General features: G+C 69.9%; 50 protein-coding genes, 5 tRNA genes and 1 pseudogene (1 of these 56 only partly in view). 18 read left to right on the top strand and 38 right to left on the bottom strand.

The features are described 5' to 3' along the window. The 6 genes from ACIBBB_RS21645 to ACIBBB_RS21620 all read right to left on the bottom strand — a co-directional run. Nucleotides 1-37, bottom strand: partial view of a cell division initiation protein gene (locus ACIBBB_RS21645; protein ID WP_398984309.1) — the start only. It extends 1,202 nt beyond the left edge of the window; the window shows 37 of its 1,239 coding nt (coding positions 1-37); its start codon is at nucleotides 35-37; its stop codon lies beyond the left edge, outside the window. Nucleotides 38-172: 135 nt separating this feature from the next. Further along, complete coding sequence (gene coaD, locus ACIBBB_RS21640; RefSeq protein ID WP_398984458.1) at nucleotides 173-652, bottom strand: pantetheine-phosphate adenylyltransferase; 480 nt, start codon at nucleotides 650-652, stop codon at nucleotides 173-175. Between the two features lie 26 nt (nucleotides 653-678). Next, entirely contained in the window at nucleotides 679-1,260 is a 582-nt protein-coding gene (gene rsmD / locus ACIBBB_RS21635) for a 16S rRNA (guanine(966)-N(2))-methyltransferase RsmD (protein WP_398984307.1), read from the bottom strand. Nucleotides 1,261-1,419: 159 nt separating this feature from the next. Further along, on the bottom strand, nucleotides 1,420-3,615 hold the full coding sequence (recG, locus tag ACIBBB_RS21630) for an ATP-dependent DNA helicase RecG (RefSeq protein WP_398984305.1): 2,196 nt from the start codon (nucleotides 3,613-3,615) through the stop codon (nucleotides 1,420-1,422). 131 nt (nucleotides 3,616-3,746) lie between these two features. Then, on the bottom strand, nucleotides 3,747-4,082 hold the full coding sequence (locus ACIBBB_RS21625) for a cupin (protein ID WP_398984303.1): 336 nt from the start codon (nucleotides 4,080-4,082) through the stop codon (nucleotides 3,747-3,749). Nucleotides 4,083-4,212: 130 nt separating this feature from the next. Next, complete coding sequence (locus ACIBBB_RS21620) at nucleotides 4,213-5,955, bottom strand: DAK2 domain-containing protein (RefSeq protein WP_398984301.1); 1,743 nt, start codon at nucleotides 5,953-5,955, stop codon at nucleotides 4,213-4,215. Nucleotides 5,956-6,174: 219 nt separating this feature from the next. Between ACIBBB_RS21620 and rpmB the strand changes: the two genes are divergently transcribed. After that, nucleotides 6,175-6,360, top strand: coding sequence for a 50S ribosomal protein L28 (gene rpmB, locus ACIBBB_RS21615; RefSeq protein WP_003957616.1), 186 nt, complete (start codon nucleotides 6,175-6,177; stop codon nucleotides 6,358-6,360). A 150-nt stretch (nucleotides 6,361-6,510) separates the two neighbouring features. On the opposite strand, the gene thiD is transcribed toward rpmB, so the two are convergent. Together thiD and ACIBBB_RS21605 are read right to left on the bottom strand one after the other, a co-directional pair. Next, nucleotides 6,511-7,347, bottom strand: a complete 837-nt coding sequence (gene thiD, locus ACIBBB_RS21610; protein ID WP_398984299.1) for a bifunctional hydroxymethylpyrimidine kinase/phosphomethylpyrimidine kinase — start codon at nucleotides 7,345-7,347, stop codon at nucleotides 6,511-6,513. 48 nt (nucleotides 7,348-7,395) lie between these two features. Further along, nucleotides 7,396-8,352, bottom strand: coding sequence for a thiamine-phosphate kinase (locus ACIBBB_RS21605; protein ID WP_398984297.1), 957 nt, complete (start codon nucleotides 8,350-8,352; stop codon nucleotides 7,396-7,398). A gap of 263 nt (nucleotides 8,353-8,615) precedes the next feature. On the opposite strand from ACIBBB_RS21605, the gene ACIBBB_RS21600 reads away from it, so the two are divergent. Continuing rightward, the gene (locus ACIBBB_RS21600; RefSeq protein WP_398984295.1) at nucleotides 8,616-8,849 is read left to right on the top strand and encodes an Lrp/AsnC family transcriptional regulator; all 234 of its coding nucleotides are present in this window, start codon (nucleotides 8,616-8,618) and stop codon (nucleotides 8,847-8,849) included. Nucleotides 8,850-8,869: 20 nt separating this feature from the next. Further along, nucleotides 8,870-9,355, top strand: coding sequence for a DUF3515 domain-containing protein (locus tag ACIBBB_RS21595; protein ID WP_398984292.1), 486 nt, complete (start codon nucleotides 8,870-8,872; stop codon nucleotides 9,353-9,355). A gap of 56 nt (nucleotides 9,356-9,411) precedes the next feature. Here ACIBBB_RS21595 and ACIBBB_RS21590 read toward each other — a convergent pair whose 3' ends face one another. From ACIBBB_RS21590 to ACIBBB_RS21580, 3 genes are read right to left on the bottom strand one after another with little or no spacing between them, the layout of a single operon-like run. Continuing rightward, nucleotides 9,412-10,569 carry a D-alanine--D-alanine ligase family protein gene (locus tag ACIBBB_RS21590; RefSeq protein WP_398984289.1) on the bottom strand — a complete coding sequence of 386 codons (1,158 nt, stop codon included), beginning with the start codon at nucleotides 10,567-10,569 and terminating at the stop codon, nucleotides 9,412-9,414. 34 nt (nucleotides 10,570-10,603) lie between these two features. Next, on the bottom strand, nucleotides 10,604-11,605 hold the full coding sequence (locus ACIBBB_RS21585; protein WP_398984287.1) for an NAD(P)H-dependent glycerol-3-phosphate dehydrogenase: 1,002 nt from the start codon (nucleotides 11,603-11,605) through the stop codon (nucleotides 10,604-10,606). Then, nucleotides 11,602-12,354, bottom strand: a complete 753-nt coding sequence (locus ACIBBB_RS21580; RefSeq protein WP_398984286.1) for a lysophospholipid acyltransferase family protein — start codon at nucleotides 12,352-12,354, stop codon at nucleotides 11,602-11,604. Before ACIBBB_RS21580 ends, ACIBBB_RS21585 begins: the two co-directional genes overlap by 4 nt. 256 nt (nucleotides 12,355-12,610) lie before the next feature. Between ACIBBB_RS21580 and cofC the strand changes: the two genes are divergently transcribed. Continuing rightward, complete coding sequence (cofC, locus tag ACIBBB_RS21575) at nucleotides 12,611-13,297, top strand: 2-phospho-L-lactate guanylyltransferase (protein ID WP_398984284.1); 687 nt, start codon at nucleotides 12,611-12,613, stop codon at nucleotides 13,295-13,297. Nucleotides 13,298-13,314: 17 nt separating this feature from the next. Beyond that, complete coding sequence (locus ACIBBB_RS21570; RefSeq protein WP_398984282.1) at nucleotides 13,315-13,515, top strand: hypothetical protein; 201 nt, start codon at nucleotides 13,315-13,317, stop codon at nucleotides 13,513-13,515. Between the two features lie 80 nt (nucleotides 13,516-13,595). On the opposite strand, the gene ACIBBB_RS21565 is transcribed toward ACIBBB_RS21570, so the two are convergent. From ACIBBB_RS21565 to leuC, 4 genes are all read right to left on the bottom strand, one after another. Further along, nucleotides 13,596-14,252 (bottom strand): HU family DNA-binding protein, encoded by a 657-nt coding sequence (locus tag ACIBBB_RS21565; protein WP_398984280.1) that lies wholly within the window; start codon nucleotides 14,250-14,252, stop codon nucleotides 13,596-13,598. Between the two features lie 142 nt (nucleotides 14,253-14,394). Then, complete coding sequence (locus ACIBBB_RS21560) at nucleotides 14,395-14,622, bottom strand: hypothetical protein (RefSeq protein WP_023538403.1); 228 nt, start codon at nucleotides 14,620-14,622, stop codon at nucleotides 14,395-14,397. Between the two features lie 104 nt (nucleotides 14,623-14,726). Then, nucleotides 14,727-15,335, bottom strand: a complete 609-nt coding sequence (gene leuD / locus ACIBBB_RS21555; protein WP_398984276.1) for a 3-isopropylmalate dehydratase small subunit — start codon at nucleotides 15,333-15,335, stop codon at nucleotides 14,727-14,729. Between the two features lie 6 nt (nucleotides 15,336-15,341). After that, nucleotides 15,342-16,766, bottom strand: coding sequence for a 3-isopropylmalate dehydratase large subunit (leuC, locus tag ACIBBB_RS21550; protein WP_398984274.1), 1,425 nt, complete (start codon nucleotides 16,764-16,766; stop codon nucleotides 15,342-15,344). 181 nt (nucleotides 16,767-16,947) lie between these two features. Here leuC and ndgR point away from each other — a divergent pair, with 181 nt between their 5' ends. Then, nucleotides 16,948-17,664, top strand: a complete 717-nt coding sequence (ndgR, locus tag ACIBBB_RS21545; protein ID WP_078074883.1) for an IclR family transcriptional regulator NdgR — start codon at nucleotides 16,948-16,950, stop codon at nucleotides 17,662-17,664. Between the two features lie 143 nt (nucleotides 17,665-17,807). Here ndgR and ACIBBB_RS21540 read toward each other — a convergent pair whose 3' ends face one another. Further along, nucleotides 17,808-18,290: a DUF4188 domain-containing protein gene (locus ACIBBB_RS21540; protein WP_398984272.1), complete on the bottom strand. Its 483-nt coding sequence runs from the start codon at nucleotides 18,288-18,290 to the stop codon at nucleotides 17,808-17,810. Between the two features lie 135 nt (nucleotides 18,291-18,425). On the opposite strand from ACIBBB_RS21540, the gene ACIBBB_RS21535 reads away from it, so the two are divergent. Then, nucleotides 18,426-19,091 carry a MerR family transcriptional regulator gene (locus ACIBBB_RS21535; protein ID WP_398984270.1) on the top strand — a complete coding sequence of 222 codons (666 nt, stop codon included), beginning with the start codon at nucleotides 18,426-18,428 and terminating at the stop codon, nucleotides 19,089-19,091. Between the two features lie 73 nt (nucleotides 19,092-19,164). Here the strand turns inward: ACIBBB_RS21535 and ACIBBB_RS21530 are convergent. The 9 genes from ACIBBB_RS21530 to ACIBBB_RS21490 form a co-directional block, all read right to left on the bottom strand. Further along, a tRNA-Glu gene (locus ACIBBB_RS21530) sits at nucleotides 19,165-19,237 on the bottom strand. A 19-nt stretch (nucleotides 19,238-19,256) separates the two neighbouring features. Further along, a tRNA-Gln gene (locus ACIBBB_RS21525) sits at nucleotides 19,257-19,328 on the bottom strand. A 26-nt stretch (nucleotides 19,329-19,354) separates the two neighbouring features. Beyond that, nucleotides 19,355-19,427 (bottom strand) — tRNA-Glu (locus ACIBBB_RS21520). Between the two features lie 61 nt (nucleotides 19,428-19,488). Next, a tRNA-Glu gene (locus ACIBBB_RS21515) sits at nucleotides 19,489-19,561 on the bottom strand. 19 nt (nucleotides 19,562-19,580) lie between these two features. Then, nucleotides 19,581-19,652: transfer RNA gene (locus ACIBBB_RS21510), tRNA-Gln, on the bottom strand. 90 nt (nucleotides 19,653-19,742) lie between these two features. Further along, complete coding sequence (locus ACIBBB_RS21505; protein ID WP_398984268.1) at nucleotides 19,743-20,465, bottom strand: HAD family hydrolase; 723 nt, start codon at nucleotides 20,463-20,465, stop codon at nucleotides 19,743-19,745. A gap of 86 nt (nucleotides 20,466-20,551) precedes the next feature. Further along, nucleotides 20,552-22,027: a glutamate--tRNA ligase gene (gene gltX, locus ACIBBB_RS21500; protein WP_398984266.1), complete on the bottom strand. Its 1,476-nt coding sequence runs from the start codon at nucleotides 22,025-22,027 to the stop codon at nucleotides 20,552-20,554. Continuing rightward, nucleotides 22,020-22,820 carry a fumarylacetoacetate hydrolase family protein gene (locus tag ACIBBB_RS21495; protein WP_398984264.1) on the bottom strand — a complete coding sequence of 267 codons (801 nt, stop codon included), beginning with the start codon at nucleotides 22,818-22,820 and terminating at the stop codon, nucleotides 22,020-22,022. Before ACIBBB_RS21495 ends, gltX begins: the two co-directional genes overlap by 8 nt. Nucleotides 22,821-22,940: 120 nt before the next feature. Then, nucleotides 22,941-23,117 carry a hypothetical protein gene (locus ACIBBB_RS21490; RefSeq protein WP_398984262.1) on the bottom strand — a complete coding sequence of 59 codons (177 nt, stop codon included), beginning with the start codon at nucleotides 23,115-23,117 and terminating at the stop codon, nucleotides 22,941-22,943. A 578-nt stretch (nucleotides 23,118-23,695) separates the two neighbouring features. Between ACIBBB_RS21490 and ACIBBB_RS21485 the strand changes: the two genes are divergently transcribed. The 8 genes from ACIBBB_RS21485 (at nucleotide 23,696) to ACIBBB_RS21450 (ending at nucleotide 34,764) form a co-directional block, all read left to right on the top strand. After that, complete coding sequence (locus ACIBBB_RS21485; RefSeq protein WP_398984260.1) at nucleotides 23,696-27,610, top strand: nitrate- and nitrite sensing domain-containing protein; 3,915 nt, start codon at nucleotides 23,696-23,698, stop codon at nucleotides 27,608-27,610. A 9-nt stretch (nucleotides 27,611-27,619) separates the two neighbouring features. Further along, on the top strand, nucleotides 27,620-28,033 hold the full coding sequence (locus ACIBBB_RS21480; protein WP_023538416.1) for a roadblock/LC7 domain-containing protein: 414 nt from the start codon (nucleotides 27,620-27,622) through the stop codon (nucleotides 28,031-28,033). Nucleotides 28,034-28,143: 110 nt separating this feature from the next. After that, complete coding sequence (locus ACIBBB_RS21475) at nucleotides 28,144-28,551, top strand: DUF742 domain-containing protein (protein ID WP_189105262.1); 408 nt, start codon at nucleotides 28,144-28,146, stop codon at nucleotides 28,549-28,551. Further along, on the top strand, nucleotides 28,532-29,113 hold the full coding sequence (locus ACIBBB_RS21470; protein WP_031229387.1) for an ATP/GTP-binding protein: 582 nt from the start codon (nucleotides 28,532-28,534) through the stop codon (nucleotides 29,111-29,113). The genes ACIBBB_RS21475 and ACIBBB_RS21470 overlap by 20 nt, the downstream gene beginning before the upstream one ends. Before the next feature lie 338 nt (nucleotides 29,114-29,451). Next, on the top strand, nucleotides 29,452-32,979 hold the full coding sequence (locus ACIBBB_RS21465; protein WP_398984258.1) for a nitrate- and nitrite sensing domain-containing protein: 3,528 nt from the start codon (nucleotides 29,452-29,454) through the stop codon (nucleotides 32,977-32,979). A gap of 10 nt (nucleotides 32,980-32,989) precedes the next feature. Further along, nucleotides 32,990-33,403 (top strand): roadblock/LC7 domain-containing protein, encoded by a 414-nt coding sequence (locus ACIBBB_RS21460; protein ID WP_398984456.1) that lies wholly within the window; start codon nucleotides 32,990-32,992, stop codon nucleotides 33,401-33,403. A 94-nt stretch (nucleotides 33,404-33,497) separates the two neighbouring features. Then, nucleotides 33,498-34,202, top strand: a complete 705-nt coding sequence (locus ACIBBB_RS21455; protein WP_398984256.1) for a DUF742 domain-containing protein — start codon at nucleotides 33,498-33,500, stop codon at nucleotides 34,200-34,202. Continuing rightward, nucleotides 34,183-34,764 (top strand): ATP/GTP-binding protein, encoded by a 582-nt coding sequence (locus ACIBBB_RS21450; protein WP_031229389.1) that lies wholly within the window; start codon nucleotides 34,183-34,185, stop codon nucleotides 34,762-34,764. The genes ACIBBB_RS21455 and ACIBBB_RS21450 overlap by 20 nt, the downstream gene beginning before the upstream one ends. Nucleotides 34,765-34,959: 195 nt before the next feature. On the opposite strand, the gene ACIBBB_RS21445 is transcribed toward ACIBBB_RS21450, so the two are convergent. Further along, nucleotides 34,960-35,172 (bottom strand): acyl-CoA carboxylase subunit epsilon, encoded by a 213-nt coding sequence (locus tag ACIBBB_RS21445; protein ID WP_329381058.1) that lies wholly within the window; start codon nucleotides 35,170-35,172, stop codon nucleotides 34,960-34,962. A 107-nt stretch (nucleotides 35,173-35,279) separates the two neighbouring features. After that, a complete protein-coding gene (locus ACIBBB_RS21440) occupies nucleotides 35,280-36,863 on the bottom strand; it encodes an acyl-CoA carboxylase subunit beta (protein ID WP_398984253.1) in 1,584 nt (527 codons plus the stop codon). 365 nt (nucleotides 36,864-37,228) lie between these two features. Between ACIBBB_RS21440 and ACIBBB_RS21435 the strand changes: the two genes are divergently transcribed. Both ACIBBB_RS21435 and ACIBBB_RS21430 read left to right on the top strand, forming a co-directional pair. Then, nucleotides 37,229-38,455: a glycoside hydrolase family 64 protein gene (locus ACIBBB_RS21435; RefSeq protein WP_398984251.1), complete on the top strand. Its 1,227-nt coding sequence runs from the start codon at nucleotides 37,229-37,231 to the stop codon at nucleotides 38,453-38,455. A gap of 188 nt (nucleotides 38,456-38,643) precedes the next feature. Beyond that, the gene (locus tag ACIBBB_RS21430; protein WP_398984249.1) at nucleotides 38,644-39,255 is read left to right on the top strand and encodes a YceI family protein; all 612 of its coding nucleotides are present in this window, start codon (nucleotides 38,644-38,646) and stop codon (nucleotides 39,253-39,255) included. 42 nt (nucleotides 39,256-39,297) lie between these two features. Here the strand turns inward: ACIBBB_RS21430 and ACIBBB_RS21425 are convergent, their stop codons facing one another. The 9 genes and pseudogenes from ACIBBB_RS21425 to ACIBBB_RS21385 all read right to left on the bottom strand — a co-directional run. Then, nucleotides 39,298-40,650, bottom strand: a complete 1,353-nt coding sequence (locus ACIBBB_RS21425; protein ID WP_398984246.1) for a hypothetical protein — start codon at nucleotides 40,648-40,650, stop codon at nucleotides 39,298-39,300. A 234-nt stretch (nucleotides 40,651-40,884) separates the two neighbouring features. Beyond that, the gene (locus tag ACIBBB_RS21420) at nucleotides 40,885-42,762 is read right to left on the bottom strand and encodes a discoidin domain-containing protein (RefSeq protein WP_398984244.1); all 1,878 of its coding nucleotides are present in this window, start codon (nucleotides 42,760-42,762) and stop codon (nucleotides 40,885-40,887) included. Between the two features lie 150 nt (nucleotides 42,763-42,912). Then, nucleotides 42,913-44,322 (bottom strand): GH1 family beta-glucosidase, encoded by a 1,410-nt coding sequence (locus ACIBBB_RS21415; protein ID WP_398984241.1) that lies wholly within the window; start codon nucleotides 44,320-44,322, stop codon nucleotides 42,913-42,915. 101 nt (nucleotides 44,323-44,423) lie between these two features. Beyond that, nucleotides 44,424-45,539: an ABC transporter ATP-binding protein gene (locus tag ACIBBB_RS21410; RefSeq protein WP_398984239.1), complete on the bottom strand. Its 1,116-nt coding sequence runs from the start codon at nucleotides 45,537-45,539 to the stop codon at nucleotides 44,424-44,426. Next, a complete protein-coding gene (locus ACIBBB_RS21405) occupies nucleotides 45,536-46,657 on the bottom strand; it encodes an ABC transporter permease (RefSeq protein WP_398984237.1) in 1,122 nt (373 codons plus the stop codon). The genes ACIBBB_RS21410 and ACIBBB_RS21405 overlap by 4 nt, the downstream gene beginning before the upstream one ends. 3 nt (nucleotides 46,658-46,660) lie before the next feature. Further along, on the bottom strand, nucleotides 46,661-47,641 hold the full coding sequence (locus ACIBBB_RS21400; protein WP_398984235.1) for an ABC transporter permease: 981 nt from the start codon (nucleotides 47,639-47,641) through the stop codon (nucleotides 46,661-46,663). Continuing rightward, nucleotides 47,638-48,855, bottom strand: a complete 1,218-nt coding sequence (locus tag ACIBBB_RS21395) for an ABC transporter ATP-binding protein (protein ID WP_398984232.1) — start codon at nucleotides 48,853-48,855, stop codon at nucleotides 47,638-47,640. The genes ACIBBB_RS21400 and ACIBBB_RS21395 overlap by 4 nt, the downstream gene beginning before the upstream one ends. Before the next feature lie 12 nt (nucleotides 48,856-48,867). Further along, on the bottom strand, nucleotides 48,868-50,538 hold the full coding sequence (locus tag ACIBBB_RS21390) for an ABC transporter substrate-binding protein (protein WP_398984230.1): 1,671 nt from the start codon (nucleotides 50,536-50,538) through the stop codon (nucleotides 48,868-48,870). Nucleotides 50,539-50,952: 414 nt separating this feature from the next. Next, a pseudogene (locus ACIBBB_RS21385) lies at nucleotides 50,953-51,927 on the bottom strand (LacI family DNA-binding transcriptional regulator); the annotation flags it as partial. A 268-nt stretch (nucleotides 51,928-52,195) separates the two neighbouring features. On the opposite strand from ACIBBB_RS21385, the gene ACIBBB_RS21380 reads away from it, so the two are divergent. Next, on the top strand, nucleotides 52,196-54,091 hold the full coding sequence (locus ACIBBB_RS21380) for a ricin-type beta-trefoil lectin domain protein (RefSeq protein WP_398984228.1): 1,896 nt from the start codon (nucleotides 52,196-52,198) through the stop codon (nucleotides 54,089-54,091). Between the two features lie 104 nt (nucleotides 54,092-54,195). Here the strand turns inward: ACIBBB_RS21380 and cimA are convergent, their stop codons facing one another. Further along, complete coding sequence (gene cimA / locus ACIBBB_RS21375; RefSeq protein ID WP_398984226.1) at nucleotides 54,196-55,803, bottom strand: citramalate synthase; 1,608 nt, start codon at nucleotides 55,801-55,803, stop codon at nucleotides 54,196-54,198. Nucleotides 55,804-56,170: 367 nt separating this feature from the next. Further along, nucleotides 56,171-56,770, bottom strand: a complete 600-nt coding sequence (locus ACIBBB_RS21370; RefSeq protein ID WP_398984224.1) for a TetR/AcrR family transcriptional regulator — start codon at nucleotides 56,768-56,770, stop codon at nucleotides 56,171-56,173. Nucleotides 56,771-57,030: the final 260 nt, after the last annotated feature.

Below are 57,030 nucleotides of genomic sequence, written 5' to 3'. Positions count from 1 at the left end.
CGTCGACGATCTCGTCGAGCTTCTTCTGCACGTCCACCGTGTGCTCGCCACTCTCTACAGCCGGGTTGGAGACGGACGCAACGACTGTACGGCCACTCGGCGCGCGCCCGACACCAGATGATGGGCCGTCAGTTCCGGACCCGGTCCGCCGCCCCGTTCCGCGCCCCGTCCCTCACTCGTTCCCCAGGCGCTCGGCCAGCGCCTCGTGCACGAGCGGAGGCAGCAGATGGGACACGTCTCCGCCCCAGGTCGCGACCTCTTTGACGAGCGAGGAGGAGAGGAAACTGTAGATGGGGTTGGTCGGCACGAAGAGGGTCTCGACGCCGGACAGGCCGTTGTTCATCTGGGCCATCTGCAACTCGTAGTCGAAGTCGCTGACCGCGCGCAGACCCTTGACGATGGCGGGGATGTCGCGCTGCTTGCAGAAGTCGACGAGGAGCCCGTGGAAGGCCTCCACCTCGACGTTGCCGAACTCGGCGGTGACCTGGCGGATCAGATCGATCCGTTCGTCGACGCTGAACAGTCCCTTCTTGGACTGGTTGATCATCACGGCCACGTGTACGACGTCGTACAGCTTGGAGGCACGGCCAATGATGTCGAGGTGACCATTGGTGATGGGGTCGAAGGACCCCGGACAGACGGCGCGGCGCAACTGAATTCCCTCGCTCTCCGGTCCGGTCATCGGGCGTCTTCGGGTGCGGCGGCGCGACCGTACCAAAGGGTTCCTTCGCCGTAGCGGCGTGCCCGCAACGGTTCGAACCCCTTCGGCCAGGTGAACTCCCCACCTCTGGTGCTGCGCTCCACGGTGGCGACGGCTTCGTCATTGAGCCAGCCCTGTGAGCGGAGTGTGAGGAGGATCTCGCGAAGATCGTCATCGGTGACGGCGTACGGCGGGTCGAGGAAGACGATGTCGTACGGGGCCTCGGGGGCCGGTCCTGTCACGATCTGCTCGGCTTTGCCCGTACGGACCTCGGCGCCCGGCAGTCCGAGCGCGCGGACGTTGTCCCGGACGGTGCGGGCCGCCCGGACGTCCGCCTCCACAAGGAGGGTGTGCGCGGCGCCGCGCGAGAGGGCTTCCAGGCCGACGGCGCCGGAGCCGGCGTACAGATCGGCGACACGGAGGCCGTCGAAGGTGCCGAGCAGCGCCTCCCAGGTGGAGAAGAGACCTTCGCGCGCTCGGTCGGAGGTGGGGCGGGTGCCGTTGCCCGGAGGGACGGCGAGACGGCGTCCGCCGGCGGCACCGGCGATCACGCGGGTCATGGGTGTCGGGTCCTCGGTTCGTGGGGTGCCGGAGCGGCCGCGGGGCCGCGCGTGCGTCGCCACCCACGATATGGCGTCGGTCCGGGAGCGGCCCGCCGGGACGGCACCGGGGCCGCGGGCAGGGGCGCCCGGGGCGCTGTGCGGGGCCCTACGGCCCGCTCAGCCCTTGTCGAGATACTGCTCCCGCTCCGTGTCCAGCAGTGCGTCCAGCGCCGTACGCAGCTCCGGGAAGGTGTCGAGCTCAGGGTCCTCGGCGACCACGGCGACAGCCTCCTCCCTGGCCGCGGCGATGACCTCCTCGTCCTCGATGACAGTGAGCATCCGCAGCGAGGAGCGGACGCCGGACTGGGCCTGGCCGAGGACATCGCCCTCGCGGCGCTGTTCGAGGTCGATACGGGAGAGCTCGAAGCCGTCGAGGGTGGAGGCGACCGCGCCGAGACGGGCCCGCGCGGGGCTCGCCTCCGGCATCTCGGAGACCAGCAGGCAGAGCCCCGGGGCTGAGCCTCGGCCCACCCGGCCGCGCAACTGGTGCAGCTGTGAGACGCCGAACCGGTCCGCGTCCATGATCACCATCGCGGTGGCGTTGGGGACATTGACGCCGACCTCGATGACGGTGGTCGCGACCAGGACGTCCACCTCGCCCGCCGTGAAGCGGCGCATCACGTCGTCCTTGTCGTCGGGCTGCATGCGGCCGTGCAGCACCTCGACACGGAGGCCGGCCAGCGGTCCGCCGGTGAGCTGCTTCGCGATGTCCAGCACGGCCAGCGGCGGACGCTTGTCCCCGTCCGCCTCGGCCGCCTTCGCCGCGGCCTTCTTCTTCGGCTCGTCCTCGCCGTCACCGATCCGGGGGCAGACGACGTACGCCTGGTGCCCCTTGCCGACCTCCTCGCGCACCCGCTCCCAGGCGCGCGCCAGGAAGTGCGGCTTGTCCTGGGCCGGGACGACGTGCGTGGCGATCGGGGAGCGCCCGGCGGGCAGTTGGTCCAGGACGGACGTCTCCAGGTCGCCGAAGACGGTCATCGCGACCGTACGGGGAATGGGCGTCGCCGTCATGACCAGCAGATGCGGCGGCTGCTTGCCCTTGGAGCGCAGCGCGTCGCGCTGCTCGACCCCGAAACGGTGCTGCTCGTCCACGACGACCAGACCAAGGTCGTAGAACTGCACTTTGTCCTCGATCAGCGCGTGCGTGCCGATCACGATCCCCGCCTCGCCGGTGGCCAGGTCCAGCAGCGCGTGCCGACGCGCCGCGGCGCCCATGGAACCGGTGAGCAGCACTACCTTGGTGGCCGTCTCCGCGCCGCCGAGCATGCCTCCTTCGGCGAGCTCTCCCATCATCTCGGTGATCGAACGGTGGTGCTGCTGGGCGAGAACCTCGGTCGGGGCGAGCATCGCCGCCTGGCCGCCAGCGTCCACCACCGTGAGCATCGCGCGCAGCGCCACCATCGTCTTGCCGGAGCCGACCTCGCCCTGAAGGAGGCGGTGCATCGGGTGCTCGGTCGCCAGGTCGTCGAAGATCTCGCGGGTGACCTTCGACTGGCCGTCGGTGAGGGTGAAGGGCAGCTTGGCGTCGAAGGCGTCGAGCAGGCCCCCGGCCACCGGTTTCCGCGCCACCGCGGGGAGACCGGCGTCCGCGTGCCGGCGCCGGGCGAGGGCGACCTGGAGCACGAACGCCTCGTCCCACTTGAGCCGGTCCCTGGCCTCGGCGACATCGGTCTTGCTGTCGGGCCGGTGGATCTTCGACAGCGCTTCGGGGAGCGTGACGAAACCGCGTCCTTCGCGGAGCGGGGGCGGCAGCGGGTCGACGGCCTCGGTGGCCCTCGGCAGCACCGCGTCGACCGCCTTGGTGATCTTCCAGGACTCCAGGCCCTTGCAGGCCGGGTAGATCGGGATCAGCTTGCCCGCGAAGTCGTCCACGGCCTCGTCGCCGGTGTCCCTGCCGAGCGGCACATACGTGGGATGGGCGAGCTGGAGCTTCCGGTTGAACATCGAGACCTTGCCCGCGAACATGCCCCGGCTGCCGGGCAGCAGGTCCTTGTGCGGCTTGTGGATTCCCCGGCCGAAGAAGACCAGTTGGAGTCGACCGCTGCCGTCGGTGAGGGTGATCTCCAGCCGCTGGCCCCGGCCGCCGTTGAACTTCAGGATGCGGGAGTCGGCGACCTGGGCGACGACCGTGACGTCCTCGTCCAGCGGGAGGTCGGCGAGGCGGGTGAGCTGGCCCCGCTCCTCGTACCGCCTCGGGTAGTGGTGCAGCAGATCACCGACCGTGTGCAGGTCGAGCTGCTCGGCCATCACCTTCGCGGTGGCGGCACCGAGCGTCTTCTTGAGTGATTCATCCAGCGCGGACACACGATCCATTGCACACCACATCACTGACATCCGTCGCGCACCTGTGGACAACCCCAGGTCGGAGGCGGGTCAGGCCGCTCAGGCCGGTTCGGCGGGTTCGGCGGGTTCGGCGGGTTCGGCAAGCGAAGGTCCGGGCCGGTTCAGCCGCTGGTCCGCCGTACCTCGGTGACGGCGGTGAGCAGGACGGCGCAGTCCTCCAGGGCCGTCAGGCCGTGGCGCTCGTGCGGGATCGGGCCCACCTGTCCGGCGATCATGTCCTGGTCGCCGGACTTCTTCGTCAGCCGTACGCGGCCGTGCAGTACTTGAAGGCTGGCCGCCGGGGGCGCGTTGTGCTCGTCGAGGGCCGAGCCGGAGGTGAGCGCGATGACCGTCTGCCGCAGTGGTCCGTCGTGCAGGAAGAGATGCGCGCTGCGGCCGTGGGCGCTGGCGCGCGCGTCGTCGAGCTGGTTGCGGGCGATCAGAGTCAGGTCGTCCATCGGTGGGCCTCTCACCTCGGGCGGTGCGCGCGTCTGTCATGAGCCGCTTACCCACCATCGTCACAGGTACCGCGCCCCGTGCAAGCCGTGGCCACGGCGGGCCGTACGCGCGTACGGTCCCGGTCCGCGCCTACTCGACGCCGATCAGCAGCGGCACCGACTGGCGGCCGCCTCGGTAGACCACCGTGTCGACAGCGAGGTGTCCGTCCCGTACGTGGCGCTCCAGGCGCTCGGCGAGGGCGTCCGGCACGTCCTCGCCGAGAACGAGGGTGACCAGTTCACCGCCCGCCGACAGCATCCGGTTCAGGACGGCCTCGGCGGTGGAGGCGAGTTCGGCGCCGATCACCGCGACGTCGCCGTCGATCAGCCCCAGCAGGTCACCGGCCTGGCAGATGCCCGCGGTGGTCCAGGACTGCCGCTCGGCGACGGCCAGTTCGGCGTAGCGGGTGGCGCCGGCCGCCGACGTCATGGCCACCACGTCCTCGTCGAAGCGGCGGTCGGGCTCGTGCACCGCGAGCGCGGCGATGCCCTGGACGGCCGCCCTGGTCGGGATGAGGGCGACCCGGATGCCTTCGGCGCGGGCCTGTTCGGCGGCAGCGGCGGCAGTGTGGCGCAGTTCCGCGTCGTTCGGCAGGATGACCACCTCGTGCGCGTGGGCACGCCGGATGGCATCGACCAGCTCACCGCTGGCGGGTGGCTCCCCGGGACGGGCGAGCACCGTCGTGGCACCGGCCTCGGCGCACAGTCCGGCCAGACCCTCGCCCGGGACCACGGCCACCACGGCGCGCTGCGCCCGCTCCCGCCGGTGGCCGGCGGCGGCGCCGAAGTGCGTGATGCGGATCCGGTACGGGCGTCCCGCCTCGACACCGGCCTCCACGGCGGCGCCCGCGTCGTCGACATGGACGTGCACGTTCCACAGCCCGTCGCCGCCGACGACGACCAGGGAGTCGCCGAGCGCGTCGAGGCGACGGCGGAGCCGGGCGACGCCCGCCTCGTCCGTCTCCAGGAGGTAGATCACCTCGAAGGCGGGGCCGACGGGGCTGTCGTCGGCGGCGCGGGAGTCCACGACGGCGGGCAGCTCGTGCGGGCGTGTGCCCGGTGCGACGAGGGACGGGGCGTCGCCGGTGACGGCCTCAACGAGTGCGGCCAGGACGGCGAGCAGGCCCCGTCCGCCGGCGTCGACGACACCGGCGCGGCCAAGGACGGCCAGCTGTCCGGGGGTGGCGTCGAGCGCCACGCGGGCCCCGTCGTACGCGGCGTGGACGGCCGCCCCGTCGCCGCAGTACGCCGCCCCGTCGTGGCCCGCACCGCCCGCACCGTCGTCCGTCGCTCGCGCCGCGGCGTCCGCCGCCGCGGACGCCACCGTGAGGATCGTGCCCTCGACCGGATGCGCGACGGCCTCGCGCGCCAGCTGCGCCGCCCTGCGCAGCGCCCTGGCCAGGTGATCCCCGCCACCTTCCACCGCCCCGCCGGCGCCGCTCACGCCCCCGTCCGCGGTCTTGTCCCGGGCCTCGCCGAGTACCTCCGCCATGCCGCGCAGCAGCTGCGCCAGGATCGTCCCGGAGTTGCCCCGGGCGCCGATCAGCGCCCCGTGCGCCATGGCTCGTACGGTGTCGGGCAGATCCGGCACGGACGTCCCCGTCGCGTGCGCGTCGAAGACGGCCTCGACGGCTTGCGCCGCGGACTCCACGGTCAGATAGAGATTGGTGCCGGTGTCCCCGTCGGCGACCGGATAGACGTTGATCGCGTCGATCTCCTCGCGGTCCCGGCCCAGGGCGTCCAGCGCCAGCGAGCACCAGGTACGCACCGCTGTGGCGTCGAGGGTGTGCGGCACCTGGGGGTCCTCCTTGGCGGCCTGGGCTGCGGACTGCACCGCAGAGTAGTCCGCCCGCACCGTAGTGGCAGGTGGGAAGGGGGGCGGGACGAGGGTGGGTCCGGACATGGTAGTTTCGTGCAACCGGAACGGGCGTTGTATGCTCCTCCGGTTGCCCGGCGAGAGTCGGGCCATCTCCCCCGGCGCAGTCGATATCGGTCAAAGATTCTGCCGCGCCGGAATTCACCGTAAGTGCATCTGAAGTCTTTGGAGTGACCCGTGGCTGCCAACTGCGACGTCTGCGGCAAGGGGCCGGGCTTCGGCAACAACATTTCGCACTCGCACCGCCGTACGTCCCGTCGCTGGAACCCGAACATCCAGCGCGTGCGTGCCGTGGTCGGTCGGACGCCGAAGCGGCTCAACGTCTGCACATCGTGCATCAAGGCCGGCAAGGTCTCGCGCTGACGTTCTCGTCGTGGCGCAGCCCCTGCGGTTGCCTTGAAAGCCGGTCCACCTCGGTGGACCGGCTTTTTGTCGTGTCCGACCGCCCCACCGTGCCCAACTGCCGCACCGTGTTCGGCCAGTTGACCCGCGGGACGAGAGCGGAACCTGCCGTCAGCGGAAGCGCCAGGCGTGGTCCACGGGGCCGATGCCACCGCCCAGCGCGAAGCCGGCGGCGATCGCGCCCGTCACGTACTCCTTCGCGGCGACGACCGCCTCCAGGACCCCCTGCCCCGTCCCCAGCCCCGCCGCGATCGCCGAGGCGAGCGTGCAGCCGGTCCCGTGCGTGTGCCGGTTGTCGTGGCGCGGCGCGCGCAGCCAGTGCTCCTCGCTGCCGTCCGTCAGCAGATCCACGGCGTCCCCCGCCAGATGCCCGCCCTTGATCAGCACCCAGCGCGGCCCGAAGGCGAGCACGGCGCCCGCCGCGCGCCGCATCTCGCTCTCGTCCCGCACCTCCACGCCGGTCAGTTGCGCCACCTCATCCAGGTTGGGGGTCGCGACGGTCGCCGTCGGCAGCAGCCTCTTCCGTACGGAGTCCAGTGCCGAGGCCGCGAGCAGCGAGTCCCCGTGCTTGGAGACCCCGACCGGATCGACGACCACGGGGGCGGTGGTGTCGGCGAGGAGTTCGGCGACGGTCTCCACCAGCGCCGCCGACGAGAGCATGCCGGTCTTGACCGCCTGCACGCCGATGTCGTCCACGACGCTGCGGTACTGGGCCCGTACCGCCTCCACGGGCAGTTCCCAAGCGCCTTGCACGCCGCGCGAGTTCTGCGCCGTGACGGCCGTGAGCACGCTCATGCCGTGCACGCCGAACGCCAGCATCGTCTTGAGGTCGGCCTGAATGCCCGCACCGCCGCCGGAGTCGGAACCGGCGACGGTGAGAACACGGGCAGGCGCACGGCCCGCCCCCGGGGGTACGGAGGACACGGCGGACTCGGGGGATATCGGCATACGCAGAATCTAGTGGGCCCGCCCCAGTCCCTGTCCGCCGGACAGGATCTAGTCCCCGAAGTGGTCCCAGCCGCCCTTGCTCGTCCACGGCGCCCCGTCGACCGTCACCTGCGGCAGCGCCGACGGGTTGAGGACCTCGCCGATCACCTTCCACCTGGCGGGCAGCTTGGCGTCCGAAGGGAACGTCGCGACGATCGCGTGGTCCTCTCCCCCGGTCAGCACCCATTGCAGCGGATCCACGCCCACCGCCTGCCCGATATCGTTCATCTGCGACGGGATGTCGATGAGCCCCGACCGCAGATCGATACGGACCTTGCTGGCCTCGGCGATGTGCCCGAGGTCGGCGACGAGGCCGTCGCTCACGTCCGTCATCGCCGTGGCACCGAGTCCCGCCGCCGCCGGCCCCGCGTGGTACGGCGGTTCGGGCCGCCGGTGCGCCTCCACGAAGGCACGCGGTGACCTGAATCCGCGCGACAGCACCGCGTGCCCGGCGGCCGACCAGCCCAACCATCCGGTGTACGCGACGACATCGCCGGGCTGGGCGCCCGACCTGGTCACCGGATCGTGGTTGCGCAGATCGCCGAGCGCGGTGATCGCGAGGGTGATCGTCTCGCCCCGTACGACGTCGCCGCCGACCACCGCGGCGCCCGCGACCTGGCACTCGTCGCGGATGCCGTCCATCAGCTCGGTGGGCCAGGTGACGGGGAGTTCGGCCGGGACGACCAGGCCGAGCAGCAGCGCGGTCGGGACCGCCCCCATCGCCGCGATGTCGGCGAGATTCTGTGCGGCGGCCTTCCTTCCCACGTCGTACGCGGTCGACCAGTCGCGGCGGAAGTGCCGCCCTTCAAGGAGGATGTCTGTACTCGCCACGACCCTGCGGTCGGGTGCGGCCACCACCGCGGCGTCGTCGCCCGGCCCGAGCCGGACCGCCGGGGTGGTGGTGAGCCGGGAAGTGAGCTCCCTGATGAGTCCGAACTCCCCCAACTCGCCCACGGTGCCCTTCACCGAGTCCCACCTCTCGTCGTGCGGCCGGCAGATCCGGCCGGCCTGCTTGTCCGGCCGGGGTTCCGGCCCCCCGCGTCGGCTGCGTGCCCGCGGTCGCGGACCGCCATCGCTCTCGGTCCGTTCGACCCGTACGTCAACTTCACCGCTCCGTGCGTCACGCCGCCGGTGCCGCCGTACGCGCAGGTCTCCCCGCGGCACTGGGTGACGCGATACCGTGGCGTCCCTTCTTCCCACAAGATCCTCGTGGCCGCCCTGGAGGTTCCGTGGTACAGGCGTACATCCTTATTCAGACCGAGGTGGGCAAGGCGACGATCGTCGCCGAGACCATCGCGAAGATCCCTGGAGTGATACATGCCGAGGACGTCACCGGTCCCTACGACGTGATCGTGCGTGCGCAGTCCGACACCGTGGACGACCTCGGTCGCATGGTGGTCGCCAAAGTCCAGCAAGTGGACGGGATCACCCGCACCCTGACCTGCCCGGTCGTGCACCTGTAGCCCCCGTCTACGCTTGGCCGGTGACCCTTCCGCTGCGCAGGCTATCCGGCCCCCGGTTCCCCCGCCTGCCCGCCGTCCTCGTGCTCGCCGTGACAGTCGGCTGCTCCTCCACGGACGCCCCGGCATCCGTCCCGGTTCCCGGCCCCCCGGCGGAGGAGACGGCTTTCTGCCGCGCACTGGACAAGGAACTGCCGAAGACCGTCGACGGGCACGACCGGAGTGATCCGGAGCCGGATTCCGCGCTGACCGCCGGGTGGGGAGACGCCGCGATCGTACTGCGCTGCGGCGTCCCCCGGCCCGAGCGGATGAGCGACCCCCAGGCGAAGGGGGTGGAGGTGGACGGCGTCAACTGGATGCTGGAGGAGCGGGATTCGGGGCCCCGGTTCACCACCACGTACCGCAAGACGTACGTCGAGGTCACCCTCGGCGAGCAGTACCTGCACGACATCGGTCCGCTCTCGGACTTCGCGGCACCGGTCGCCGACACGGTCCCGCCCAGCCTCTAGCCGCCGGGGCCCACCCGTGGCGTACGGTCCCGCGGAGCCCGAGCCGGACCGAAGCCTCAGCGCAGTCCGGTCGGACGGCGCAGCGCCGCCTGGATCAGCCGGTCGACCAGTTCCGCGTAGCCGACGCCGCTCTCCTGCCACATCCGCGGGTACATCGAGATCGGCGTGAAGCCCGGCATGGTGTTGATCTCGTTGATGACGAACCCGCCGTCCTCCGTAAGGAAGAAGTCCGCGCGGACGAGTCCCTCGCAGGACACGGCGTCGTACGCCTCGACGGCGAGGCGCTGGACCTCCGCCGTCTGCTCCTCCGTAAGAGGCGCGGGCACCAGGCCGGCGGCGGCGTCGATGTACTTGGCCTCGAAGTCGTAGAACTCGTGCGAGGTTACGGGCGGGATCTCGGCGGGCACGCTCGCGCGCGGCCCGTCCTCGAACTCCAGCACCCCGCACTCGATCTCCCGGCCCCGCAGCAGCGACTCGACCAGGATCTTCGGGTCGTGGCGCTGCGCCTCCTCGATCGCGTCCTCCAGGCTTTCGAGGGCGTCGACCTTGGTGATGCCCATGGACGACCCGGCGCGTGCGGGCTTCACGAAGACCGGCCAGCCGTGCTCGGCGGCGAAGTCCACGATCTTCTTCCGGGCGCCGGAAGGATCCTGCTGCCACTCGCGCGGGCGGATCACCTCGTACGGCCCGACGGGCAGCCCGTACGAGAGGAACACCCGCTTCATGTACTCCTTGTCCTGGCCGACGGCGGACGCCAGAACGCCCGCGCCGACATACGGGACGCCGGAGAGCTCCAACAGCCCCTGGAGGGTGCCGTCCTCGCCGTACGGGCCGTGCAGCACCGGGAAGACCACGTCGACCTCGCCCAGTGCCTTCGGCACGGATCCCTGCTCGCTGTAGACGACCTCGCGGTTGCCGGGGTCGACGGAGAGGACGACGCCGCCCTCCGTGGACTCGGCCAGTTCCTCGACGCTCGGCAGCCGGCGGTCGGCGATGGCCATGCGGTCGGGTTCGTCGGCGGTGAGCGCCCAGCGTCCGTCGGTGGTGATGCCGATCGGGAGCACGTCGTACTTCGTACGGTCGATGGACCGCAGTACGGCGCCGGCCGTGACCACCGAGATGGCGTGCTCGGAGCTCCGGCCGCCGAAGACGACCGCCACACGCGGCTTGCGGAGCTGCTGCTCAGGGCTCTGGGGGAGGTTCTCGCTGCTCATATCGCGATGAGGTTACCCGCTGACCGGCGCGGAGTCAGCGGCGTTCGGGCTTGGCGCTGCGCGCCATCAGCTCCTTCACCGCGACGAGCGGGGGCTTCCCCTCGTGGACGATGCTCACGACCGTTTCGGTGATCGGCATGTCGACATCGTGCCGCCGGGCCAGATCGAGCACCGACTGGCAGGACTTGACGCCCTCCGCGGTCTGGGTGCTCGCCGCGATCGTCTCCTCCAGCGTCATGCCGCGTCCGAGGTTGGTACCGAAGGTGTGGTTCCGGGAGAGGGGCGAGGAACACGTCGCGATCAGATCGCCCATTCCGGCGAGTCCGGAGAAAGTGTGCGGGTCGGCGCCCATCGCCAGCCCCAGGCGAGTGGTCTCGGCGAGGCCGCGCGTCATCAGCGACGCCTTGGTGTTGTCGCCGAGTCCCATGCCGTCGGCGATGCCGACGGCGAGCCCGATGACGTTCTTGACCGCCCCGCCGAGTTCACAGCCGACCACGTCGGTGTTGGTGTACGGACGGAAGTACGGCGTGTGGCAGGCCGCCTGGAGCCGGGTGGCGACGGCCTCGTCGGTGCACGCCACGACGGCGGCGGCGGGCTGCCTGGCGGCGATCTCGCCGGCGAGGTTGGGGCCGGTGAGGACGGCGACCCGGTCGGCCGGTGCCTGGGCCACTTCGCCGATCACCTCGCTCATGCGCTTGGCGGTGCCCAGTTCGACGCCCTTCATCAGGGAGACGAGAACGGTGTCCCGGGGCAGCGACGAGGCCCATGCGGCGAGATTGGCGCGCAGCGTCTGCGAGGGGATGGTGATGACGGTGAACTCGGCGTCCCTGGCGGCCTCGGCCGGGTCGGTGGTGGCCCGTACCGAGGAGGGCAGTTCGGCGCCCGGCAGATACTCCGGGTTGGAGCGGGTGTTGTTGACAGCGTCGACGACCTCGGGGCGACGGGCCCAGAGCGTCACCTCGCATCCCGCGTCGGCGAGAATCATGGCGAACGCCGTTCCCCACGATCCCGTCCCGAAGACCGCGACGCGCGTCACTGCAACCCCTCTTCCGCGGCCTTGCGCCGCTTCTCTTCCAGAACCTTGCGGTGGTCGTACGGTGCGGCGGGCACCGGCTCGCCGCGTACCTCGGCGAGCAGTTCGGTGATGGCGGCCATGATGACCTCGGTGACCTCACGGAGGATTTCGGGCGTCGGCTCCATGCCGTAGAAACGGGAGAGGTCGATCGCCGAGCCCGCCTTCACGCGCAGCGTCGGACGCGAGAGGAAGCGGGACTTCTCCACCTTGGCGTACGGCGGGACCACCAGATTGGCGCCCCACTGCGCGACGGGAATGACCGGCGCCTTCGTAAGGAGGGCGACGCGCGCCGCACCGGTCTTGCCGGTCATCGGCCACATCTGCGGGTCGCGGGTGAGGGTGCCTTCGGGATAGAAGGCGACGCATTCCCCGCGCTCGATGGCGTTCACGGCGGCCCGGAATGCGTCCAGGGCGTTGGAGCTCTCGCGATAGACGGGAATCTGTCCGGTGCCGCGGAGCATCATGCCGACGAAAGGCACGTCGAAGAGGGCTGCCTTGGCGAGCAGTCGCGGCACCCGGCCGCTGTTGTACTGGAAGTGTCCGTAGGAGAGAGGATCCAGGGCCGAGTTGTGGTTCACCACGGTGATGAATCCGTCGCGCGCCGGAATGTGTTCCATCCCCCGCCAGTCCCGCTTGAAAAGAACGATCAACGGCGGTTTCGCGATGACCGCTGCCAGGCGGTACCAGAAGCCGATTCTGGGGCGGGACACTCGGACACCTTTCTCTGTGGCCTGGCTTGGGCCGGCCCTGGCTGCCGGGGGTCGGGTGTCGCCCCGGGTCTCTGCCCTGTCGTGAACACCGTACGCCCCGGTCCGCGGACCGGATCTGCGGGCTCCGTTCCCCATTTCGGCGGCACGGTGGGCCCTCCACCGCGCCGTGCGGCGCGATCGGGCCACAATAGAGGGCCGAACGCGTAAGGACGGAGAGCTCGCCACGAACACCGACCCGACGGCCGCCTGGTCCCTGGTGGTCCCACTGAAGCCGCTCGTGGTGGCCAAGAGCAGGCTCGCCGTGTCGACGGGCGATCTGCTGCGGCCCCAGTTGGCGCTGGCGTTCGCCCAGGACACCGTCGCCGCCGCGCTCGCCTGCCCCGTCGTACGCGACGTGGTGGTTGTCACCGACGATCCGCTGGCCGCGGCCGAACTGACGGCCCTGGGCGCGCGCGCCGTCCCCGACAGTCCGGCGGCCGGGCTCAACGCGGCCTTGGCGCACGGCGCGCGGGCGGTCAGGGCGGACAGGCCACGGGCGGCCGTCGCGGCTCTCAACGCCGATCTGCCGGCGCTGCGGCCGGCCGAACTGGCGAGGGTACTCACCGCCGCCGGGGATTTTCCGCGCGCATTTCTCGCGGACGCCGCCGAAATCGGCACGACTTTGCTGGCCGCATGTGCCGGGTCGGAATTGAATCCGGCATTCGGCGGGGCTTCGCGGCACCGGCATTTGTCCACGGGCGCCATGGAAATTGTCCTGGCCGGTGTGGATTCCGTACGGCGGGATGTCGATACCGGAGAGGATCTGCTGGCCGCCGCCGCGCTGGGGCTGGGCCCGTACACGGCGCGGCACCACGCGGCCCCCGCCCCGGCGGCGGGCGGCGCGGCGGGCGATGTCCGCGGCCCGGTCCGCGACCCCGTCTGCGGGGCGCGGCCGGGGTGCTGACCGATACGCTGGCGGGCATGCAGGCGACCGCGTACACCTTCGAATCCGAGACCCGCAGCGGCAGTGTGCTGCTCGACGACGGGACCCCGGTGGAATTCGACACCGCGGCGTTCGACGCGGGCGGCCTGCGGCTGCTGCGGCCGGGCCAGCGGGTCCGTATCGAACGCGAGGGCGGGAACAGCGGGAACATCACCCTGGTGACGCTCCAGACGTTCTGAGCGCCGCCACAACGCCGCGGGCCGGGCTCCCCGAGGGGAGCCCGGCCCGGCGCGTGAGTGGCCCTACGACCTTGTGCCGCTTACTTGTTCCTCGCGGTGGTCTTCTTGGCGGTGGTCGTGCGCGAGGCCACCTTTCGGGCGGGCGCCTTCTTGGCGGTCGCCTTCTTGGCCGGCGCGGTCTTCTTCGCCGTGGCCTTCTTGGCCGTGCTCGTCTTCTTGGCGGTCGACTTCTTGGCCGCCGCGGTCTTCTTCGTCGCCGTCTTCTTGGCGGCCGAGGTCTTCTTGGCCGCCCTCTTGGCGGTACCCCCGACCGCGGTCTTCCTGGCGGCGGCCTTCTTCGCCGTCGCCTTCTTGGCGGTGGCCTTCTTGGCCGCGGCCTTGGCGGTCGTACGGGTGGAAGAACCGCCCGAGAGGCTGCCCTTGGGGGCCTTCTTGACCGCCACGTCGTTCTTGGGGAGCTTCTTGGAGCCGCTCACCAGGTCCTTGAAGCCCTGTCCCGCGCGGAAACGCGGCACCGACGTCTTCTTGACCCGGACCCGCTCACCCGTCTGCGGGTTACGCGCGTAACGGGCCGGGCGGTCGACCTTCTCGAACGAACCGAAGCCGGTGACGGAGACCCTCTCACCCGCGACGACGGCGCGGACAACAGCGTCCAGTACCGCGTCGACCGCGTCGGCCGCCTGCTGGCGACCGCCGACCTTGTCCGCAATTGCTTCTACGAGCTGCGCCTTGTTCACGTCTTCCCCTTCGGAGACATTGCCAGAACGAAAGTGTTCAAGCTTTTCCGCACGTTAGGCAGATATATACCGCAAATCAAACACGAAACGGGCTAATCACCCTAGTGCCGCAACGAAGTCGACCCCGCGGAGTTCCGCGGCTTCAGTCGCCTTCCGGGAATCGACCCTCGTCGAGGTCCTTCATCAAACGGTCCAGACGACGTGCCGCGTCTAAGAGATCGTGTTTGGCCGCGGCCGTGATGACCAGCAGCTTCCGGGTCAGCGCCATCCGTACGCCCTCCGGGACTTGCAGTGCGCGCACCCTTGTGTGCGCTTCCTTGAGTCGGTCCGCGACCACTCCGTAAAGCTCGAGTTGACTGTCGCGTTCCATGCACCGATTGTGCCATCTGGGGCGAGTTGTCGCCCGACGGGGTCTCAACAAGGCACTGCGCCCCCTACCCGGAGGCAGGGGGCGCAAGCAGGTAAAAGCGCTGATCAGACGGCAATTGTGCGCGGTTTGAAGGACGGTCGGGAGGCCTCGTACGTAACGATGTCCGCTTCGTTCTTCAGGGTGAGACCGATGTCGTCGAGACCGTTCAGCAGGCGCCAGCGGGCATTCTCGTCCAGCTCGAAATCGGCTGTCACCGTGGCGCCGTCGGGGCCCTCGGCGCGTACCTGACGCGCTTCGAGGTCCACCGTCACCGTCGCGGTCGGGTGCGCCTCGGTCAGTTCCCAGAGGTGGTCGACGACGCGCTGCTCCAGAACGACTGTCAGCAGGCCGTTCTTGAGGGAGTTGCCGCGGAAGATGTCGGCGAACCGGGAGGAGATGACGGCGCGGAAACCGAAGTTCTGCAGCGCCCACACGGCGTGTTCGCGTGAGGAGCCGGTGCCGAAGTCGGGGCCGGCGACCAGCACCGAGGCGCCCTGCCGCTCGGGCTGGTTGAGAACGAAGGCCGGGTCCTTGCGCCATGCCTCGAAGAGTCCGTCCTCGAAGCCGTCACGCGTGACCTTCTTCAGCCAGTGCGCCGGAATGATCTGGTCGGTGTCGACGTTGCCGCGGCGCAGCGGGACGGCCCGGCCGGTGTGTGTGGTGAAAGCTTCCATGACCGCTCAGGCCTCCACGGGGGTGCGGGTGTCGGACAGGTCGGCGGGCGAGGCGAGGTGGCCCAGGACGGCGGTGGCCGCGGCCACCTGCGGCGAGACGAGATGGGTCCGGCCGCCCTTGCCCTGCCTGCCCTCGAAGTTGCGGTTCGAGGTCGACGCGGAACGCTCGCCGGGCGCGAGTTGGTCGGGGTTCATGCCCAGACACATCGAACAGCCCGCGTGCCGCCACTCGGCGCCCGCGCCGGTGAAGACCTTGTCCAGGCCCTCGGAGACCGCCTGGAGCGCGACCCGTACGGAGCCGGGGACCACCAGCATCCGTACGCCGTCGGCGACTTTGCGGCCGTCCAGGATCGAGGCCGCCGAGCGCAGGTCCTCGATGCGGCCGTTGGTACAGGAACCTACGAAGACGGTGTCCACCTTGATGTCCCGCAGCGCCTGGCCCGCGGTCAACCCCATGTACTCCAGGGCCTTTTCGGCGGCGAGCCGCTCCGAAGCGTCCTCGTACGAAGCGGGGTCGGGGACGTGCGTCGACAGCGGCGCGCCCTGGCCGGGGTTGGTGCCCCAGGTGACGAACGGGGCCAGTTCGGTGGCGTCGATGAAGACCTCGGCGTCGAAGACGGCGTCGTCGTCGGTGCGCAGCGTCCGCCAGTACTCGACGGCGGCGTCCCAGTCGGCCCCGTCGGGGGCGTGGTCGCGGCCCCGGAGGTAGTCGAAGGTGATCTGGTCCGGGGCGATCATGCCCGCCCTGGCGCCGGCCTCGATCGACATGTTGCAGATGGTCATGCGGGCTTCCATCGAGAGCTTCTCGATGGCGGAGCCGCGGTATTCGAGAACGTAACCCTGGCCGCCGCCGGTGCCGATCCGGGCGATGACGGCGAGGATCAGGTCCTTGGCCGTGACGTCGGCGGGCAGTTCGCCCTCGACGGTGATGGCCATGGTGCGGGGGCGGGCCAGCGGCAGCGTCTGGGTGGCCAGGACGTGCTCGACCTGGCTGGTGCCGATGCCGAAGGCGAGCGCGCCGAAGGCGCCGTGGGTGGAGGTGTGGCTGTCGCCGCACACGACGGTGGTGCCGGGCTGGGTCAGTCCCAGCTGCGGGCCCACGACATGGACGACACCCTGCTCGACGTCGCCCAGCGGGTGCAGCCGTACACCGAAGTCGGCGCAGTTCTTGCGCAGCGTCTCCAGCTGGATACGGGAAACCGGGTCGGCGATCGGCTTGTCGATGTCGATCGTCGGGGTGTTGTGGTCCTCGGTCGCGATGGTGAGGTCGAGCCGCCGCACCTGTCGGCCGTTCTGGCGCAGGCCGTCGAAGGCCTGCGGGCTGGTGACCTCGTGCAGCAGGTGCAGATCGATGAAGAGAAGGTCGGGCTCGCCCTCGGCGCGCCGGACGACATGGTCGTCCCAGACCTTCTCCGCGAGTGTCCTACCCATCGCTTTCCCTTCGGCCGGCGGCGCCGCCGGCAGTCCTGGAGATATGTGGGCCCACGCCGGTGTCCCCCCGTGCCCGCGTCGGCCGCGGACCCGGTTCGTGTGAGGGCCCGTGCGTACAGGTTGGCAAGTTCCCCGGAAAATTGAACTTGCGTTTCACAGAGTGAGACGTGAGTATCGTTGCATGGACAACTCTAGCGGCGTCGGCGTTCTCGACAAGGCGGCTCTGGTACTGAGCGCTCTGGAGTCCGGCCCGGCCACCCTCGCCGGGCTGGTCGCTGCGACCGGGCTCGCACGGCCCACGGCCCACCGGCTGGCCGTGGCCCTGGAACACCACCGGATGGTGGCGAGGGACATGCAGGGCCGGTTCATCCTGGGCCCGCGCCTCGCCGAGCTGGCGGCGGCGGCCGGCGAGGACCGCCTGCTGGCGACGGCCGGACCGGTGCTCACACATCTGCGGGACGTGACGGGGGAGAGCGCGCAGCTCTACCGGCGCCAGGGCGACATGCGGATCTGTGTGGCCGCCGCCGAGCGCCTGTCCGGACTTCGGGACACGGTGCCGGTCGGCTCCACGCTCACGATGAAGGCGGGCTCGTCCGCGCAGATCCTGATGGCCTGGGAGGAGCCGGAGCGGCTGCACCGCGGCCTTCAGGGGGCGCGGTTCACGGCGACCGCGCTCTCAGGCGTACGTCGGCGGGGCTGGGCCCAGTCGATCGGTGAGCGCGAGCCGGGCGTCGCCTCGGTCTCGGCGCCGGTGCGCGGGCCGTCGAACCGGGTCGTCGCGGCGGTCTCGGTGTCCGGTCCGATCGAGCGGTTGAGCCGGCACCCGGGGCGGATGCACGCCCAGGCGATCATCGACGCGGCCGGGCGGCTGTCGGAGGCGCTGCGGCGTACCAGCTGATCGACCGCGCGCGGGCGCCGTGGCGGTGGCCGGCTCCGGCCCGTGCCCGCGCCGCGGACTCCCCAACTCCGGCCCCGTGTTCGGGGAGTTGGCGGAGCTGGAGAGTTCACGGCGTCGATGCTCACGCACCGAGGCGGTGATGCTCACGCACCGAGGCGGTCGGCCGCCCGTTCCCCGCGGCGGCCCACCGGGACGACCTCCGTGGCCGCGCCGAGGCCGAACGCCGGCATGTTGATGTAGACGCTCTCGTACGAGCCCGCCGGGACGACATACGTCTCGTGCCAGAAGCCCACCTTGCCCTTGCCGGCGCGCAGCCGCCGGTTGAACTCCGCCCAGGCGGGGCGGTGCTGCCCGTCCCGCGCGGAGGCGTAGGCGAACAGCTTCTCCTTCGAGTCCCAGTACTGGACGACGTACAGCACCCGGGGGAAGCCCAGCAGCGACTGGAAGCCGATCAGCCCGCTGCCCTTGTCCCGCGACAGCTCCTTGAGCATCTTCGGCATGGCCGTGAACACCGGCCACCAGCTGCGCAGGGCACGGAAGTTGTTGACGCGCATCCCGATGAGGAAGACGACGACGTCGCCCTTCGCGTCCGCGGTCATCCGGCCGTCGATCAGTTCTGTACGCATGACGATCCCCCTTTGATTCCGGTTGCTACCGGCTGGTTCCGGCCGCGCGGCGGCGGCCTACGGACGGCCTCTCATTGGAGAGTGCCACTATCCATGATTAGATAGTTACACTCCCCAACGGAAGGTGCAAGCGGTATGCGCATGGCGGAGCTGAGCGAGCGCAGTGGGGTCCCCACCGCCACGATCAAGTACTACCTGCGGGAGGGGCTGCTCAGACCTGGCCACCGGGTCACCGCCACGCAGTCCGCGTACGACGACGAGCACCTGCGGCGGCTACGACTCGTCCGCGCGCTGATCCAGGTGGGCCGGATGCCGGTCGCAACCGCGCGCGAGGTCCTCACAGCCATCGAGGACGAGTCCATCGACCACCACACGCGCCTGGGCTCCGCGATCCGGGCGCTGCCCAACGACGGGGCGCTGGACGCCGCCTTCGACGCCGGCGAACTGGACGAGGAGACGGAGTCCGCGCGGCGCCGGGCGGACGAGCTGTTCGAGGAGCTGGGGTGGACGCACGCACTGGCGGCGGGCGCCGCGGAGTCCGCGTACCGCGTCCTGGTCGGCGCGATCGCCGGGCTGTCCAGGACCGGCTACCCGTGCGAGCCGGCGGACCTGCTGCCGTACGGGCGGCTCGCGGACCAACTCGGCGTCACCGACATCGACATGGTGGAGCGGTACGGGGACCCGTACGAGCAGGTGGAGGCGGCGGTGGCGCTCACCGTGCTGTACGAGCCGGTGCTGCTCAGCCTGCGCCGGCTGGCGGAGGCTGAGGAGTCCAACCGGCGCTTCAGCTCCCGGAATTGAGCGACTCGCACGGGAACGCGGGGCGGAGACAGCGAAAAGGCCCTCCGCTGTCGCGGAGGGCCTCGTCGTCACGTACCCCCGACCGGATTCGAACCGGCGCTACCGCCTTGAGAGGGCGGCGTGCTAGGCCGCTACACAACGGGGGCCAGCAGGTGAAGCGTTGAGCTGGGCTACCAGGACTCGAACCTAGAACAACGGAACCAGAAACCGTCGTGTTGCCAATTACACCATAGCCCAAGGGTGGTTCAGCCTTGCGTTCTGCGTACCCCCGACCGGATTCGAACCGGCGCTACCGCCTTGAGAGGGCGGCGTGCTAGGCCGCTACACAACGGGGGCCCTAGCGATCCTGCATCGACGTGTCCGGGTGCGACCCGAAGAAATCGGAGAGAAGGATCTGTACCCCCGACCGGATTCGAACCGGCGCTACCGCCTTGAGAGGGCGGCGTGCTAGGCCGCTACACAACGGGGGCGTTGCAGAAGAACTCTGCGCTGGGCTACCAGGACTCGAACCTAGACTAACGGAACCAGAAACCGTCGTGCTGCCAATTACACCATAGCCCACCAAAACTCAACCCCCGATATGGGGGTTTTGTTTGGGTTTTGCGCCTTCCGGCCAGACCTTGCGGTCTCTGGGGTGGCGCAGGAAGAACATTACCCGATGCGGGACGGCGCTCCAAAACGAGTATCACCGCGCAGCAGAGCGGGAAGGCGGTCCAGATCGGTGATGGTCACGAGCTCGGGGCGGCCGCCGAGCCGCCCCCGGTCGAGCCAGACTCCGGCCAGTCCGGCGGCGATGGCGCCGCCGGCGTCGATGTCCGGTTCGTTCCCCACGTAGGCGACCTCGGAGGGGTCGAGTTCCAGGGCGTCGCAGGCCGCGTGGAAGGCGGCGGCGTCGGGCTTGGAGACGCCCAGCTCGGCGGCGCACAGGACGGTCTCGAAGTAGTCCCGTACGCCGAGGGTGCGGAGCTTGCGGTCCTGGTTGTGGATGCTCGAATTGGACAGGACGGCCTGGCGGTAGTCGGGGGCCAGTGAGTCCAGTGCGGCGAGAGCGTCGGGGAAGAGCTTCCAGGCGGACTCGTAGTGCGCGACGTAGCGGTCGAACCAGGCGTCGGCGTCGGCGTCGCCGAGCGCCTGCGTACCGAGGAACTGCCGGACGCGGTCGCGGCGCTGTCCTTGGAAGGTGGTCTCGCCGTCGGCGAACCGCAGCCACTGGATGTCGGTGATCTCGCGCCACTGCGCGAGGGCGCGCTCCGCGGTGCCGAAGCGGCCGGCGAGCCCTTCGGCCACGAGATGCAGCCGCATACCGGCGCGGTCGGCGCTGGTGTAGTCGAAGAGGGTGTCGTCGATGTCCCAGACGACGGCGCGGATCGGCATACCCCGAAGGTACCGGCGCCGGCTCGGTCGGCGAAGGGGTGGCGCCCCTGTCGGTCACCACCCCTTGTGCCGTACGCGCGCAGTCGCTACGCCCCGAGCTTCGCCAGCGCCGCGTCGATGCGGCGCAGTGTGCGGTCCTTGCCCAGGATCTCCAGGGACTCGAACAGCGGCAGGCCCACCGTGCGGCCCGTGACCGCCACGCGGACCGGGGCCTGGGCCTTGCCGAGCTTGAGGCCGTGCTCCTCGCCGGCCGCGAGGACCGCGTTCTTCAGGGAATCGGCGCTCGACCAGTCCGCGTCCGCCAGCTTCGCGCGGGCCGTGGTGAGCAGCGCCGTCGGCTCGCCCTTCATCGCCTTCGCCCAGGACGCCTCGTCCTCGATCGGCTCGTCGAGGAACAGGAAGTCCACGTTGGCCGTGATGTCGGAGAGCACCGTCACGCGGGTCTGCGCGTACGGGGCGATCGCCTCGAAGGCCGCCTGGTCGAAGTCCTCCGGCGCCCAGTTGGCGTACGGGGCCCGCAGCCAGGGCGCGCAGGCCTCCATGAAGGTCTTCACGTCGAGCTGCCGGATGTGGTCGGCGTTGATCGCCTCGGCCTTCTTCAGGTCGAAGCGCGCCGGGTTGGCGTTGACGTCGGTGATCTCGAAGGCGCCGACCATCTCCTCGCGGGAGAAGACGTCCTGGTCGGCGGAGAACGACCAGCCCAGCAGGGAAAGGTAGTTGAGCAGCCCGTCGGGCAGGAAGCCGCGCTCGCGGTAGAGGTTGAGCGAGGCCTGCGGGTCGCGCTTGGAGAGCTTCTTGTTGCCCTCGCCCATCACATACGGCAGGTGCCCGAACTGCGGCACGAAGTGGGTGACGCCCAGCCCCATCAGCGCCTGGTAGAGCGCGATCTGACGGGGTGTGGAGGAGAGCAGGTCCTCACCGCGCAGGACGTGGGTGATCTCCATCAGCGCGTCGTCGACCGGGTTGACGAGGGTGTAGAGGGGCGCCCCGTTGGCGCGGACGATGCCGTAGTCGGGCACGTTCTCCGGTGTGAAGGTCAGCTCTCCGCGGACCAGGTCGGTGAAGGTGATCGGCTCGTCGGGCATCCGGAAGCGGACGATGGAGGTGCGGCCCTCCGCCTCGTACGCCGCCTTCTGCTCGGCGCTCAGGTCGCGGCAGTGGCCGTCGTACCCGGAGGGGCGGCCCGCGGCGCGCGCGGCGTCACGGCGGGCCTCCAGCTCCTCGGTGGTGCAGTAGCAGTGGTACGCGTGGCCGGCGGCGAGCAGCTTGTCGGCGACGTCCCGGTAGATGTCCATCCGCTGCGACTGGCGGTACGGCGCGTGGTTGCCGCCCACCTCGGGGCCCTCGTCCCAGTCGAGCCCGAGCCAGCGCAGCGAGTCGAGCAGCGCCTGGTACGACTCCTCGGAGTCGCGCGCGGCGTCGGTGTCCTCGATGCGCAGGACCAGGGTGCCGCCGTGGTGGCGGGCGAACGCCCAGTTGAAGAGGGCGGTGCGGACCAGGCCCACGTGGGGGTTGCCGGTCGGCGAGGGACAGAAACGTACGCGGACGGTCGCGTTAGCCACGCTTGATCACCTTGTTGGTGAGAGTGCCGATGCCTTCGATGGTGACGGCGACCTCGTCGCCGACGGTGAGGGGGCCTACCCCCGCAGGGGTGCCCGTGAGGATGACGTCGCCCGGGAGCAGCGTCATGGCCTCGGTGATGTGCACGACGAGGTCCTCGACGGAGCGGATCATGTCGCGGGTGCTGCCCAGCTGGCGCTGCTCGCCGTTGACGGTGCACTGGACGGCGAGGCCGTCACCGACAGCCGTCAGATCGATGGAGGTCTCCACCCAGGGGCCGAGCGGGCAGGAGGTGTCGAAACCCTTGGCGCGGGCCCACTGCTTCTCGCGCTGCTGGGTGTCGCGCGCGGTGATGTCGTTCGCGCAGGTGAACCCGAGGATCACGTCCTTGACGCGCTCGCGCGGGACCTCGCGGCACATGCGGCCGATGACGACGGCCAGTTCGGCCTCGTACTGGACGTCCGAGGAGAACGAGGGGTACTCGACGGCGTCACCGGAACCGATCACCGACGTGGTGGGCTTGAAGAAGGTGATCGGCGCCTCGGGCACCTCGTTGCCGAGCTCCGCCGCGTGCGCCGCGTAGTTGCGGCCCACGGCCACGACCTTGTTGGGCAGCACGGGCGGGAGCAGCCTGACCTTGCTCAGCGGGACCTTGGTGCCGGAGAGCTCGAAGTCGGCGTACGGAATGCCCTTGATGATGTCGAGGACGAGGCCGGCGGCCTTACCGCCGGTGCCGTCCTCCTCGACCGCGCCGAAGGCGACATTGCCGTCGATGGAGAATCTGGCGATGCGCACGGGTTGCTGTCGCCCCTCACTTTGCTGCTGGCTGACTTAACGGAGACTGACGTCCCAGGTTAGGCCCTGGCGCGGTGGGGGCGGCGGCCGACGCGGTGCGTGGCCGCCGTGGGGCGTGCCCTACTGTGCGACGGGGGCGTCGATCAGCGTCGTACGCCGCGGGTTGGCCGTGCGGAGCGGCAGGTCGACGGAGTGTTCCGGCTGGACGGGCGGGAGGAGTTCCCCGGCGTCGTCGAGGTTCGCCAGCGTCGTGCGACGGGGGTTGGCGGTGTTGCGGAAGAGCTTCGTCATCTTCATCGGTTGTTTCAGACCTTGTCGGGTACGGGTGCTCAGGAGCGCCGGTTGTCGAATGTGCCATCTCTGTAAAGCGTCAGGCTAAACACGTGATTCCCCGCGAAAGCCCGGAGGCAGCAGCGATCTCCATGTGAGTTTGCTCACGACCTGCCGGGCAATTCACCCATCAGGGACAGTGGTCGAGACCGGTGGAAACGGACATTGCGCTATCGAACCCACCATTCCGCTCCTGATCATCAGGACTGGGGCACCCCCCGCCCACACGGGACTCGTTCCGGGAAGTCCGTTTCCTCCCCGAACACCTTCTACCGATCGTCACGCGTCACTCACAACCTGTCACGCAGGTCACAGCCAGGTACGCGGCCCTTGTTGGAGATCCTGCTCTGTGCTGAAATTCCACGCACCGCCGCGGGTTCTTCAGGACGGCGCGTAAGGGCGCGACGCGGCGCCGAGTGGCATGCGGGGAAGGGGAGCATCGCCGGTCACTCAACGACCACCTTGGAGCGCACTCTGCGCTCCACGACGCCGACACCGTTCCGCCGTTCTGCGGGGGGACGCCTGGTCCAGAGGTTGCGACGCTAGTGCAGGGACGTTTCAAGAGGGATAGCAGCGCTGCGGCGGAGCAGGAGCCCCGCGGCGGAACCGACCGCGGCTCCTCGGCCCAGCACACCCAGAACCCGGGCCCGGGTTCGGCCGGCGAGGGTGCTGATCGGGGTGCCCAGCCCGGTGCGGCGCCCGGTGGCGATGCCACGGACACCACGCCCAGGCCGGCGTCGACGGACGCGGGTTCGCGAATAGCGCTGCGCAACTGGCGGATCAGCACCCGTCTGGTGGCACTGCTCACCCTGCCGGTGGTCGCGGCCACCACGCTGGGCGGACTCCGTATCAACGAGTCCATGAACGACATGGAGCAGCTGGAGCACATGCAGCTGCTGACCAAGATGACCAAGGAGGCGACCAGCCTCGCCGCCGCGCTCCAGGCGGAACGTGACGAGTCGGCAGGTCCGCTCACCAACGGCGCGAACCCCAGCGACTTCAAGGTCCAGGACCGTCGCACGAAGACGGACCGGGCCAAGAAGGCCTTCCTCGGCGCCACCGTGGACATCGGGAACACCGACGGCGACCAGGCGCTGGAGTCGATCCGCGCCAACGTCAGCCAGATCGCGACCCAGGTCAACAAGATCCAGGAAATCCGCAAGGACGCGTACGACACGGACACCACGCACTCCCTGACGGTCGACGCCTACAGCGGTCTCATCGACTCGCTGCTGAGCCTCTCTCAGGACATGGCGCAGGCCACCAGCAACCCGGACATGATCAAGCGGACCCGCGCCCTGGCGGCCTTCTCCTCCGCCAAGGAGTACGCGTCGATCCAGCGCGCGATCATCGCCTCCGCGCTCCCCGCCGACCCGAAGCAGAAGGGCGATCTCAACGAGAACGACCGGCTCTACGGTCTGGCTGCGGCCACCAAGGGCGACAACGCCCTCGCCTCCTTCGACGCCCTGTACGAGTCGATGGGCGGCAACGCCGAGGAGCTGACGGCGCCGCTCAGCGGCAAGGGCAACCCCGAGATCAACGCGGCCGACGAGTACGCGCAGCGGGTTCTCGGCATCGACGGCGGTCTGGAGGGGCGGCCGAACCGCTCGTACCTGGACTGGACCGACCAGGCGTCCGCCAAGATCAACGCGATGAACATCATCGAGCAGACGCTGCTCGGTGAGATGGAGAACAAGGCGCGCCAGCTGAAGGAGAAGTCCCAGCAGGACGCGCTCATCAACGGTGCGCTGATCCTCGTCGTCCTCGGCGTCTCGCTGGTCGGCGCCTTCGTCGTCGCCCGCTCCATGATCCGCTCGCTGCGGCGCCTCCAGGAGACGGCCACCAAGGTCGCCCAGGACCGGCTGCCCGAGCTGGTCAAGCAGCTCTCCGAGGCCGACCCGCAGGACGTGGACACCTCCGTCGAGTCGGTCGGTGTCCACTCCAGGGACGAGATCGGAAAGGTCGCCGCGGCCTTCGACGACGTGCACCGCGAGGCCGTCCGACTGGCCGCCGAGCAGGCGCTGCTGCGAGGCAACGTCAACGCGATGTTCACCAACCTCTCGCGCCGCAGCCAGGGCCTGATCCAGCGTCAGCTGTCGCTGATCTCCGAGCTCGAATCCCGTGAGGCCGACCCGGACCAGCTGTCCTCGCTCTTCAAGCTGGACCACCTCGCGACCCGTATGCGCCGTAACGGTGAGAACCTGCTGGTCCTCGCCGGTGAGGAGCCGGGCCGCCGCTGGACGCGCCCCGTCCCGCTGGTCGACGTGCTCCGTGCCGCGGCCTCCGAGGTGGAGCAGTACGAGCGGATCGAACTGGCCTCGGTGCCCACGACCGAGGTCGCCGGCCGCGTCGTCAACGACCTCGTGCACCTGCTCGCCGAGCTGCTGGAGAACGCGACATCGTTCTCCTCGCCGCAGACCAAGGTCCGCGTCACCGGTCACGCGCTGCCCGACGGGCGTGTGCTCGTCGAGATCCACGACACCGGTATCGGTCTGTCGCCGGAGGACCTGGCGGCGATCAACGAACGGCTCGCGTCGCCGCCCACCGTGGACGTCTCGGTCTCGCGCCGCATGGGTCTGTTCGTGGTCGGCCGGCTCTCCCTGCGTCACGGCATCAGGATCCAGCTGCGCCCCTCCGACTCCGGTGGCACCACCGCGCTTGTCATGCTGCCCGTCGATGTCGCCAACGGCGGCAAGAAGATGCCGCCGCGCCCCGGCGCCGGCGCGCAGAACGGTGCGGGCGGACAGTCGCCCGCCGGGCAGGGCGCCCTCGGTGGCGGCCAGCAGTCCGGCATCGCCGCCGGGCTCGCGGGCGGCGCGGCCGCCCGCGAGACGGGCGCGGCCGGAGGCGGACGTCTCGCCGGTCCGCCCTCGCGTGGCCAGGTCGGCGCCGGTACGGGGCCACGTGCCGCGCTGCCGGCCAGGAACGGGATGCAGACCGGTCTGCCCAGCAGGCCGCAGTCCGGTCCGCCGCAGGATCCGCAGCGTCAGGGTCCGGGGCAGGGGCCGGGACAGCCGAGCCTCTTCGGTACGAGCCCCCGCGAGCAGGGGGCGGGCCGTCAGGGCGCCCAGGCGGGCCCCGGCCAGCCTTCCGGTCAGGTGCCGCAGGCCGGTGGCCGGCTCGCCCGGCCCGGTCAGAGCCTCTCCAGCCCGAACGGACGTGGCGGCCCCGGCAACCGCGACCGCAACGCCTTCCCGCAGGGTGCGACGGGACCGGCCGGCGGACCGCCGCCGGTGGACCGCGGCCGTCAGCTGCCGCCGCCCGGCGGACCGCGCGCCGAGCTGCCCGGGGGCAACCCGCAGCCGCCGCAGCGCCCGCAGCGTCCCGGGACGAGTGCGACGACCACCTGGGGCACCGGGCAGCAGCCCGCGCCGCAGCGGTTCTCGCCGGACGCCCCGCGCGGCCACGAGGAGCCCGAGAACACCGGTCAGTTCGCGATGCCGCCGACGGGGCAGGGCCAAGGCCCCGGCGCCACCGCCGAGTTCGCGCGCCCCGACTTCGACGGTCCGAGGCCGGACCTGAACAGCGGCCCCGGTGGTATCGGCGGCGGCAACGGGTACGGCGACACGGGCTCCCACCCGATCCCCAACTCGGGCGACGTGAATGCCGGTTGGCAGGGCCAGGGCCAGAACCAGGGGTCCACCGAGCAGTTCCCCCGACCGGACTTCAACGCGCCCCGTCCCCCCCAGCCGACCGCCGGGCCCGGCTCCCCGAACCCCGATCTCTTCGGCCAGAACCCGCCGCCCGGACAAGGTCGTCCGGGCGCGGACCAGGGCCAGGGCCGTCCCGGCTTCGGCCAGAACGGCCCGAACGGCGCCGACTTCGGCGCACCGCGCCCGCCTGTCGGCGCGCTTCCCCAGCAGCCCCAGCCGGAGGCACTGCCCCCGGCCGGGCCGGGCGACGGCCGTACGCCGCTGTTCGACACGCTGGAGACGAACTGGTTCCACGGGCAGCAGAACGGCGGCTCCGGCCGCCCCGCGCAGCCCGAGGTGCCCGGCGTACCGGCGGCGCCCGAGCAGCAGGCGTTCCAGCCAGAGCCCTTCCAGCCCCAGTCCCCACAGGGGATGCCGGACCGGCCGGCCTCCCCTCCCCCGATGCCGCAACGGCAGCCGGCGAACGGCAACGCCAACGGCAACGGCGCCGTCACGTCCTCCTGGCGCACGTCACCCAATGACGAGCTGGTACGCCAGGCCGAGCGGGTCAAGAAGCCCGCCGCGGGCGGAATCACCACCTCAGGTCTGCCTCGGCGGGTCCCGCGTGCCAACCTGGTGCCGGGAACCGCTCAGGAGCAGAGCAACCAGACCGGTCCGCAGGTCTCGCGTTCGCCGGATGACGTACGCGGCCGGCTGACCAACCTTCGCCGGGGTATTCAGCAGGGTCGTCAGGCCGGCGGCCGAACCGCCGACAGCTCGACGACCGGCAGTTTCAACCTCGGCCCCTCTCACCAGCAGGAGCGTTAGTTGAGTCCGATGAGCCAGGCGGCGCAGAATCTGAACTGGTTGATCACCAACTTTGTGGACAACACCCCCGGGGTGTCCCACACAGTGGTCGTATCCGCCGACGGCCTGCTGCTGGCCATGTCCGAGGGTTTCCCGCGCGACCGTGCCGATCAACTCGCGGCCGTCGCGTCGGGTCTGACCTCGCTGACCGCGGGAGCCTCCCGAATCTTCGAAGGCGGGCCTGTTACCCAGACCGTCGTGGAGATGGACCGCGGATTCCTCTTCCTCATGTCCGTCTCCGACGGTTCCTCACTCGCGGTGCTCGCACACCCCGACTGCGACATCGGCCTCGTGGGCTACGAGATGGCCCTCCTGGTCGACCGGGCAGGCACGGTACTGACACCGGACCTGCGCGCCGAGCTCCAGGGGAGCCTGCTGCACTGAGGCTTCCAGGTACCGCCCACAGCGCCAACCACCGTCAGGCCGCCAAACCGGCCCCACCCCGGCCCAGTCAGACGGCACGCAGACATCTTGCTGTCACGCCCGGAGGATTCATGACCCCGCCACCCGCCTCTCACGATCCGTACGGCGCCTCAGTCGACGCGTCCTACGGACATGAGGGCGACCAGCCGTTGGTACGTCCGTACGCCATGACCGGCGGGCGGACGCGGCCGCGGTACCAGCTCGCCATCGAGGCACTGGTCAGTACGACGGCCGACCCGGCGCATCTCGCCGGGCTGCTCCCCGAGCATCAGAGGATCTGCCATCTCTGCCGCGAGGTGAAGTCCGTCGCCGAGGTGTCGGCACTGCTGTCCATGCCGCTCGGTGTGGCGCGCATCCTCGTGGCCGACCTGGCCGAGGCAGGCATGGTGGCCATCCACCAGCCGGGTAACGGAGAGGCCGGCGGCACGCCGGATGTGACACTGCTCGAAAGGGTGCTCAGTGGACTTCGCAAGCTCTAGCGGCGGAGCGGCGCGCTCGACCACCTCCGCGAAGATCGTGGTGGCGGGTGGATTCGGCGTGGGCAAGACCACGTTCGTCGGCGCCGTCTCGGAGATCAACCCGCTGCGTACCGAAGCCGTCATGACCAGCGCCTCCGCCGGCATCGACGACCTCACCCACACCGGAGACAAGACCACCACCACGGTGGCCATGGACTTCGGCCGTATCACCCTCGACCAGGACCTGATCCTGTATCTGTTCGGCACGCCCGGACAGGACCGTTTCTGGTTCATGTGGGACGACCTCGTACGCGGCGCCATCGGCGCCGTCGTCCTCGTCGACACCCGCCGTCTCGCCGACTGCTTCCCGGCCGTCGACTACTTCGAGAACTCGGGACTCCCGTTCGTCATCGCCCTCAACGGCTTCGACGGACACCAGCCCTACACCCCCGACGAAGTACGCGAAGCGCTCCAGATCGGCCCGGACGCCCCGATCATCACGACCGACGCCCGGCACCGCGCCGACGCCAAGAGCGGGCTGATCACCCTGGTCGAACACGCACTCATGGCTCGTCTCAAGTAGACGATTCCGTACGGCAGTTGCCGTACCGGCGACCGGTGTGGGCTGTGTCTTTTGACATAGCCCACACCGGTGTTCATAACGTTTCGAAAGAGAATTCACGCCGCTCGAACACCCGACGCGTTCGGCTGGTATCCCTGTGCTCACATCGCCCTCACCTTTTGGCGGCGCTCGTTCTTTATGCCCCTTTTATCTGAGGTATGGACCACTGGGAATGGCTGATTCCCACTGTTTGGAACGGGACCGCCTCACGTGCTGGAATTCGATGAACTCCCGAGTAGTGCGGACCGATACGAAAAACGGCACAACGTAGGTGCCGACGCCGAGAGGTTGTTGGTCGAGTGAGGCGTAGGAAGACGAGCTCCGCGGAGCAGGCGGCGCGGGGTAACTTCACCCCGCCGCGGCGTACAGCGGCGCCGCCTGCGGATGCGCCCGGGAAACCCCCGGTACCCGGCAGCACCAGCCGGATGTCCCCACGAAACTGGCGGGTTCCGACCCGACTGAACGCGATCCTCCTCATACCTGTGCTCGTCGGCCTCGTCATGGGCGGCTTCCAGGTCAAGGGCTCCATCGACACCTGGCAGGAGGCGCAGGACGCGGAGCGGACCGCGCTCGTCGTGCGGGCCGCGTCCGAGTACGGCCAGGCCCTGCTCAACGAGCGCGACCTCACCGCCCAGCCCCTGCTGACGAACAAGCGCGACGACGAGGTCGTCGTGGACGCCCGGGCCGCGACCGACGCCGCGAAGGCCACGTTCGACCGCGCCGTCGCGTCCATGCCCAAGGACCAGGGCCTGGAGCGCCGTCTGCGGCTCTTCCGCGCGGAAGAGCCCAAGCTGGAGACGATCCGCAAGACGGCGTACACGGCGGGCGTCGAGACGCCCGACAAGACCGGCCGCAACGGCGGTCCGGTGGCGACCGAAGAGGGTTACGTGCTGGTCCAGCACTCCCTCATGGAGTTCTCCAACGAGCTGGGTCTCGGCACCGGCAACATCACCAGCTACGGCCGTACGGTCTACGCCGTCCAGCTCGCCAAGGCCGCCACCTCGCTCCAGCGCTCCATCGGTCTGCACCTGCTGGTGCGGCCGAGCGAGAAGCCGGCGGTCAGGTCCGGCCAGTCGATCGCGTTCTCCTCGTACGCCTACCTGGAGCAGATCGCCATCGGCGAGTACGTCTCCGGCGGCACCGACGAGGACACGGCCAAGCTCCAGAAGGTCATGGCGGACAAGACCGCCGAGGGTGCGAAGAAGCTCGCGGCCGCGCGGCAGCAGGCCGCCGCCGCGGGCCAGAAGTTCATCGCCCCGCCGGCCCAGGAGGGCTCGGTGGTCGATGGCATGGTCGCCGCGATCGCCACCGGCGACACCCCCTCGCAGCTGGAGGAGCGCGGCGTCACGCCGACCGCGTGGATGGCCGCGACCACCGCCAAGTTCGACGGCTACACGATCATCGAGAAGGACCTGGTCGACAAGGCCGTCGGGGACGCCGCGCAGATCTCGGACAACGCCAGGAACGACGCGATCATCAACGGCGCGATCGTGGTGATCGCCCTGCTGGCCGCCTTCGTGCTGGCCGGCATGATGGCGCGGCAGATGAGCCGGGCCATGCGCCAGCTCCGTACGGCCGCCTTCGGCATCGCCGAGCAGCGGCTGCCGATGCTGGTCGACCAGCTCTCCCGTACCGAGCCCGGCCGCGTCGACACCCGCGTCCAGCCCATCCCGATCGACTCCAGGGACGAGATCGGCGAGGTCGCGCGGGCCTTCGACCAGGTGCACCGCGAGGCCGTCAGGCTCGCGGCCGAGCAGGCCATGCTCCGAGGCAACGTCAACGCGATCTTCACCAACCTCTCGCGGCGCAACCAGTCGTTGATCGAGGGGCAGTTGACCCTGATCACCGAGCTGGAGAACAACGAGGCCGAGCCGGAGCAGCTGGAGAACCTCTTCAAGCTGGACCACCTCGCGACCCGTATGCGCCGCAACGGCGAGAACCTGCTGGTCCTCGCCGGCGAGGAGCCGGGCCGCCGCTGGAACCAGCCGGTCCCGCTGGTCGACGTACTGCGCGCCGCGTCCTCCGAGGTGGAGTCGTACGAGCGCGTCGAGCTGTCCGGCGTGCCGGAGACCGACATCCACGGCCAGGCCGTGACGGACCTCGTGCACCTGCTGGCCGAGCTGCTGGAGAACGCCACCACGTTCTCCTCGCCGCAGACCAAGGTGCGGGTGACCGCGACCCGGCTGCCCGACGGCCGCGTGATGATCGAGATCCACGACAAGGGCATCGGCCTCACCGCCGAGGACTTCGCCGACATCAACCACAAGCTGGCCAACCCGCCCACCGTGGACGCCGCGGTCTCCCAGCGCATGGGTCTGTTCGTGGTCGGCCGGCTGGCCGACCGGCACGGCGTACGGGTGCAGTTGCGGCCCTCGGGCGAGCAGGCGGGCACCACGTCGCTGGTCATGCTCCCGGACGCGATCACCCACGGGGGCGGCGGCGAGCAGCCGGCGCCCGACGACTTCACGGTCTCCCAGATCATTCCGGAGCAGCAGACCGCGACGTTCGAGCCGGAGCCGGGGGCGTTGTCGGCGCCCATGCTGACGGCGGCCGAACTCGGCTTCGACGACTCCCGGTACGACGAGGGCGCCGGGGCCGGGGCGGCGAATCCGCGCAGTCTCGACCCGGTGAACCGTTCCCTCATGCGCGACGAGCGCCGCGCGGCGCTGGGCGGCGGCAACGTCGCCGCCCAGAACCTGCCCGGCGGCGAGCAGCCGCTCTACGGCGATCAGGTCGACGGGCAGTACCGCGAGGAGACCGACGGCCGCTACGCGCCGCAGGAGGCCGGGTACGACCAGAACGGCTACGCCTCCACAGGAGGCGCCGCCGACGGCGGAGGCGCCTACGAGGGCGCTGCGTACGACGCGTACGCCACCCCGGACGGCTACCAGACGGGCGGCGCGGACGGTTATCGGACGCCCGACGGATATCCGGCGCAGCAGGACCCGCTCGGCGGCTCCTATACGGAAGGGGCCTACGAGGCTCCGCGGCAGGACGGGGCGGGCTACGACAACCTCTTCGCCCCCCAGGCCGACCAGGGTGGCTGGAGCGACCAGAACGGCTACCAGGGCGGCTACCAGTCGGACCAGCGAGGCGAATCGGAATCCTCCGACGGCGCTGCGGCGGGCACCCAGGAGCACGTAGAATTCGAACGCCCGGGGCCCTCGCCGAGCACCAGCCACACACTGACGGGGGCGGGACTGCCGCGCCGTGGCAGCCCCTCGGGGCCTCCGAAGCCTCAGTCGTGGCAGCCCACCGGCGGGGACGACGGGCAGTCGAACGGTCACGCCGGCGGTCGGACCGATCTCTTCGGCGGGACCTCCCCGTCGGCCGCCGCACCGAAGAAGCCGGCTCAGGCTTTCCAGGTTCCCGACCAGCAGGCGGGGCCCGCCGAGACACAGCAGACGAACGAGACCGACGAGACGTACACACCGACAGCCCCGCCGCCGCAGAACGGACTGAGTGACGCGGACGCCACGGACGACTGGCGTTCGACGAACGACGACCGTTGGCAGCGGGCCGAGAAGCTCCGCGAGCCGAAGGCCGGCGGGATCACCCCGTCGGGACTCCCCCGGCGCGTTCCCAAGGCCAACCTGATCGAGGGAACCGCGGAGCAGACGCCGCAGAACGGCCCCCAGGTCTCGCGGGCGCCGGAGGATGTACGTGGCAGGCTGAGCAACCTGCGGCGCGGCGTCCAACGGGGCCGCAACGCGGGGGCGGGCAACGCGGGGGCGGGCAACGCGGGGGCGGGCAACGCGGGAACAACGGGGACGGATACGAACGGACCGGGTCGAGGCCCGGGCAGTACCTACAACCAGGAGCGTTAGTGTGAGCCCGATGAGCCAGGCGGCGCAGAATCTCAACTGGTTGATCACCAATTTCGTGGAGCACACCCCCGGGGTGTCCCACACCGTGGTGGTCTCCGCCGACGGACTCCTGCTTGCCATGTCCGAGGGCTTCCCGCGAGACCGCGCCGACCAACTCGCCGCCGTCGCCTCGGGCCTGACCTCACTGACCGCCGGGGCCTCCAGGATCTTCGAGGGCGGTGACGTCACCCAGACCGTGGTGGAGATGGACCGCGGGTTCCTCTTCCTCATGTCGATCTCCGACGGCTCCTCGCTGGCCGTCCTCGCGCACCCCGAGGCTGACATCGGCCTGGTGGGATACGAGATGGCTCTGCTCGTCGACCGGGCGGGAACGGTGCTGACGCCGGACCTGCGCGCCGAACTCCAGGGAAGTCTTCTCAACTAACAGACAGACAGTGCGTTTCGCGCCATCGCACCATAGGGTTCGGTGGCGCGGCTCCACAGAACAGAAACCGGCGACGGAGTCGGAGGAGGAAACGGTGGCAACACCCCCAGGCGGACATCCTTATGAGGGTGGCCGACAGGTCCCGGGTGAGCGTGCCCGGAACCACTTCAACTCCCCCTCCACGCCGGGCGGGAACGGCGATCAGGGCGGGCAGTGGGACGGCGGCGGGCAGCCGTATCATCCACAGCAGCAGTCGTACCAGCAGTCTCAACAGCCGTACGGGCAACAGCAGTCGTACGGTCAGGGGCAGCAACAGCCGTACGGGCAACAGCAACCGTACGGTCAGGGGCAACAACAGCCGTACGGACAGCAACCCTCGTACGGTCAGCAGACACCCCGGATCCAGCCGGTGCAGCCGAGGCAGCCGAGGCGCCAGCAGGAGCCGGAGCACGCCGCGCACAACCCGTTGGTGCGTCCGTACGCCATGACCGGCGGCCGGACGCGGCCGCGGTACCAGCTCGCCATCGAGGCACTGGTCAGCACGACGGCCGATCCGTCCAGGCTGCAAGGGCAGTTGCCCGAGCACCAGCGGATCTGCCGGCTCTGTTTCGAGATCAAATCGGTCGCCGAGATTTCGGCACTGCTCTCCATCCCCCTGGGCGTCGCCCGGATCCTCGTAGCCGACCTGGCGGAGGCCGGACTTGTCGCCATTCACCAACCCGGCGGCGACGAGACCGCCGGGGGCCAACCAGATGTGACACTGCTCGAAAGGGTGCTCAGTGGACTTCGCAAGCTCTAGCGGCGGTGCAGCCCGCTCAACCACCAGCGCGAAGATCGTGGTGGCGGGCGGATTCGGCGTGGGCAAGACCACGTTCGTCGGCGCCGTCTCGGAGATCAACCCGCTGCGTACCGAAGCCGTCATGACCAGCGCCTCCGCCGGCATCGACGACCTCACCCACACCGGAGACAAGACCACCACCACGGTGGCCATGGACTTCGGCCGTATCACCCTCGACCAGGACCTGATCCTGTATCTGTTCGGCACGCCCGGACAGGACCGTTTCTGGTTCATGTGGGACGACCTCGTACGCGGCGCCATCGGCGCCGTCGTCCTCGTCGACACCCGCCGTCTCGCCGACTGCTTCCCGGCCGTCGACTACTTCGAGAACTCGGGACTCCCGTTCGTCATCGCCCTCAACGGCTTCGACGGACACCAGCCCTACACCCCCGACGAAGTACGCGAAGCGCTCCAGATCGGCCCGGACACCCCGATCATCACGACCGACGCCCGGCACCGCGCCGACGCCAAGAGCGGACTCATCACCCTCGTAGAACACGCACTCATGGCACGACTTCGCTGAACCGACTTCGCCGAACGACACCGGCGGAGGCCCCGCACTCCTCGGAGTGCGGGGCCTCCGCCGTTCGGGTCACCGCCGCGAGAGGCCCGTTCGCCGGGCGCCCGGCGCCGTGTGGCGCCCCGTCAGCGCGAGAGCCCCGCACGATGGTCCGTGCGGGGCTCTCGCGGCGTTGTACGGCCGCTGGAGGGCTTGGGATCAGCCTTGCCAGCTGTGCGGGGCCCGGAAGCCCGGCGTGCGCTCCAGACGGCGCCAGCCGGCCGTGGAGCGGCCGCGGTGGCCCGGGGCCGCGCCCGCGTCGGTGCGGCTCGCGGCGCGCGCCATCAGGACGGCGGTGATCGCGGCCAGCTCCTCGGGGCCGGCCTGGCCCCTCTCGACGCGGAGCAGGGAGTTGTCGGCGGAATCGTTCATCGTGCTCGTGTCTCCACGTTCTTTGGTAGAGGGGCCTTCGGCAGAGGAGCCTTGGCGGGCGGGCGGCGACGTGGGCGGCGCGGCGGCCGCCTCCGGCGGGCGCGGGCTCACTGCGGGGGGTTGCCGTGCTTGCGGGACGGCAGGTCGGCGTGCTTCGTACGGAGCATCGTGAGGGCCGAGACGAGGACCTCGCGAGTCTCGGCCGGGTCGATGACGTCGTCGACCAGACCGCGCTCCGCGGCGTAGTACGGGTGCATCAGTTCGGCCTTGTACTCCTTCACCATGCGTACGCGCATGGCCTCGGGGTCCTCGGCCTCGGCGATCTGCTTGCGGAAGATGACGTTTGCGGCGCCTTCCGCGCCCATCACCGCGATCTCGTTGGTGGGCCAGGCGAAGGTGAGGTCGGCGCCGATGGACTGCGAATCCATGACGATGTAAGCACCCCCGTACGCCTTGCGCAGGATGAGCGAGATCCGCGGGACGGTGGCGTTGCAGTACGCGTAGAGCAACTTCGCCCCGTGCCGGATGATGCCGCCGTGCTCCTGGTCGACGCCGGGCAGGAAGCCGGGTACGTCCAGCAGGGTCACGATCGGGATGTTGAAGGCGTCGCACATCTGCACGAAGCGCGCGGCCTTCTCGGACGCCTCGATGTCCAGGACGCCCGCGAGGGACTGCGGCTGGTTGGCGACGATGCCGACGACCTGACCGTTCATCCGGGACAGCGCGCAGATGATGTTGGTGGCCCAGCGCTCGTGGATCTCCAGGAAGTCGCCGTCGTCGACGAGCTCCTCGATGACCTTGCGCATGTCGTACGGGCGGTTGCCGTCGGCCGGGACCAGGTCGAGCAGGACCTCGGAGCGGCGGTCGGCCGGGTCCTCGGACTCGGTGACCGGCGGGTTCTCGCGGTTGTTGGAGGGGAGCATCGCCAGCAGGTAGCGGACCTCGGCGATGCACGTCTCCTCGTCGTCGTACGCGAAGTGCGCGACGCCCGAGGTCTCGGCGTGCACGTCCGCGCCGCCGAGCCCGTTCTGGGTGATCTCCTCGCCCGTGACCGCCTTGACGACGTCGGGTCCGGTGATGAACATCTGCGACGTCTCACGGACCATGAAGACGAAGTCCGTGAGGGCGGGGCTGTAGGCGGCGCCGCCGGCGCACGGGCCGAGCATCACGCTGATCTGCGGGATGACACCCGAGGCCCTGGTGTTGCGCTGGAAGATGCCGCCGTAACCGGCGAGCGCGGAGACGCCCTCCTGAATACGGGCGCCCGCGCCGTCGTTCAGCGAGACCAGCGGGGCACCGGCCGAGATGGCCATGTCCATGATCTTGTGAATCTTGGTGGCGTGGGCCTCACCCAGGGCGCCGCCGAAGATGCGGAAGTCGTGCGCGTACACGAAGACCGTGCGGCCCTCGACGGTCCCCCAGCCGGTGATCACCCCGTCCGTGTACGGCTTCTTGGCCTCCAGGCCGAAGCCGGTGGCCCGGTGCCGGCGCAGCTGCTCGACTTCCCGGAACGAGCCCTCGTCCAGCAGCAGTGCGATCCGCTCACGAGCGGTCAGCTTGCCCTTGGCGTGCTGTGCCTCGGTCGCGCGGTCGCTCGGCCCGTTCAGCGCCTGCCCCCGCAGCGAGTGCAATTCGGCCACGCGCCCACGGGCGTCGACTGGCTCACTCGGCGTCTGGTCCACAACGGTCATGTACTGACCCTACGAACATCGGACGGAAAAGCCGCCGTCGACTCCGCACAGTCTCCTGCCCAGATTCCTGGTGGGGCTGGACAGAACCGGGGTGAGAGGGGGTCGAGTCGACAGCCCCGAGCACCTAGCACTTGTGAGTTTCCTCCAGATGTCAGCGGGAAGTCGGCCCACGGCCGACCAGGGGTCACATGTCGGTCGCCGCGCGGTGGGCGTCAGGTTGTGAAGACTCACAAACGATTGAGAGCGCTCTCAGTCGTATCTCTTGACGCGTCCCGGACACGTGGCGAGAGTGGGGCGCAGACGCACGGCGCGCCCCCCACGTACCGCGCCGGACCGCGTTCCCCCCACGTTTCAGGAGAACATCCGTGATATCCCGCAGACTGTTTCTGACCGGCACGGCCGCAGCGGCCACGGCGCTCACCTACCCCGTCTGGGGAAGCGCTCTCAGCCCCCGCGCCTCGGCCGCCGCCGACACCTGTGAACTCGCCCTGGTGAACAAGTCGTTGCCCGGCTCGGTCAACGCGTACGTCACCGGCCACGAGCAGGGCACCGACCGCTGGGTGCTGCTCCGCGCCGACGGCAGCGTGTACAAGCCGGAGTCGCCCGCCGAGGCCAACACCCCGCTCCCGGTCGACTGCGCCATCCCGCTGGGCGCCGCGGGCGGCGCCGCCGTCACACTGACGCTGCCTCAGATGTTCGGCGCCCGCGTCTACTTCGTACGCGACGACACGCTGGACTTCTTCCTGAACCCGGGCCCGTCCCTGGTCGAGCCGGCGTTCGCGAGCGAGGACGACCCCAACTACGGCCGCACCTGGTCGTTCGCCGAGTTCACCTTCAACCCGCAGCAGCTGTACTCGAACATCAGCTACGTCGACCTGGTGACCGCGCTGCCCATCGGGATCACCCTGGAGGGCGACGCCACGCACGAGGTCGCCCCGCTGCCCGAGGGCGCCCTCCAGGAGATCGCCGATGGCCTGACCGCGCAGGCGGCCGCCGACGGGCAGCCGTGGGACAAGCTGATCACGCGCGGCGCGGACGGTCAGGTCCTGCGGGTGATCGCGCCGCAGAACGCGATGGCGCCGTACTTCGACAGGCCCGACGAGATGCCCTTCAGGGACGTCTTCGACGGCTACATCGACCAGGTGTGGCAGAAGTACGCCGCCGAGGACCTCAAGATCGACCTCCAGGGCGGCCGCGGCGTGCTGGCCGGCCGGGTCAGCGGCGACACCCTCACCTTCGCCGGGGGCCACACCTTCTCCAAGCCGTCGTCGAAGGACGTCTTCACCTGCAACCACGGCCCCTTCACCAACAACCCGGACGACTCGGACGACAAGAAGGCTCTCCTCGCCCGGCTGGCGGCCGGATTCAACCGCTCGACCCTGCTCACCCACCCGGACCAGCCGAACGGGGCCACGGCGGCGGACTACTACCAGGACCCGTCCACCAACCACTGGGCGCGGGTGCTGCACGCCAACACTCCGATCGGTTACGCGTTCCCGTACGACGACGTACGGCCGGACGGTGAGCCCGACGTCTCCGGCGCGGCACACGACGGCAACCCGGTGCGCTTCACGGTGTCGGTCGGTTCCTGAGGTACTCCGACACCGGGTATGACGGTGCCCCGTCGCCTCTCCTCCTACGGAGGGGGCGGCGGGGCACCGTCATGGGCACATCGGTCCGCGCCAGCCGATCGACGGAAGATGTTGAAATTTGAACGAGGTAGGTCTATGCTGTGGCGAAGTACTTGAATACTAAACAAACACCCCCCGGGAGAAACCCCATGTCTCTGTTCAACCGCAAGTCCGAGACCGACGCCGCCACCGCCCCGGTCAACCCCGACCTGGCCCACCTCACCGGCGACTACACCATCGACCCGTCGCACAGCAGCATCGGCTTCACCGTGCGTCACGCGATGGTCACCAACGTCCGCGGCACCTTCAGCAAGCACGAGGGCACGCTGAGCCTGGACGGCTCGAAGCCGGAGAACTCCTCCGCGTCGATCGACGTGGAGATCGAGAGCATCGACACCGGTGCGCCCGACCGTGACGGTCACCTGCGCAGCGCGGACTTCTTCGACGCCGAGACCTTCCCCAAGATGACCTTCCGCTCGACGGGCGCCGAGCAGGCGGGCGGCGACGACTATCGCATCACCGGTGAGCTCACCATCAAGGACGTCACCAAGCCGCTCACCATCGACCTGGAGTTCAACGGCAAGGCCACGGACCCGTACGGCAACGAGCGCGTCGGCTTCGAGGGCAGCGCCACGATCTCCCGCTCGGACTGGGGCCTGACCTGGAACGCGGCGCTGGAGTCCGGCGGCGTGGTCGTCAGCGACAAGGTGAAGCTGGTCTTCGACATCTCCGCGATCAAGAACCAGCCGCAGGCCGCCTGACCCGCACCGGAGCGCGGGCGGCGGAGCCGGCCGGGGACAGCGTCAGAAGCCACCGCCACCCCCGTCGAATCCGCCGCCGCCTCCGAAGTCCCCTCCCCCGCCGAAACCGCCTCCGTCGAATCCGCCGCCCGAGCCGAAGTCACCGCCCGAGCCGCCGTCGTAGCCGGTGTAGTCGCCGCCTCCGTAGTCCGCGGCGTAGGCGGGGGTGGCCAGGATCGAACCGAGCATGGTGCCCACCAGCAGACCGGGGAGCAGTCCGCCGCCGAAGTAGCCGCCCGCCCAGGGGCCGTAGGCAGGCCCGGCGTCGTAGTACGGGCGCGGGCCCTGCTCGGTCTGCACCATCCGTGTCATCGGGTCGTCGCCGTGCTCCAGGCGCTCCGCGTCGGCCGCGCAGACGGGAATCGGACGGACGGTGCCGCCGGGCGGCGGTGACCAGTCCATGTCCTTCACCGACGGGCCGTGCCGGGGGTCGAAGAAGCAAGGGGAACGGCGTTCCGGAAGCGGTGTGCCCTCCCGCCGCGCGGCGAGCGAGGCGAGCGAGAAACGGCCGTCCGCCAGGGCCTCGGTCACCGGGCGCACATCCTCGGGGCGCTCGGCGGAGTCCATGAGGGACTTCGCCTTCTCGTAGGCGTCCAGGGCCTGCTCGTAGTCCGTGCGCATCGCGTCGTCGGCGCCCTTCTCGCCCGGGTGGAAGTCGAGACGGTCGAGTTCCTCGCCGAAGGCGGTGATGTCCTCGTCCACGACGACCCGGAGCTTCTCAAGGGCCTGCTTGACGCGCGCCTCCTCACGGAGGCGGTTACGCCGCAGCAGCGCGTAGATACCGCCGCCGCCCAGTACGACGACGCCACCGAGCGTGATCAGCCCTGCCGCGACGCCGCCGCCGTCGTCGGAGGAGGTGTCCCAGCCGTCCGGGGCCTGGCCGCGCGACTGGACGAGTGCCTGGTCCACGAAGTTGTTGAGCTCCGTCGACGCCGAGACGGGTCCTGTGCCCCTCGCGCCGTCGGCGATCGAACGGACGGCGTTCGGCGGCAGGACACGGGCGTCCGCGGCGGCGTCGAACGTGTCGCCGAGGCGTACGGCGTACACACCGGACAGACCGGTCTCGGTGCGGAGCCTGTTCAGGAGCGTGTTGTCCGGGTTGAAGTCCGCGGACTGTGGCAGGACGGCGACGAAGACAGGCTTGTCGGCGTCCTTGATCTTCTTCGTCAGCGCGTCGGCGTCCGACCGGGAGAGCTGGTCGGAGGCGCGCGGGTCGACATAGACCGGGCCCTCCTTGAAGGCCGCGGCCACGGCATCGGGGCCGGTGGCTGCCTGCGCGCCCGGCGCCGCGACGACGGCGGCGCCCGTGAAGGCCAGCAGCAACCCGGACAGAGTGGTGAAGAGCCTCGTCCTCATGTATTCGACGGTACCGGAGGGTGGAAGATCCGGTACGGGTGAAATATGACGGAACAAGAACGGCGGGCGCGACAGGGACGGCGGGGCTCGACGAGGACAGCGGGGACAGCGGGACGGCGGGGCACGACGAGCGACGCACCCGGGCGGGGAGGCCCGGGTGCGTCACTCATGGGGGTACGGGGGTTCTGAGAGGGCGCGGCGTGCCGCGCCCCCGGCCTCCGTGCGGCTGCTCGCCTACTTCTGCTCGACCCGCACCCAGTCGATCTCCGCCTTCACACCGCCCTGCGCGACCTTGTCGACGCTGGACTGGGGCAGGCCCCAGTAGGGCGTGGTGACCTGGTTGTGCCCGGCGGGGTAGGCACCGCCCAGCGCCAGGTTGAGGATCACGTACTGGTTGTGGTCGAAGACCCACTCGCCGCGGGTCGACTCCAGCTTCTGCCGCGACGTCGTCTGCACCACCCGGTCGTCGACGGTGAAGATCATCCCCTCCGGCGTCCACTCGACGGCGTAGGTGTGCCACTGGTCGACCCTGCCGCCGTTCGGGAAGGTCTGCGACTTGCCGATGTTGCCGGCGGCCGAGTAGCCGGGTCCGTGCAGCGCGGTGCTCGTCCAGTCCGCGTAGCCGATGTTCTCCATGATGTCCGTCTCGCCCGAGCCCGGCCAGGACACCGACGGGTCGTCGACGTCGCTGCCCAGCAGCCAGAACGCCGGCCAGAAGCCGTCGCCGACGGGGAGCCTCATCCGGGCGCTGACCTTGCCGTACGTGAAGTCGAACTTGGTGTTGGTGTCGACGCGGCCGGAGGTGAAGTCGTACGTGCCGCCGCCCGGCACCGTGGTGCAGCCCTTGCAGTACTTGGACTCCAGGACGAGCGCCCCGTTCTGGGTCTTGATGTTGTCCGGCGAGTCCACGTACGCCTGCGACTCGCCGTTGACGGAGCCCATCTCCTGGCCGGTGCGGACCACGCGCCACTTGTTGCGGTCGAGGCCGGAGCCGGTGAAGTCGTCGAAGAAGGTCTGGCGGTAGGCGCCGCCCGGGTTCTGCGGCAGTGCGGGGTACGCCGCCGCCGCGCTGCCGCCGGTGCCCCAGACCTGGAACTCGTACAGCGAGTACCCGAACTGCGCCGTCGACGGGGCGGGGTTGTAGAAGGAGCGGCGCTCCTTGCCCAGCATCCGCACGTAGCGGCCGGTCGCCGGGGTCGGCAGGTTGATCGTGTCGTGCCGGCCGACCGCGTCACCGGGTGACGTGATGTTGGCCCGGCGCTCGGCGATCTGCGCAGCCGAGGGCTGGTACACGGTGCGCCAGGTGCGGTTGTCGTCGGAGACCTGGAGGTCGAAGTTGACCGCGTAGGCCGCCTCCCAGTACAGGTCCACGGAGTTGATCGTGGAGCGGGCGCCGAGGTCCACGCCGACCCAGCGGTTCTGGTTCCAGTCGCTGGACCAGCGGGACTGGTCGGCCTTGAGGTCGGCCGGCCAGCCGCCGTCGGTGACGAAAGCCGGTGAGTTGCCCGCGTGCTGGTAGAGCTCGCCGTACGCGGGGTGGTTCAGCGCCAGATTGCTGCGCGTCGTGGAGGCGGGAGCGGGTTCGCCGCCGAAGACCTGGAAGGAGAAGAGGGAGTAGCCCCAGGCGGTGGCGCGCTCGATGCCGCGCATCCGGACGTAGCGTCCGGTGGCCTCCTGCGGGTACGTGTGCGCGGTGACGGTGCCGCCGGTGCCCTCGTTCTCGGTGTAGAAGTCGGTCCAGTCGGTGCCGTTCCGGGAGATCTCCAGGACGTAACTCTTCCCGAAGGCGGCCTCCCATTCGAGCTTGACCTGGCTGACGCGGATGACGCTGCCGAGGTCGACCTGGATCCAGGCGTTGTCGGCGAAGTTGCTCGCCCACCGGGTGGTGGGGTTGTTGTCGAAGGCCGCGGTGGCGGGGGTACCGGCGTTCTCGGCGCCGGAGGTGGTGACCGCCGCCGGTCTGGCCGCGACGGCCTCCGCCGCGCGGTCGGTGTTCCACGCCGCGGCGGCCTTGACGGCGGGCGGCTGCGGCGGCGCGGCGACGGCGAGGGGCGCCGCCAGCGCGAGCAGGGCGAGGGTGGTCGTCGCGAGTAAGGACGTACGTGGGGGCATCGTTGACTCCGTTGGCGATACGGGTGAATGGAGCGATGTCCGTACGGGGGTGTTACCGCGAGTGGTGCGTGCCTGCGGGCGGACGGCCCCGCCGCCGCCCTCGGCACTTCCGGTGGCCGGGGCGGGAGCGGAGCCTGGGTCCGGTGGGACCTATCGCGCCTCGCGGGTGAGTCCGATCGTGTCGCGGTACCACTTGGCGCTGTCCTTGAGGGTCCTGACCTGGGTCTCGTAGTCGACGCGGACAATGCCGAAGCGCTTGTCGTAGCCGTACGCCCACTCGAAGTTGTCCATCAGCGACCAGGCGAAATAGCCGCGTACGTCGGCGCCCTGTGCGCGCGCCTCGGTGACGGCCGCGAGGTGGTCCGCGAGATACGCGGTCCGGTCCGCGTCCGGGACGGAGCCGTCGGCGGCGACGGTGTCGTCGAAGGCCGCTCCGTTCTCGGTGATCACGGTGGGGATTGCGTAGTCCTCCTGGAGGCGCAGGAGGAGATCGGTGAGTTCGGTCGGCGTGATCTCCCAGTCCATGGCGGTACGGGGCAGGTCACGGGGTACGGCGCGGGTGACGGGCAGCCCGTTGTCGTCCAGCGGGGAACCGCTCTCGGTGACACCGGAGAAGAGGGCTCCCCGGTAGAAGTTGACGCCGAGGACGTCCAGCGGATTGGCGATGATCTCCAGGTCGCCGTCCTGGACGGGCAGTTCGGCGCCGCGCAGCGCCAGGTCGGCGACGACGTCCTCGGGGTAGCGGCCGTGCACGAGCGGGTCGAGGTAGAGGCGCCGGCCCTGGCCGTCGGCGCGGCGGCAGGCCTCGCGGTCCGCCTCGCTGTCGGTCTCGGGCGTGGCCGTACCGAGGTTGAGGGTGATGCCGAGTTCGAGCGGGTTGTCGCCCGCGGCGTCGCGGATGCGCCGGGAGGCGAGCCCGTGGCCGAGCAGGAGGTGGTGCACGGCGCGGATCGAGTCGCCGAAGTCCTTACGGCCGGGGGCGTGGACGCCCACGTCGTATCCGAGGACCGCCGAGCACCAGGGCTCGTTCAAGGTGGTCCAGTGCTCGACGCTGTCGCCGAGCGCCTCGTACGCGAGCGCCGCGTAGTCGGCGAAGCGGTACGCCGTGTCACGGGCCGGCCAGCCGCCCGCGTCCTCCAACTCCTGCGGCAGGTCCCAGTGGTAGAGCGTGACCCACGGGGTGATGTTCTTCCCGTGCAGCTCGTCGACGAGGCGCTTGTAGAAGTCCAGGCCCTTCGCGTTGGCCGGCCCGCGCCCGCCGGGCTGGATGCGCGGCCAGGCGAGCGAGAAGCGGTACGTGTCCACCCCGAGGCCCGCGATCAGCTCCACGTCCTGCGGCATACGGTGATAGTGGTCGCAGGCCACGTCGCCGTGCTCCCCGCCCTCCACCGCACCCGGGACCCGGCAGAAGGTGTCCCAGATCGAGGGGGTCCTGCCGTCCTCGGCAGCCGCTCCCTCGATCTGGTAGGCGGAGGTGGCGACGCCCCAACGGAAGTCGGCAGGCAGGCCCTTGAGCGCCGTGGCGGGGCGGGTGAGGTCCTGGATGGGGGTGGCGTTCATGGGTCTCCTGGTTCATGGGTGAGCGCACGGCGCGGACGAGGGCGCGGGCGCGTGGAGCACGAGGCGGGCGTGGCGTGTTGTGCGTGGGGGCGTCGGTGGTCTCAGCCCGAGCGGGCCGCCGATGTGTCCCCCGCCGATTCCTTGGCTCCGGCCCCGGGCTCGGCTTCCGGCCCCGCACCCGACACGGACGCCGGGGCGGGACCGGCGGCGTCACCGGGGGCGGAGTGGTGCAGCCAGCAGGCCACGGTGCGTTCGGGCGCGCCGTCCGGCGCGGCCAGCACCGGTACATGCTCGGAGCACGGGTCGAACGCCTTGCCGCAGCGCGGGTGGAAGGAGCAGCCGGTCGGCATCGCCGTCAGGTGCGGCGGCGAACCGGGGATGCCGGCCAGCTCCCTCCGGGGCCCGTGCAGCGCGGGGAAGGAGTGCAGCAGCCCGTCGCTGTAGGGGTGGCGCGGGTCGCGGTAGATCTCGGCGGCACCCGCCTCCTCGACGATCCGGCCGCCGTACATGATCGCGATCCGGTCCGAGAACTCGATCAGCAGCGAGATGTCGTGGGTGATGAAGACGACCGAGAAGCCCAGCTCCTCGCGGAGCGCGACGAGTTTGCGCAGGATCTGACGCTGCATCACCACGTCGAGCGCGGTGGTCGGTTCATCCATGATGACGATCTCGGGCTCCAGCGCGAGCGCCATCGCGATCATCACGCGCTGGCGCATGCCGCCGGAGAGCTGGTGCGGGAAAGCGCCGAGACGGTCGCGGGAGATCCCGACGAGGCTCAGCAGTTCCTCCGCGCGCCCCGTGCGCTCGGCCTGCTTCATCCCCGGACGGTGCGCCTTGAGCACGTCGGTGAGCTGACTGTGCACCGTGTGCACGGGGTTGAGGGAGTTCATCGCGCCCTGGAAGACGATCGACAGCTCCTGCCAGCGGAAGGCGCGCAGCTCCTGCGGCGTGAGCGTCAGCAGGTCCACGGGGGCCGCGTCGCCCTGCGGCGGATGGTAGTGGACGTCGCCGCCGATGATCACCCCGGGCGGCGAGAGCAGCCGGGTCACGGCGTAGGCGAGCGTGGACTTCCCGGAGCCCGACTCGCCGGCGAGGCCGAGGACCTCGCCGCGGTGCAGGGTCAGGTCGATGTCGCGCAGCGCGTGGACCGCGCCGGGGCCGGTGCCGTAGTCGACATTGAGGCCGCTGATGGTGAGGACGGGGCGACCGGTCGTCATGAGCGGGGCTCCTTGCCGGGCGTGCGGTCGGGTGTCCGTTCCGGGCTCCGTTTCGGTGGGGCGGCCTCGGCGGGGCCGCTGCCGTTCGCACCGCTCGTCACGCTGGTGCCGGACCCCTTCGTCAGGGCCGATGCCGCCTTCGTACCGCCGGACCCGTTCGTACGGTCCGTACGGGCCACCGGCGTGAAGCCGACCCGCATCCGGATCTTCCGCGACGAGCCGCTCTCGGTGCGCAGCCGCGGGTTCACGAACTCGTCGATGCCGAAGTTGATCAGCGCGAGCGCGGTGCCGAGCAGGGCGATGCAGAGCCCGGCGGGCACGAACCACCACCACGCGCCCTGCGCGAGCGCCTGGTTGGACTGCGCCCAGAACAGGACGGTGCCCCAGTTCCAGTTGGAGATGTCGGCGACGCCGATGAAGGCGAGGGTGATCTCCAGCAGGACGGCGAAGATGACGGTGCCGACGAAGCCGGACGCGATCACGGCGGTGAGGTTCGGCATGATCTCGAAGCCGATGATCCGCCACGTCGGTTCGCCGGTGGCTCTCGCCGCCTCGACGTAGTCGCGCCGTCGTAGCGAGAGGGTCTGGGCGCGCAGCACACGCGCTCCCCACGCCCATGACGTGAAGGCGATCACGACGGCGATCAGCAGGTCGCCCGCGTCGGAGACGAAGCTGGCGATGATGATGATCAGCGGCAGCGCCGGGATGACAAGGAAGATGTTGGACAGCGCCGAGAGGATTTCGTCCACGACGCCGCCGAGGAATCCGGAGGTGACGCCGACCAGCACCGAGAGCACCGTCGCGAAGAATCCGGCGACGAAGCCCACCAGGAGCACACCCCGGGTGCCGACGAGGATCTGCGACAGCACGTCCTGACCGGTCTGGGTGGTGCCGAACCAGTGGTCGCCCGACGGCGGCTGGAGCAGCTTGTCGCTCATCATGTCGGGGTCGTACGGCGCGATCCACGGCCCGATGATCGCGAGCAGGGTGAAGAACCCCAGGATCGAGATCCCGGTGAGGGTCTTGCCACCGCGCAGGAAGCGCAGCCTGGCTCGCTTGGAGGGGGTGGGCGCCGGAGCCGCGTCGAGTACGGCGACCTCTGTCGCGGGGATGGACATGGCTCAGGCCTCCTTCCGGGTACGCGGGTCGAGGAAGAGATAGACCATGTCCGCGAGGAGATTCGCCGCGAGCACGGAGAGCGTGATGATCAGGAAGACGCCCTGCATCAGCGGATAGTCCTTGGCGCCGACCGCCTGGAAGAGCTGGTAGCCGATGCCCGGATAGGAGAAGACCATCTCCACCAGCAGCGTGCCGCCGACGATGAAGCCCAGCGAGAGCGCGAAGCCGGAGATGTTGGGGAGGATCGCGTTGCGCGCGGCGTACGAGAACATCACGCGGCGCTCGGAGAGCCCCTTGGCCTGCGCGACCATGACGTAGTCCTCGGACGAGACGGTCACCATCATGTTGCGCATGCCGAGGATCCAGCCGGCGATGGCGCTGAGGATGATCGTGATGCCGGGCAGGAAGCCGTGGTAGAGCGCGCTGGAGATGAACGGCACGTCGAACGCGGGCACCAGCGAGCTGTCGTAACCGCCGGCCGCCGGGAAGACCGGCCACTTGACGGCGAACAGGGCGATGGCGATGAGCCCGAGCCAGAAGTACGGGATCGAGGAGATGAACGTCGTGACGGGCAGCAGGCTGTCCATCCACGACCCGCGCCGCCAGCCGCTGTAGACCCCGATGCCGGTGCCGAGCAGGAAGCTGATCAGGGTGGTGAGGCCGACCAGCACCAGCGTCCAGGGCAGCGACTGCGAGATGACCTCGCTGACGGGCGTCGGGAAGAAGGTGAAGGAGAGCCCGAGATCGCCCTGGAAGAGCTGACCCCAGTAGTCGGTGTACTGCTGCCAGAGCGAGCGTTCCTTGTCGAGGCCGAAGAGGGCCTTGAGGGAGGTGATCGCGCTGGTGTCGAGCTGTCCCTGGAACCGGGCGATCAGGGCCTGCACCGGGTCGCCGGGCATCAGCCGCGGGATCAGGAAGTTGATGGTGATCGCCGCCCACGCCGTGATGGCGTAGAAGAGGATCCGCTGGAGGACGAACTTCACTTCGCCGCCACCTCCGTCGTGCTCGCGGTGGGCCCGGTGCCGGTGGGCTCCGTGCCGGTGCCCGTGACGGCGCCGCTCGCGGGGGCGCCGGGGACGGCCGTGGTGACGGGGCGGTCCTCGTACAGCCAGCACGCCGCCCACTGGCCGTCGTCGAGTTCGAAGCGCGGCGGCAGTTCGGTGCGGCAGCGCTCCATCGCCTTGGGACAGCGGGGGTGGAAGCGGCAGCCCCCCGGCGGGGAGATGAGTGAGGGGGGCTCGCCGCTTCCGGTCTCTTCCTGGGCCTCCTCGTCCGCGATCCGGTCGGGATCGGGGGCCGAGGCGATCAGCAACTGGGTATAAGGGTGCGCGGGTCGCTGGGTGACGGTCTCGCTGTCGCCGCCCTCCACGATCCGGCCCGCGTACATCACCAGGGTCGTGTCCGCGAAGTACCGCGCGGACGCGATGTCGTGCGTGATGTAGAGGATCGCGAGACGCAGGCGCTCCTTGAGGTCACGCAGCAGGTTGAGTACGCCGAGCCGGATGGAGACGTCCAGCATGGAGACGGGCTCGTCGGCGAGGAGCACCTTGGGGTCGGCGCCCAGCGCCCGCGCGATGGCGACGCGCTGGCGCTGGCCGCCGGACAGCTCGTGCGGGAATTTGTCCAAGTACTGCAAAGGGGGCAGGAGTTGGACGCGTTCCAGTAGTTCGCACGCCTCCGCCTCGGTGGCCTGCTTGCCGTGGATCTTCAGCGAGCGGGTGAGGTGGTAGCGCACCGTGTGTACGGGATTGAGCGAGGCGAACGGGTCCTGGAAGATCAGCTGGACCTGTTTCACGTACGCCCGGAAGGACCGGCCGCGACCAGCCTTGACCGGGGTCCCGCCGAGCCGTATCTCGCCCTCGGTGAGCGGATACAGCTGTGACAGCAGCCGGGCCACCGTCGACTTGCCCGACCCCGACTCGCCGACCAGCGCCGTGACACTGCCGCGCCGCAGGCGCAGCGAGACATCGTCGACGGCGTGGACGGTGCGGCGCCGGCGGCTGACGAGGTCGCCGACGGTCCGTCTGACGGGGAAGTGCTTGGTGACGCCGCGCGCTTCGAGCACGATGTCGCTGTCGTGCGTGGAGCCGCCACCGGCGGCGGTGCCGCGGTCCGGAGCGGGGTCACCGCCGGGGCCGTCCGCGTTCGTACCGGCGGTGGAGCCGTGCTCGGCGGGGTCTCGGTCGTGGTTGGTCATCGGCCGGCCTCGTTACTTCGCGGGCTTGAGGTGCAGTACGACATCCAGCGCGTTCGGCTGGGTCGGCTGCGGCGGGCCGTACGGGTCGGCCTCCGTGGGCCAGCCCACCCAGTTCTTCGTGGAGTACTCCGCACCGATGGGCGCCGCCGCCGTCGGGATCATCGGAACCTCGTCGACCATGATCTTCTGGAGGGTGTTCAGCGCCGTCGTACGCGCCGAGTCCTCCGTCGCGTTCGCGTACTCCTTCAGCGCCTTGGTCGCCTCGGGGCTGTCGAACCGGCCGAAGTTGCCGAGCGGCGCGTTCTTGCCGATGGGCTGGAGCAGCGCGCCGTCCATGATGTTCTGGTACATGTCGTACGGCGTGGCGCCGGAGTTGGTCCAGTGCAGCGTGGCGTCGAAGTTGCCGTTGCCGACGTCGGCGGTCCACGCCTCGGCGGTCTGCGTCTTGACCTTCGCCTCGATACCGAGGGGCTTGATGTTGTCCTTGATGATGGACAGGCCCGTGATGTAGTCGTTCCAGCCGGCGGGGTCGGTGAAGGTCAGCTTCACGGCCTTGCCGTCCGGGTCCTTCAGAGTGCTGCCGTCCAGCGTGTAACCGGCCTCGTCCAGGACCTTCTTCGCGCCGGCGACGTCGGGCTTGATCGTGACGCCCTTGTACTCGGGGGCGAGGAAGGACTCACCGGCGGGCAGCGGAATGCCGGTCGGGTTGGTGATCTCCGGGTAGAGCGTGGCCTGCGCCTGGATGTGGATCGCCTTGCGGTCGATCACCATGGCCATCGCCTTGCGGAGCGCCGGGTCACCGAGCGGGCCCTTGGTGGTGTTGAACCACAGTCCGTGGATGCCGAGGCCGGAGGGGAACCAGAGCTTGTTGTTCTTGGGGTCCTTGGCGACGTACAGCTGCTTGTAGTTCGGCATGAACACGAACGACCACTCCGCCTTGCCGTTGGCGAGTGCGGTGGTCTGCGCGCTGTTGTCGTTGTACGAGGTGAAGCGGAGCTCCTTCACCTGCGTCTTGCCCTTCCAGTAGGAGGACGTGGTGTCGAGCGTGGTGGTCTGCGGCGTGAACGTCTTGAGCTTGTACGGCCCCGAGCCCACCGGCTCGCGGTTGGGCCACGTCGCCGGGTCCTTGACCTTCTCCCAGATGTGCTTCGGAATGACGAAGGTCGTGGTGATCTTGTTCTGGTTGACGTACTGCGAGTCCTTGAAGGTGAGGACGACCTTGCCGCCCTCGACGGCTATGCCGTCGTAGGGCACGCCGTTTCCGTTGAGCGCCGGGAACTTCTTGATCAGCTCAAAGGTGTACGCCACGTCCTCGGCGGTCAGCTTCTTGCCGTCCGACCACTTCGCCCGCTCGTCGATCGTGAAGGTGACCTTGGTGAAGTTCGACTCCCACTTCCAGTCGCTCGCCAGCCAGGGCTTGCCCTTCTCACTGGGGCGAATCTGGTTGTTCATCACCAGGGGCTCGTAGATCATGTAGCGGTAGCCCAGCGACGCGCCGGCGGAGGTGCCGAGGAACGGGTTGCTGTTGTTGGTCTGCGGGCCGTTCGGCATACCGATGGTGAGGACGCCGGAGGCGCCGCCTGATGACCGGTTGGCATCCGAGTTGGCCGAGGAACATCCGACGGCGAGCGCGGCCACGACGGTGGCGGCGGCAAGCGCCCGGAGCTTGCGGTGTGCGGACATGGCGACTCCAGAAAGGGAATGCAGCTCTGTGGGACGGCGGGCCCGTGGAACTCGGGCCTGAGGACCGGGTGTGGTGCGTTACCTGGTGCTGTGTGCGGGTGTGCCGGTGGTGCCGGTGGTGCTGGTGTGCCGTGGTGCGGGTGGTGCGGCTCTTGCCGGTGGTGCCGGTGGTACGGCTGTACCGATAGTGCGCGTGTGCCGGATGTGCGGATGTGCGGGTGTGCCGGACCGACCGCGGTGCGGCGTTACGGCCGTACGGCCTTGCGGCTGTGCTGTTCTGACGGCGAGCCAGGTGGTGCGAAACCGAAACGCGGGTTACGCGGGTACGGAGTCGACGGGCACGACGGCCGACGGACTCGCGGCGGAACTCCCTGCCACAGCGGCCGGGTTCCGCGCGGAATGCGCCGCGGCCAGCGGTGCCGACTGCCGTACGACCAACTCGGTTGGAAGAATGACCGGTTCGTCCGGCGCGGTCGTCCCTCCCAAATGCCCGAGCAGCATCAGCGCCGCCGTCTCCCCCATCCGCCGGGTGGGCTGGCGGACGGTCGTCAGGGGCGGTTCGGTGTGCTGGGCCATCGGGATGTCGTCGAACCCGACCACGGCGATGTCGTCCGGCACCGACCGCCCCGCCGCGCGCAGCGCCCTCAGCGCCCCCGCGGCGCTGATGTCGTTGTGCGCGAAGACGGAGTCGAACGGGGTCCCGGCGGCGAGGAGTTGATCCACGGCCAAGCGTCCGGACAACTCCGTGAAGTCCCCCACCGCGACCAGGTCGGTCGGAAGGATCTCGCGGAAGCCGCCAAGCCGGTCGCGTACGCAGCCGAACTGCTCAGGCCCCGTGATGACCAGGGGTCTGCTGCGTCCGTCGGCCAGCAGATGGCGGGCGGCGGACGCACCTCCTTCGTGATTGGTGGTCACGACGGAGGGGAATTCGTCGGGGTGGCTGCCACGATCGTCGATGAGCACGACCGGCAGACCCTTGTGGCTGAGGGCGATGATCTTGTCGAGCGTGTTCTCGGGCTCGACGACGAGCAGTCCGTCGAAGGCCCGCGCGGAGACCTGGGTGGTGAAGCGCTCGACCGAGTCCGCGCCGCGGTTGAAGGTGAAGAGCAGCAGGCCGTAGCCGGCGGCCTCCACCGTGTCGACGACGCCCTGCAGGACTTCGCCCATCCACGGCCACGTCAGCGAGGGCACCAGCATCCCGACCGTACGGCTGTTGCCGCGGGCCAGTCCGACGGCGCCCGAGCTGGGCACGTATCCAAGAGATGCGATCACATCACGGACCCGCGCGGCCGTTCCGCTGTCGACCTCGCCCTTGGTGTTGATCACCCGGGACACGGTCGTCTTGCTGACGCCGGCCGCGCGGGCGACATCCGCAATGGTGACGCGCATCGGAGGGCCTCGAATCGTTGGGTGGAACCGGTTCCGGTACCGGTACCGGAACCGGTTCCAATTTGAGCGGTGAGTTAACCGGTCCAGACCAACGTCGTCAAGACTTCACACCGAAATTACTCGGGAGGTGACTCCTGAGGACCGAGAGGGGGTTATGCGTTCAGGTTCTGAATGTTCAATCCCTTGACTGGAGTTCACATCGGAGTTCACGCTCGCCTCACGATCCATGGATGACCCCCCACCCCTCCTCCAAGAAGGGCAGCGCCCCATGATCAGACCGAGTGGCACCAGACGGCGGCTGACGAGGATCCTCCTCGTCGGCGTGCTGACGACCGCCGGCCTCACCGGCGTCTCCGCGGGTACGGCGCAGGCCGCCGGCGAGCAGGTGAACATCTGGCTCACGACCACGAGCGACGGTGGCGGCCGCAATGTGACCCGAGGCCTTCAGCAGCAGACGCCCGTCAACTTCCAGCCGGGCAACGGCGGCAGCGGCACGAACGTCACCGTCAACGAGAACACCGAGTACCAGACCTTCACCGGCGGCGGCGCCTCGTTCACGGATACGGCCGCCTGGCTGATGAAGGGCAGCGGGGCGCTCTCCCAGGCCACCCGCGACGACACGATGCGCAAGCTCTTCTCGCCGACCGACGGCATCGGGCTCTCGTTCATCCGCAACCCGCTGGGCGGCTCCGACCTCGCGCGGTTCGGCTACACCTTCGACGACATGCCGGCCGGCCAGACCGACCCCGACCTGTCGGAATTCTCGATCGCACATGATCTCCAGGACGTGCTGCCCCTGACGAAGCAGGCGAAGCAGCTCAACCCGGCGCTGACGACGATGGCGTCGCCCTGGACCGCCCCGGCCTGGATGAAGGACAACGGCCAGCTCAACGGCGGCTGGCTGAAGGCGGAGAACTACGGCGTCTACGCCGACTACTTCGTCAAGTACCTCCAGGCGTACCGCGATCAGGGCCTGCCGATCGACTACATCTCGGCGCAGAACGAGCCGACCTGCTGCTCGTCGTACCCGTCGATGAGCTGGAACGCCTCGGGGCTCGCGTACTTCACCAAGTCCGAGCTGCTGCCGAGTCTCCAGGCGGCCGGTCTGCCCACCAAGGTGATGGCGCACGACTGGAACTGGGACACGTACGACGCGTACGCGGCGGCGACCGTGAACGACGCGGCGATCCGCAGCCACCCCAACTTCGGCGGCATCGCGTGGCACGGCTACGGCGGCGACGTCAACAAGCAGACGCAGGTGCACAACCAGTACCCGCAGCTGGACGCCTTCCAGACCGAGCACTCCGGCGGCACCTGGATCGGCAATCAGCAGACCGAGGACATGTCCAACATCATCAACTACACCCGCAACTGGGCGAAGTCGGTGACCAAGTGGTCCCTGGCGGTGGACCAGAACCGCGGTCCGCACAACGGCGGTTGCGGCACCTGCGACGGGCTGATCACCGTCAACAACGGCGGCGCGCAGCACGGTCAGGTGAAGTACAACATCGAGTACTACACGATGGGGCACCTCACCAAGTTCGTGACGCCGGGCGCGCACCGTATCGAGTCCTCCGCCAGCACCACGGTGCCCAACGTCGCCTGGCAGAACCCGAACGGCTCCAAGGCGCTGATCGCGTACAACGAGGCGTCGCAGGCGCGTGAGATCCGGGTCAACTGGGGCGGCCAGAACTTCAGTTACTCACTGCCCGGCAAGACGTCGGCCACCTTCACCTGGGCCGGCGGCCAGTCCGGCGACGGTGGCGGCGGTGGCGGCACCACCGGCACCCTGAACGGTCTCGGCGGCAAGTGCCTCGACGTGGCCGGCGGGAGCAGCGCCAACGGTACGGCGGTCCAGCTCTGGGACTGCAACGGCTCCGCGGCGCAGCGCTGGACCATCGGCGGCGACGGCACGGTGCGCACGCTCGGCAAGTGCCTGGACGTCGCGGCGGCGTCGACCGCCGACGGAGCAAAGGTGCAGCTGTACGACTGCAACGGCTCCGGGGCGCAACAGTGGAGATACGAGTCCGGCAGCGGTGACCTGGTGAACGCTCCGGCCGACAAGTGCGTCGACATCACCGGCAATTCGTCGGCGAACGGGGCGAAGGCGCAGCTGTGGAGCTGCACCGGGGCGGCCAACCAGAAGTGGCGGCTCCAGGCGTAGTACGCGGGCCGCGGTCTGCGGGCCGTTCCGCGCGTACGGGGTGTCGGTGACCGGACGGTCACGGGCACCCCGTACGTACGTCTGCCTGGGCTGCTCCCTCGGCCCTACTCGGCCGGCTCGACCCCGGCCCGCAGCAGTCCGTAGGTGTACGCGTCCTCCAGGGCCTGCCACGACGCGGCGATCACGTTCTCGCCGACGCCCACCGTCGACCACTCCGCCGTCCCGTCCCCCGTGGTGATCAGCACGCGCGTCGTGGACTCCGTGCCGTGCTTGCCCTCCAGGATGCGCACCTTGTAGTCCACCAGCTCCAGCTTGGCGAGCTGCGGGTAGATGCGCTCCAGACCGACCCGCATGGCCCGGTCCAGCGCGTTGACCGGCCCGTTGCCCTCGGCGGTGGCGACGATGCGCTCGCCCTTGGCCCACAGCTTCACGGTCGCCTCGTTGGCGTGCGAGCCGTCGGGGCGGTCCTCGACGATCGCGCGCCACGACTCCGTACGGAAGTAGGTGCGGGCCTTGCCCTCGGCCTCCTCGCGCAGCAGCAGCTCGAAGGAGGCGTCGGCCGCCTCGTACGTGTAGCCCTTGAGCTCGCGCTCCTTGACCCGGCCGACGACGCGGCCGACCAGATCGCGGTCGTCGCCGAGGTCGATGCCCAGTTCCCTGCCCTTGAGCTCGATCGAGGCGCGTCCGGCCATGTCGGAGACGAGCATCCGCATGGTGTTGCCGACCCGCGTGGGGTCGATGTGCTGGTACAGGTCGGGGTCGACCTTGATCGCGGAGGCGTGCAGCCCGGCCTTGTGCGCGAAGGCGGAGACGCCGACGTACGGCTGGTGGGTGGAGGGCGTCAGATTGACGACCTCGGCGATGGCGTGCGAGATCCGGGTCATCTCCGACAGCGCGCCCGGGGGCAGCACGTTCTTGCCGTACTTGAGCTCCAGCGCGGCGACGACGGGGAAGAGGTTCGCGTTGCCGACGCGCTCGCCGTAGCCGTTGGCGGTGCACTGCACGTGCGTGGCGCCCGCGTCGACGGCGGCGAGGGTGTTGGCGACGGCGCAGCCGGTGTCGTCCTGGGCATGGATGCCGAGCCGGGCGCCGGTGTCGACGAGCACGGTGGCGACCACGGCCTGGATCTGGGCGGGCAGCATGCCGCCGTTGGTGTCACAGAGGATGACGACGTCCGCGCCGGCCTCGGCGGCGGCCCGGACGACGGCCTTGGCGTACTCGGGGTTGGCGCGGTAGCCGTCGAAGAAGTGCTCGCAGTCGACGAAGACGCGCCTGCCCTGTTCGCACAGGTGGGAGACGGTGTCGGCGACCATCGCCAGGTTCTCTTCGAGCGTCGTACGGAGCGCGAGCTCGACATGCCGGTCGTGCGACTTGGCGACGAGCGTGATCACCGGGGCCCCGGAGTCGAGCAGCGCCCTGACCTGCGGGTCGTCGGCGGCGGCGGCGCCGGGACGGCGCGTGGAGCCGAACGCGACGAGCTTGGCGTGCTTGAAGTCGATCTCGCTCCGGGCGCGGGCGAAGAACTCGGTGTCGCGCGGGTTGGCGCCCGGCCAGCCGCCCTCGACGAACCCCACCCCGAAGTCGTCCAGGTGCCGCGCGATGGTCAGCTTGTCGGCGACCGTCAGATTGATGCCTTCGCGCTGGGCTCCGTCGCGCAGTGTGGTGTCGAAGACATGGAAACTGTCGTCGGTGACCGTTGATTCTGTGGTCATGACTCTGTGACTCCTGTCGAGTGTGGAATGTGGAGTGTGGGAGGGGTCTGGCTCCACTGCCACCGTCTTCGCGTGCGTCCCGTTTCGGCCGGGGTGGGGCCGGAAAACGAAAAAACCCCTCGCGGGTGCGAGAGGTCTGCGCGCGGGTCTGGGGCACGATGCCCGCTCCGTACGTGGTGGTACGTAGCGGTCACTGCGGACCGGCGCGCCTGCTGCCGATAATCATGGCGAACGAGAACACCACAGCAGTCTGGCACGTTCGCGCTCCGGTGGAAGCCCCGTCTCACGATGCGGGCGGTACGCGGGGGGGCGTACGGTGCGGGCGGTTCGGGCTGTACGCCCCCCGGCAGCATCTCCCCGGACCGGCTCAGACCAGCGTGTCCTCGATGAACTCGCGAACATGTCGCAGGACTTGGGCCCTGCCGGTGCCCGGTATGCCGACCACCACATGGACGCAGAAACCGTCGAGCAGCGCGCGCAGCCGGGTGGCGAACCGGTCCGGGTCGACGGCCCGCAGCTCACCTCGCGAGATCCCCTCGGCGAGCAGCGCCACCAGATCCCGGTGCCAGGCCCGCTCGATCGCCGCCTGCCGGTCACGGATCTCGTCGGCGGCGACCTGCGAGCGGTTCCAGACCTCCAGCCACAGCGTCCAGTGCGGATCGCGGTGGCCGTCGGGTACGTACAGGTCGACGTAGGCGTCCAGCCGCTCCCGCACCGCCACCTGCCGGGACAGCAGCGCCCGCCGCTCGGCACCGCGCCGCGACTCGCTCCACTCCAGGGTCTGGAGCAGCAGCTCGTCCTTCGTACGGAAGTAGTAGAGGAGGTGCCCGCTGCTCATCCCTACGTCGCGGCCGAGCCCCGCCATGGTGAGCCCGTCGAGCCCACGCCGGGCGATGGTGTCCATGGCGGCGGCGAGCACGGCCTCACGGGGCGGGGCCGCGTTGCGGCGGCGTGCGGTGGGTGTCACCCGTACGTTGTACCTGATGTGGGCACACGGTGTTGCCGTCGGGTCACACAGTGAATGCCACCGCCGCTTGTGACGGCCGACATCGACCGCCGGCCACGCCCGCCAACTCCCGCCCCGTCTCTTCGAGTCGCGGGGGGGGGGGGGGGGGGGGGGGGGGGGGGGGGGGGGGGGGCGGGGGCGGGCGCGCCGGCCCCCCCCCCCCCCCCGGCCCCCCCCGGCCCCCCCCCCCCCCCCGGGAGCGCCGCGCGCCCCGGGCGGCG

The sequence above is a fragment of the Streptomyces sp. NPDC051217 genome (assembly GCF_044455465.1).
GTDB lineage: Bacteria > Actinomycetota > Actinomycetes > Streptomycetales > Streptomycetaceae > Streptomyces.
The sequence above is the reverse complement of the archived record's forward strand: the minus strand, read 5'-3'. Positions and strand labels throughout refer to the sequence as shown.

Coding starts and splice junctions, on each gene's coding strand:
- ACIBBB_RS21505 (WP_398984268.1), bottom strand. CDS start 20,465: ATGCCGATCCGCGCCGTCGTCTGGGACATCGACGACACCCTCTTCGAC.
- thiD (WP_398984299.1), bottom strand. CDS start 7,347: ATGCCGATATCCCCCGAGTCCGCCGTGTCCTCCGTACCCCCGGGGGCG.
- ACIBBB_RS21480 (WP_023538416.1), top strand. CDS start 27,620: ATGAGCCAGGCGGCGCAGAATCTGAACTGGTTGATCACCAACTTTGTG.
- leuD (WP_398984276.1), bottom strand. CDS start 15,335: ATGGAAGCTTTCACCACACACACCGGCCGGGCCGTCCCGCTGCGCCGC.
- recG (WP_398984305.1), bottom strand. CDS start 3,615: ATGGATCGTGTGTCCGCGCTGGATGAATCACTCAAGAAGACGCTCGGT.
- ACIBBB_RS21440 (WP_398984253.1), bottom strand. CDS start 36,863: ATGACCGTTGTGGACCAGACGCCGAGTGAGCCAGTCGACGCCCGTGGG.
- ACIBBB_RS21625 (WP_398984303.1), bottom strand. CDS start 4,082: ATGGACGACCTGACTCTGATCGCCCGCAACCAGCTCGACGACGCGCGC.
- ACIBBB_RS21405 (WP_398984237.1), bottom strand. CDS start 46,657: ATGTCCATCCCCGCGACAGAGGTCGCCGTACTCGACGCGGCTCCGGCG.
- ACIBBB_RS21430 (WP_398984249.1), top strand. CDS start 38,644: ATGTCTCTGTTCAACCGCAAGTCCGAGACCGACGCCGCCACCGCCCCG.
- rsmD (WP_398984307.1), bottom strand. CDS start 1,260: ATGACCCGCGTGATCGCCGGTGCCGCCGGCGGACGCCGTCTCGCCGTC.
- ACIBBB_RS21560 (WP_023538403.1), bottom strand. CDS start 14,622: ATGGAACGCGACAGTCAACTCGAGCTTTACGGAGTGGTCGCGGACCGA.
- ACIBBB_RS21445 (WP_329381058.1), bottom strand. CDS start 35,172: ATGAACGATTCCGCCGACAACTCCCTGCTCCGCGTCGAGAGGGGCCAG.
- ACIBBB_RS21460 (WP_398984456.1), top strand. CDS start 32,990: ATGAGCCAGGCGGCGCAGAATCTCAACTGGTTGATCACCAATTTCGTG.
- ACIBBB_RS21475 (WP_189105262.1), top strand. CDS start 28,144: ATGACCCCGCCACCCGCCTCTCACGATCCGTACGGCGCCTCAGTCGAC.
- ACIBBB_RS21535 (WP_398984270.1), top strand. CDS start 18,426: ATGCGCATGGCGGAGCTGAGCGAGCGCAGTGGGGTCCCCACCGCCACG.
- ACIBBB_RS21410 (WP_398984239.1), bottom strand. CDS start 45,539: ATGACGACCGGTCGCCCCGTCCTCACCATCAGCGGCCTCAATGTCGAC.
- ndgR (WP_078074883.1), top strand. CDS start 16,948: ATGGACAACTCTAGCGGCGTCGGCGTTCTCGACAAGGCGGCTCTGGTA.
- ACIBBB_RS21540 (WP_398984272.1), bottom strand. CDS start 18,290: ATGCGTACAGAACTGATCGACGGCCGGATGACCGCGGACGCGAAGGGC.
- leuC (WP_398984274.1), bottom strand. CDS start 16,766: ATGGGTAGGACACTCGCGGAGAAGGTCTGGGACGACCATGTCGTCCGG.
- ACIBBB_RS21380 (WP_398984228.1), top strand. CDS start 52,196: ATGATCAGACCGAGTGGCACCAGACGGCGGCTGACGAGGATCCTCCTC.
- ACIBBB_RS21390 (WP_398984230.1), bottom strand. CDS start 50,538: ATGTCCGCACACCGCAAGCTCCGGGCGCTTGCCGCCGCCACCGTCGTG.
- ACIBBB_RS21570 (WP_398984282.1), top strand. CDS start 13,315: ATGCAGGCGACCGCGTACACCTTCGAATCCGAGACCCGCAGCGGCAGT.
- ACIBBB_RS21420 (WP_398984244.1), bottom strand. CDS start 42,762: ATGCCCCCACGTACGTCCTTACTCGCGACGACCACCCTCGCCCTGCTC.
- ACIBBB_RS21590 (WP_398984289.1), bottom strand. CDS start 10,569: ATGAGCAGCGAGAACCTCCCCCAGAGCCCTGAGCAGCAGCTCCGCAAG.
- ACIBBB_RS21395 (WP_398984232.1), bottom strand. CDS start 48,855: ATGACCAACCACGACCGAGACCCCGCCGAGCACGGCTCCACCGCCGGT.
- ACIBBB_RS21490 (WP_398984262.1), bottom strand. CDS start 23,117: ATGAAGATGACGAAGCTCTTCCGCAACACCGCCAACCCCCGTCGCACG.
- ACIBBB_RS21425 (WP_398984246.1), bottom strand. CDS start 40,650: ATGAGGACGAGGCTCTTCACCACTCTGTCCGGGTTGCTGCTGGCCTTC.
- ACIBBB_RS21415 (WP_398984241.1), bottom strand. CDS start 44,322: ATGAACGCCACCCCCATCCAGGACCTCACCCGCCCCGCCACGGCGCTC.
- cimA (WP_398984226.1), bottom strand. CDS start 55,803: ATGACCACAGAATCAACGGTCACCGACGACAGTTTCCATGTCTTCGAC.